Source organism: Streptomyces sp. CNB091 (genome assembly GCF_000377965.1).
Genome location: NZ_KB899002.1, coordinates 170,043 through 226,145, shown reverse-complemented (window position 1 = coordinate 226,145; position 56,103 = coordinate 170,043). Strand labels below are relative to the sequence as shown.

General features: G+C 72.3%; 51 protein-coding genes and 1 pseudogene (1 of these 52 cut by a window edge). 30 read left to right on the top strand and 22 right to left on the bottom strand.

Annotated features, from left to right (window positions below):
- Positions 1–94: 94 nt before the first annotated feature.
- Positions 95–1,144, bottom strand: a complete 1,050-nt coding sequence (locus tag D581_RS0123350) for a membrane protein (protein ID WP_018959614.1) — start codon at positions 1,142–1,144, stop codon at positions 95–97.
- A gap of 123 nt (positions 1,145–1,267) precedes the next feature.
- Here D581_RS0123350 and D581_RS0123345 point away from each other — a divergent pair, with 123 nt between their 5' ends.
- From D581_RS0123345 to D581_RS0123335, 3 genes are all read left to right on the top strand, one after another.
- Positions 1,268–1,663: a winged helix-turn-helix transcriptional regulator gene (locus tag D581_RS0123345; RefSeq protein ID WP_018959613.1), complete on the top strand. Its 396-nt coding sequence runs from the start codon at positions 1,268–1,270 to the stop codon at positions 1,661–1,663.
- A gap of 209 nt (positions 1,664–1,872) precedes the next feature.
- Positions 1,873–3,471, top strand: a complete 1,599-nt coding sequence (locus tag D581_RS0123340) for an MFS transporter (RefSeq protein ID WP_018959612.1) — start codon at positions 1,873–1,875, stop codon at positions 3,469–3,471.
- A gap of 234 nt (positions 3,472–3,705) precedes the next feature.
- Entirely contained in the window at positions 3,706–4,599 is an 894-nt protein-coding gene (locus D581_RS0123335) for an esterase/lipase family protein (RefSeq protein WP_018959611.1), read from the top strand.
- Between the two features lie 141 nt (positions 4,600–4,740).
- On the opposite strand, the gene D581_RS0123330 is transcribed toward D581_RS0123335, so the two are convergent.
- Together D581_RS0123330 and D581_RS0123325 are read right to left on the bottom strand one after the other, a co-directional pair.
- A complete protein-coding gene (locus D581_RS0123330; protein ID WP_018959610.1) occupies positions 4,741–5,787 on the bottom strand; it encodes a lytic polysaccharide monooxygenase in 1,047 nt (348 codons plus the stop codon).
- Positions 5,788–5,948: 161 nt separating this feature from the next.
- A complete protein-coding gene (locus D581_RS0123325) occupies positions 5,949–6,635 on the bottom strand; it encodes a response regulator (RefSeq protein ID WP_026290828.1) in 687 nt (228 codons plus the stop codon).
- Between the two features lie 116 nt (positions 6,636–6,751).
- On the opposite strand from D581_RS0123325, the gene D581_RS0123320 reads away from it, so the two are divergent.
- From D581_RS0123320 to D581_RS01000000137605, 4 genes are read left to right on the top strand one after another with little or no spacing between them, the layout of a single operon-like run.
- Entirely contained in the window at positions 6,752–7,735 is a 984-nt protein-coding gene (locus D581_RS0123320) for a Bug family tripartite tricarboxylate transporter substrate binding protein (protein ID WP_018959608.1), read from the top strand.
- Positions 7,732–8,319: a tripartite tricarboxylate transporter TctB family protein gene (locus D581_RS0123315; protein WP_018959607.1), complete on the top strand. Its 588-nt coding sequence runs from the start codon at positions 7,732–7,734 to the stop codon at positions 8,317–8,319. Before D581_RS0123320 ends, D581_RS0123315 begins: the two co-directional genes overlap by 4 nt.
- Positions 8,320–8,322: 3 nt before the next feature.
- Complete coding sequence (locus tag D581_RS0123310) at positions 8,323–9,852, top strand: tripartite tricarboxylate transporter permease (RefSeq protein ID WP_018959606.1); 1,530 nt, start codon at positions 8,323–8,325, stop codon at positions 9,850–9,852.
- Between the two features lie 13 nt (positions 9,853–9,865).
- Positions 9,866–11,359 carry a trifunctional class I SAM-dependent methyltransferase/NUDIX hydrolase/VOC family protein gene (locus D581_RS01000000137605; RefSeq protein WP_078625911.1) on the top strand — a complete coding sequence of 498 codons (1,494 nt, stop codon included), beginning with the start codon at positions 9,866–9,868 and terminating at the stop codon, positions 11,357–11,359.
- 242 nt (positions 11,360–11,601) lie between these two features.
- Here the strand turns inward: D581_RS01000000137605 and D581_RS0123300 are convergent, their stop codons facing one another.
- Both D581_RS0123300 and D581_RS0123295 read right to left on the bottom strand, forming a co-directional pair.
- Entirely contained in the window at positions 11,602–12,111 is a 510-nt protein-coding gene (locus D581_RS0123300) for a ribonuclease FAU-1 family protein (protein WP_018959604.1), read from the bottom strand.
- Positions 12,095–13,012 (bottom strand): GNAT family N-acetyltransferase, encoded by a 918-nt coding sequence (locus tag D581_RS0123295; protein WP_018959603.1) that lies wholly within the window; start codon positions 13,010–13,012, stop codon positions 12,095–12,097. Before D581_RS0123295 ends, D581_RS0123300 begins: the two co-directional genes overlap by 17 nt.
- A gap of 70 nt (positions 13,013–13,082) precedes the next feature.
- Here D581_RS0123295 and D581_RS0123290 point away from each other — a divergent pair, with 70 nt between their 5' ends.
- Positions 13,083–13,457, top strand: a complete 375-nt coding sequence (locus D581_RS0123290; protein ID WP_018959602.1) for a GntR family transcriptional regulator — start codon at positions 13,083–13,085, stop codon at positions 13,455–13,457.
- A gap of 36 nt (positions 13,458–13,493) precedes the next feature.
- On the opposite strand, the gene D581_RS0123285 is transcribed toward D581_RS0123290, so the two are convergent.
- Positions 13,494–14,588, bottom strand: coding sequence for a DUF5925 domain-containing protein (locus D581_RS0123285; protein ID WP_018959601.1), 1,095 nt, complete (start codon positions 14,586–14,588; stop codon positions 13,494–13,496).
- 236 nt (positions 14,589–14,824) lie between these two features.
- On the opposite strand from D581_RS0123285, the gene D581_RS0123280 reads away from it, so the two are divergent.
- Together D581_RS0123280 and D581_RS1000000139955 are read left to right on the top strand one after the other, a co-directional pair.
- Positions 14,825–15,628 carry an SGNH/GDSL hydrolase family protein gene (locus tag D581_RS0123280; protein ID WP_026290827.1) on the top strand — a complete coding sequence of 268 codons (804 nt, stop codon included), beginning with the start codon at positions 14,825–14,827 and terminating at the stop codon, positions 15,626–15,628.
- Positions 15,629–15,894: 266 nt separating this feature from the next.
- A complete protein-coding gene (locus D581_RS1000000139955; protein WP_003970092.1) occupies positions 15,895–16,158 on the top strand; it encodes a hypothetical protein in 264 nt (87 codons plus the stop codon).
- Positions 16,159–16,202: 44 nt separating this feature from the next.
- Here the strand turns inward: D581_RS1000000139955 and D581_RS0123270 are convergent, their stop codons facing one another.
- From D581_RS0123270 to hmgA, 4 genes are all read right to left on the bottom strand, one after another.
- A complete protein-coding gene (locus D581_RS0123270) occupies positions 16,203–17,399 on the bottom strand; it encodes a CaiB/BaiF CoA transferase family protein (protein WP_018959599.1) in 1,197 nt (398 codons plus the stop codon).
- Between the two features lie 195 nt (positions 17,400–17,594).
- Positions 17,595–18,872 carry a type ISP restriction/modification enzyme gene (locus tag D581_RS0123265; RefSeq protein WP_018959598.1) on the bottom strand — a complete coding sequence of 426 codons (1,278 nt, stop codon included), beginning with the start codon at positions 18,870–18,872 and terminating at the stop codon, positions 17,595–17,597.
- A 188-nt stretch (positions 18,873–19,060) separates the two neighbouring features.
- Positions 19,061–20,020: a GntR family transcriptional regulator gene (locus D581_RS0123260; protein ID WP_018959597.1), complete on the bottom strand. Its 960-nt coding sequence runs from the start codon at positions 20,018–20,020 to the stop codon at positions 19,061–19,063.
- A 41-nt stretch (positions 20,021–20,061) separates the two neighbouring features.
- Positions 20,062–21,381 carry a homogentisate 1,2-dioxygenase gene (hmgA, locus tag D581_RS0123255; protein ID WP_018959596.1) on the bottom strand — a complete coding sequence of 440 codons (1,320 nt, stop codon included), beginning with the start codon at positions 21,379–21,381 and terminating at the stop codon, positions 20,062–20,064.
- 222 nt (positions 21,382–21,603) lie between these two features.
- On the opposite strand from hmgA, the gene D581_RS0123250 reads away from it, so the two are divergent.
- The 4 genes from D581_RS0123250 (at position 21,604) to D581_RS0123235 (ending at position 27,077) form a co-directional block, all read left to right on the top strand.
- Entirely contained in the window at positions 21,604–22,224 is a 621-nt protein-coding gene (locus D581_RS0123250; RefSeq protein ID WP_026290825.1) for a TetR/AcrR family transcriptional regulator, read from the top strand.
- A gap of 356 nt (positions 22,225–22,580) precedes the next feature.
- Positions 22,581–24,026 carry a citrate:proton symporter gene (locus D581_RS0123245; protein ID WP_018959594.1) on the top strand — a complete coding sequence of 482 codons (1,446 nt, stop codon included), beginning with the start codon at positions 22,581–22,583 and terminating at the stop codon, positions 24,024–24,026.
- Positions 24,026–25,456 carry an MFS transporter gene (locus D581_RS0123240; protein ID WP_018959593.1) on the top strand — a complete coding sequence of 477 codons (1,431 nt, stop codon included), beginning with the start codon at positions 24,026–24,028 and terminating at the stop codon, positions 25,454–25,456. Before D581_RS0123245 ends, D581_RS0123240 begins: the two co-directional genes overlap by 1 nt.
- A gap of 250 nt (positions 25,457–25,706) precedes the next feature.
- Complete coding sequence (locus tag D581_RS0123235; protein WP_018959592.1) at positions 25,707–27,077, top strand: ABC transporter ATP-binding protein; 1,371 nt, start codon at positions 25,707–25,709, stop codon at positions 27,075–27,077.
- A 47-nt stretch (positions 27,078–27,124) separates the two neighbouring features.
- On the opposite strand, the gene D581_RS0123230 is transcribed toward D581_RS0123235, so the two are convergent.
- Positions 27,125–27,625 (bottom strand): DinB family protein, encoded by a 501-nt coding sequence (locus D581_RS0123230; RefSeq protein ID WP_018959591.1) that lies wholly within the window; start codon positions 27,623–27,625, stop codon positions 27,125–27,127.
- Positions 27,626–27,912: 287 nt separating this feature from the next.
- Between D581_RS0123230 and D581_RS1000000138680 the strand changes: the two are divergent.
- A pseudogene (locus D581_RS1000000138680) lies at positions 27,913–29,306 on the top strand (aldehyde dehydrogenase family protein).
- A 34-nt stretch (positions 29,307–29,340) separates the two neighbouring features.
- Positions 29,341–30,432, top strand: a complete 1,092-nt coding sequence (locus D581_RS0123220) for a Zn-dependent alcohol dehydrogenase (RefSeq protein ID WP_018959590.1) — start codon at positions 29,341–29,343, stop codon at positions 30,430–30,432.
- Between the two features lie 94 nt (positions 30,433–30,526).
- Here the strand turns inward: D581_RS0123220 and D581_RS0123215 are convergent, their stop codons facing one another.
- Positions 30,527–31,507 carry a DMT family transporter gene (locus D581_RS0123215; protein WP_018959589.1) on the bottom strand — a complete coding sequence of 327 codons (981 nt, stop codon included), beginning with the start codon at positions 31,505–31,507 and terminating at the stop codon, positions 30,527–30,529.
- Positions 31,508–31,695: 188 nt separating this feature from the next.
- The gene (locus D581_RS0123210; protein WP_018959588.1) at positions 31,696–32,373 is read right to left on the bottom strand and encodes a TetR/AcrR family transcriptional regulator; all 678 of its coding nucleotides are present in this window, start codon (positions 32,371–32,373) and stop codon (positions 31,696–31,698) included.
- Between the two features lie 89 nt (positions 32,374–32,462).
- Here D581_RS0123210 and D581_RS0123205 point away from each other — a divergent pair, with 89 nt between their 5' ends.
- The 3 genes from D581_RS0123205 (at position 32,463) to D581_RS0123195 (ending at position 34,714) form a co-directional block, all read left to right on the top strand.
- Complete coding sequence (locus D581_RS0123205; RefSeq protein ID WP_026290824.1) at positions 32,463–33,614, top strand: acyl-CoA dehydrogenase family protein; 1,152 nt, start codon at positions 32,463–32,465, stop codon at positions 33,612–33,614.
- Between the two features lie 88 nt (positions 33,615–33,702).
- The gene (locus tag D581_RS0123200; RefSeq protein WP_018959586.1) at positions 33,703–33,993 is read left to right on the top strand and encodes a YiaA/YiaB family inner membrane protein; all 291 of its coding nucleotides are present in this window, start codon (positions 33,703–33,705) and stop codon (positions 33,991–33,993) included.
- A gap of 88 nt (positions 33,994–34,081) precedes the next feature.
- Entirely contained in the window at positions 34,082–34,714 is a 633-nt protein-coding gene (locus D581_RS0123195; RefSeq protein ID WP_018959585.1) for a TetR-type transcription factor C-terminal domain-containing protein, read from the top strand.
- 56 nt (positions 34,715–34,770) lie between these two features.
- Here the strand turns inward: D581_RS0123195 and D581_RS0123190 are convergent, their stop codons facing one another.
- Positions 34,771–35,232 carry a MaoC family dehydratase gene (locus D581_RS0123190; RefSeq protein WP_018959584.1) on the bottom strand — a complete coding sequence of 154 codons (462 nt, stop codon included), beginning with the start codon at positions 35,230–35,232 and terminating at the stop codon, positions 34,771–34,773.
- 113 nt (positions 35,233–35,345) lie between these two features.
- Here D581_RS0123190 and soxR point away from each other — a divergent pair, with 113 nt between their 5' ends.
- Positions 35,346–35,822: a redox-sensitive transcriptional activator SoxR gene (soxR, locus tag D581_RS0123185; protein WP_018959583.1), complete on the top strand. Its 477-nt coding sequence runs from the start codon at positions 35,346–35,348 to the stop codon at positions 35,820–35,822.
- 23 nt (positions 35,823–35,845) lie between these two features.
- Here the strand turns inward: soxR and D581_RS0123180 are convergent, their stop codons facing one another.
- Positions 35,846–36,460: a hypothetical protein gene (locus D581_RS0123180; RefSeq protein WP_026290823.1), complete on the bottom strand. Its 615-nt coding sequence runs from the start codon at positions 36,458–36,460 to the stop codon at positions 35,846–35,848.
- 498 nt (positions 36,461–36,958) lie between these two features.
- On the opposite strand from D581_RS0123180, the gene D581_RS1000000139040 reads away from it, so the two are divergent.
- The 3 genes from D581_RS1000000139040 (at position 36,959) to D581_RS0123165 (ending at position 41,175) form a co-directional block, all read left to right on the top strand.
- Positions 36,959–40,024 (top strand): DNRLRE domain-containing protein, encoded by a 3,066-nt coding sequence (locus tag D581_RS1000000139040; protein ID WP_051114626.1) that lies wholly within the window; start codon positions 36,959–36,961, stop codon positions 40,022–40,024.
- The gene (locus D581_RS0123170) at positions 40,021–40,461 is read left to right on the top strand and encodes a hypothetical protein (RefSeq protein ID WP_018959581.1); all 441 of its coding nucleotides are present in this window, start codon (positions 40,021–40,023) and stop codon (positions 40,459–40,461) included. The genes D581_RS1000000139040 and D581_RS0123170 overlap by 4 nt, the downstream gene beginning before the upstream one ends.
- A gap of 195 nt (positions 40,462–40,656) precedes the next feature.
- Entirely contained in the window at positions 40,657–41,175 is a 519-nt protein-coding gene (locus tag D581_RS0123165; protein ID WP_018959580.1) for a GNAT family N-acetyltransferase, read from the top strand.
- A gap of 14 nt (positions 41,176–41,189) precedes the next feature.
- Here the strand turns inward: D581_RS0123165 and D581_RS0123160 are convergent, their stop codons facing one another.
- Positions 41,190–42,470, bottom strand: coding sequence for a DUF1343 domain-containing protein (locus D581_RS0123160; protein ID WP_026290821.1), 1,281 nt, complete (start codon positions 42,468–42,470; stop codon positions 41,190–41,192).
- Positions 42,471–42,671: 201 nt separating this feature from the next.
- Between D581_RS0123160 and D581_RS0123155 the strand changes: the two genes are divergently transcribed.
- The 4 genes from D581_RS0123155 (at position 42,672) to D581_RS0123140 (ending at position 47,470) form a co-directional block, all read left to right on the top strand.
- Positions 42,672–43,442, top strand: coding sequence for an SDR family oxidoreductase (locus tag D581_RS0123155; RefSeq protein ID WP_018959578.1), 771 nt, complete (start codon positions 42,672–42,674; stop codon positions 43,440–43,442).
- The gene (locus tag D581_RS0123150; protein ID WP_026290820.1) at positions 43,439–45,175 is read left to right on the top strand and encodes an AMP-binding protein; all 1,737 of its coding nucleotides are present in this window, start codon (positions 43,439–43,441) and stop codon (positions 45,173–45,175) included. The genes D581_RS0123155 and D581_RS0123150 overlap by 4 nt, the downstream gene beginning before the upstream one ends.
- Positions 45,176–45,224: 49 nt before the next feature.
- On the top strand, positions 45,225–45,818 hold the full coding sequence (locus tag D581_RS0123145; protein WP_018959576.1) for a TetR/AcrR family transcriptional regulator: 594 nt from the start codon (positions 45,225–45,227) through the stop codon (positions 45,816–45,818).
- A gap of 317 nt (positions 45,819–46,135) precedes the next feature.
- Positions 46,136–47,470 carry a M28 family metallopeptidase gene (locus tag D581_RS0123140; RefSeq protein ID WP_018959575.1) on the top strand — a complete coding sequence of 445 codons (1,335 nt, stop codon included), beginning with the start codon at positions 46,136–46,138 and terminating at the stop codon, positions 47,468–47,470.
- 71 nt (positions 47,471–47,541) lie between these two features.
- Here D581_RS0123140 and D581_RS0123135 read toward each other — a convergent pair whose 3' ends face one another.
- Positions 47,542–48,756, bottom strand: coding sequence for an acyl-CoA dehydrogenase family protein (locus D581_RS0123135; RefSeq protein ID WP_018959574.1), 1,215 nt, complete (start codon positions 48,754–48,756; stop codon positions 47,542–47,544).
- A gap of 5 nt (positions 48,757–48,761) precedes the next feature.
- Positions 48,762–49,784: a phosphotransferase family protein gene (locus D581_RS0123130; protein ID WP_018959573.1), complete on the bottom strand. Its 1,023-nt coding sequence runs from the start codon at positions 49,782–49,784 to the stop codon at positions 48,762–48,764.
- A 220-nt stretch (positions 49,785–50,004) separates the two neighbouring features.
- Between D581_RS0123130 and D581_RS0123125 the strand changes: the two genes are divergently transcribed.
- A complete protein-coding gene (locus D581_RS0123125) occupies positions 50,005–51,294 on the top strand; it encodes an enolase C-terminal domain-like protein (RefSeq protein WP_026290819.1) in 1,290 nt (429 codons plus the stop codon).
- A 142-nt stretch (positions 51,295–51,436) separates the two neighbouring features.
- The gene (locus D581_RS0123120) at positions 51,437–52,372 is read left to right on the top strand and encodes an NADP-dependent oxidoreductase (protein WP_018959571.1); all 936 of its coding nucleotides are present in this window, start codon (positions 51,437–51,439) and stop codon (positions 52,370–52,372) included.
- A gap of 89 nt (positions 52,373–52,461) precedes the next feature.
- Here D581_RS0123120 and D581_RS0123115 read toward each other — a convergent pair whose 3' ends face one another.
- The 3 genes from D581_RS0123115 to D581_RS0123105 form a co-directional block, all read right to left on the bottom strand.
- Entirely contained in the window at positions 52,462–52,776 is a 315-nt protein-coding gene (locus tag D581_RS0123115) for a DUF202 domain-containing protein (RefSeq protein WP_018959570.1), read from the bottom strand.
- Entirely contained in the window at positions 52,773–53,168 is a 396-nt protein-coding gene (locus tag D581_RS0123110) for a DUF202 domain-containing protein (RefSeq protein WP_018959569.1), read from the bottom strand. The genes D581_RS0123115 and D581_RS0123110 overlap by 4 nt, the downstream gene beginning before the upstream one ends.
- Before the next feature lie 112 nt (positions 53,169–53,280).
- Positions 53,281–54,789, bottom strand: a complete 1,509-nt coding sequence (locus D581_RS0123105; RefSeq protein WP_026290818.1) for an alpha/beta hydrolase — start codon at positions 54,787–54,789, stop codon at positions 53,281–53,283.
- Positions 54,790–54,892: 103 nt separating this feature from the next.
- Here D581_RS0123105 and D581_RS0123100 point away from each other — a divergent pair, with 103 nt between their 5' ends.
- Positions 54,893–55,705 (top strand): helix-turn-helix domain-containing protein, encoded by an 813-nt coding sequence (locus tag D581_RS0123100; protein ID WP_486585874.1) that lies wholly within the window; start codon positions 54,893–54,895, stop codon positions 55,703–55,705.
- A 190-nt stretch (positions 55,706–55,895) separates the two neighbouring features.
- Here D581_RS0123100 and D581_RS01000000137590 read toward each other — a convergent pair whose 3' ends face one another.
- On the bottom strand, positions 55,896–56,103 hold the final stretch of the coding sequence (locus D581_RS01000000137590; protein ID WP_018959566.1) for an NUDIX domain-containing protein. Its footprint extends 341 nt past the window's final position; only the last 208 of its 549 coding nucleotides appear in the window; the start codon falls outside the window, past its right edge; the stop codon is at positions 55,896–55,898.

Here is a 56,103-nt window from a genome sequence, read left to right as displayed (position 1 = left end):
GCTGACCGGACATCAAGAATTGGTGCGCACGTCAGATGGGCCGCCCGGCAGGGCGGCCCATGAACGTTTTACCGAGCGGAAGCGGGAGCGGGCGTCAGGTAGCCGTCGATCCGCCCGCCGCGCGTGCCGTCTCCGTACCGTCGTCGTCCCGCCCCGCCCGGTGCCGCATCGACAGCAGCAGGGTCAGCGCCGTGCCGACGACCGCCCAGGCCGAGAGCACCAGCAGGGGCCCGGTGACCGCGTTGCCCCGGAAGTAGGCGATCGAGCGGGCCACCCAGGTGCCCGCGCCCGGAGGGAGGGCCGGCCCGATCGCCCGCCAGAAGTCCGGGAGCATCGGGAGCGGGAAGGCTCCGCCCGCGCTCGGGTTGCCGGCGATGACGATGATCAGGACGGCCAGGCCGATGCCGACGATGCCGGTCAGCGCCTCCAGGGCGAGCGTGATCATGCCGACCGAGAAGACGACCAGGGCGCCGAGGCCGGCCAGGCCCCAGAAACTCCCCGGCAGGGCGCCGAGGATCGGGCCGATGATGACCGCGCCGCCGATGCCGCCCGCGATCGCGTACAGCGCCATGACCACGGTCCGGATCGTGGCCCGCTGCCGGTTGGCGGGTTTCGTGCCCGCGCTGATCGCCAGGATCGAGGCGCAGAGATAGCCGCCGACGCACCAGCCGACCACCAGGTAGAAGGACGAGAGTCCGTCGAAGTCGTCGGCGGAGGCCGGCGCCACGTCCACGGTCCGCACGGCCCGCTGCTGGGCGCCTTCGACCTGGGCGATGATCTTCTCCAGGGCGCCGGAGAGCACGGTCCCGCCCCCGGAGGCGACCAGCAGGGTGTCGGTGCGGCCCTCCGGCGAGACGATCAGGGCGCCGTCGATGTCGCGGTTCATGATCTGCTCGCGGGCCTCGGCGGCACTGCTCACCGTACGGGGGTCGAGCGGTCCGCCGGGGAGCCCGTCCAGCCGGTCGACGAGCTGCTGGGACATCTGCCGCGGGGCCACCACCCCGAAGGCCACATCCGTCGGCGTGGGCTTGTGCAGCGCTCCGACGTAGGAGGCGATGAACAGCAGTTGCAGTCCGAGCACACCGATGACGAGCAGGGCGGCCCGTGGGGTGACGGCGTTCTTCACCTCGTCGACGAAAGTCATGCCCCCACGGTCCCGGCGTGACGGCGTCCGCGCAGGCGGGGCGGGGCCGAACGGCGTAGCGCCGGGGCGGGCGAGCCTCGGGCTTTCCTTTCGTAAGGGCATGCTCTGCGGTAAGTTCCAGCCGTGGACGTGAGCTCTGAGGTCAAGGACGAGAAGGCCGTCGCGATGAGCGACGCATTCACGGCGGACTGCCCGGCCCGCACGGTGCTGAATCACGTCAGCAGCCGATGGGGCGTGCTGATTCTGGCCGCGTTGCAGGAGGGGCCGATGCGCTTCTACGTGCTGCGGGACAGGATCGGCGGCATCAGCGAGAAGATGCTGTCCCAGAATCTGCGGGTGTTCGTGCGGGACGGACTGATCGCCCGTGAGGTCGAAGCCACGGTGCCGCCCCAGGTGACCTACTCGCTCACCCCTCTGGGGCGGGAGCTGGCGGTGACACTGGGCGGCCTGGTCGAGTGGATCACGCATCGGATCGGAGATGTCCTCGCCGCGCGCGAGCGCCATGACGACGTGAAGTGAACCCGCTGTCCGTACGGCGCCCCGCTCCCTGTGGAGCGGGGCGCCTTTCCCGGTCGGGCGACTTCTCGAAAGTTTTCCCCGGGCCCGGCGGTCCGGCCTGCGCGCTATCGGCGCGGTCCGGGGCTGACCGACAGGTAGGCCCTTACTCATCGAAAGCTCAAAACCTAGGGTAAGCCCGACGGGTCGAGTGGCCCGGAAGGGAGAATTCGGTGGATACGGAAACCGCGCCGCGCGCCGGGGTGCGCGAGTGGATCGGGCTGGCGGCCCTGGCGCTGCCCGCGATGCTCGTGATCATGGATATGAGCGTGCTCCATCTGGCGCTGCCGACCCTGAGCCGGGATCTGGAGCCTTCAGGGGCGCAACTGCTCTGGATCACCGATGTCTACGGGTTCGTCATCGCCGGCGCGATGATCACCATGGGTACGCTCGGCGACCGCGTCGGCCGTCGCCGGATGCTGATGATCGGGGCCGTGGCCTTCGGCTTCGCCTCGGTGCTCGCCGCCTACGCTCCGACCGCGGAGACGCTGATCGTGGCTCGCGCCGTCCTCGGCCTCGCCGGTGCGGTGTTGGGCCCGTCGACGCTGTCGCTGATCAGCGCCATGTTCCACGACGCCAAGCAGCGCGGTTTCGCCATCACGGTGTGGATGACGAGCTTCATGCTGGGCGGCGCGGTCGGCCCGTTGGTCGGCGGTGTGCTGCTGGAGGCGTTCTGGTGGGGTTCGGTCTTTCTCGTGGCCGTGCCTGTCATGGTGTTCCTGCTGGTGGCGGGCCCGTTGGTGCTCCCGGAGGTCCGTAATCCGGACGCCGGCCGACTTGATCTGACCAGCGCCGCGATGTCGCTGGCCGCCATCCTGCTGGTCGTCCTCGGCGTGAAGGAGTTCGCCGGGGAGGGCGTCACCTGGCCGGCGTCGTTCGCCCTGGTGGCCGGTCTCGCGATCGGCGCCCTCTTCGTCGTACGGCAGCGTCGGCTCACCGACCCGCTGCTCGACATGAAGCTCTTCGCCGACCGCGGCTTCAGCGTCTCCCTCGGAACACTGACCCTGACCGTGGTGTTCATGCTGGGCAGCCAGTTCCTCATCGCCCAGTACATCCAGATGGTGGTGGGCATGGAGCCGCTGGAGTCGGCGGTGTGGAGCCTGCCGATGGTCGTCAGCGGAACCCTCGCGATGTTCGTCGCCCAGGGTGTGGCGGCCCAGGCGGGCAAGGCGTACGTCTTTGGCGCCGGTCTCACGATCGCCGCCATCGGCTTCGCCGTGCTCTCCCAGGTGGACAGCGGCTCCGGGATCGGAACCGTCGTCACGGCGGCGTCGCTGCTGTTCGCCGGTCTGATGCCGGTCTCGTCCCTCGGGATCGGGATGATCGTCGACGCCGCGCCGCCCGAGCGGGCGGGCTCGGCCGCCGCGGTGGGGGAGACGACGCAGGAACTGGGCGGCGCCCTCGGCATCGCGGTTCTCGGCAGCGTGCTGAACGTCGCGTACCACGGGGGGATGACCGGCTCGGTGCCGGACGGCGTACCCGTCCCCGCCCGGGAGACGGTCACCGACAACCTGCCCGCGGCCCTGGAGGTCGCCGGTCGGATGCCCGCGGAGACAGGGGCCCAACTCGTCTCCGTGGCGCGGGACTCCTTCGCCCAGGGTCTCTCGTGGATCGCGATGGGGGCCGTCCCGGTCATGCTCGCACTGGCTGTCACGGCCACGGTGCTGCTCCGGAACGTGGGGCGCGCCGACGGGGGCGCGGACCAGGAGAGGGAGACAGGGGGAGCGGAAGAGGCCGGCAAGTCGACGTCTGTGGCGGGGGCGGCGTCGTGAACTGACCCGACCCCTCGTCATGCGGCCGGCCATGGGTCGCCCTCTTCGGGGGAGACGGATGGCCGGCCGCGTCGGTGGCCGGGAACGAGCACCCCGCCCGCCAGTTTTTACCGACGCGTAACTTCCCTCTCCACCTTACTCGTGCGTAATTTGGCATGAGCACATAAAGCTCGTGGTCCGGGCCACAGGGCGCACCGCCATCGCACCTCCCTTGAGCCGCAAGGAGACCACACGATGCTGCCCTGGATCCGTGCCGCGCGCGTTCCCCGCACGCGCAGTCTGTTCGCCGCCCTGCTCCTCGCCCTCACCGTTCTCGTCGCCCCCACGGCGACCGCGACCGCGGCGACCCCGGCCGCCGCCGAGGCCACTTCGCGTGGCTGGAACGACTACTCCTGCAAGCCCTCCGCCGCCCATCCCCGCCCCGTCGTCCTGGTCCACGGAACCTTCGGGAACTCGATCGACAACTGGCTGGTCCTCGCCCCCTACCTGGTCAACCGGGGCTACTGCGTCTTCTCCCTCGACTACGGACAGCTCCCCGGCGTGCCCTTCTTCCACGGCCTCGGCCCCATCGACAAGTCCGCCGAACAGCTCGACGTGTTCGTCGACAAGGTCCTCGACGCCACCGGAGCCCCGAAGGCCGACCTCGTCGGCCACTCGCAGGGCGGCATGATGCCGAACTACTACCTGAAGTTCCTCGGCGGCGCCGACAAGGTCAACGCCCTCGTCGGCATCGCCCCGGACAACCACGGCACCACGCTGCTCGGCCTCACCAAGCTGCTGCCGTTCTTCCCCGGCGTCGAGAGGTTCATCGGCGACAAGACCCCCGGACTCGCCGACCAGATCGCGGGATCGCCCTTCATCACCAAGCTCACAGCGGGCGGTGACACCGTCCCCGGCGTCCGCTACACCGTCATCGCGACCCAGTACGACCAGGTCGTGACCCCGTACCGCACGCAGTACCTGGACGGGCCGAACGTACGCAACGTGCTGCTCCAGGACCTGTGCCCGCTCGACCTGTCCGAGCACGTGGCGATCGGGACCGTCGACCGCATCGCCTTCCACGAAGTGGCCAACGCCCTCGACCCGGCACGTGCCACCCCGACCACCTGCGCCTCGGTCATCGGCTGACCCCTTGCGTGACGACGGGCCGGGGCCCGGCGTCCGACGGTGCGGACGGTGGACCCCGGCCCGTCACGTCCTGCCGCGCCCGACGTCCCGGAGGGACGCGGCAGGGGTAGGGGGGTATGGGGGGGAGGGGTGCTGCGGCGGTCAGCGGCTGTGGCGGCCCGCAGCGGCGGCGGCCCGTCGGCGCTGCGAGGTGAACAGCACGGCCGCACCGGCGGCGAGGACTCCCGCGCCCCCGATCGCCAGATACGTGCTGCTGCTGGAACCGCCCGTCTCGGCCAGCACCTCGTCGGAGCCCGCCGCGTTGACCTCCGGGGTGTTGCCCTCAGCCTTCTTGGCCGGGGCGGCCGGGGCGGCCGGGGCGGCGGCGGTGGCCTTCGCCCCGGTGTTCGCGTCGTCGTCCCCGTGGCCGTTGTGCTCGACCGACGACTTCTCGGAACCCTCGGCGATGGCGTCCTCGGACGGCGCGGAGGGCTCCGCCGCCGGGGCCTCGGCACCGGAGTCACCACCGGAACCCTGCTGCCCCTCCTCCTTCTCCGCTCCACCGCCGGCCGAAGCGCCGCCGAACGTCACGTCGGAGCAGGCGTAGAACGCCTCGGGGGAGTCGGAGCGCTGCCAGACCGTGTAGACCAGCTGCCGCCCCGAGCGCTCGGGGACCGTCCCGTCGAAGACGTACGAACCGTTCTCCAGCGCCGGGTCGGTGGCCTCGGCGAAGGGCTTCGCCTCCAGGTCCGACCAGGCCAGCGGCTTCGTGGGGTCGTAACCGGGCTTGGTGAGGTACAGCTCGAACGATCCCCGGTGCGGGGCCGTCGCGCGGAACCGGAAGGTGTGCTCGCCCGCGGACATCGCGGTGGCCGGCCAGTCGGCGCGCGGGAGGTCCAGTCCCCTGAACTTGTCGTTGGCCGCGCTGCACAGCTTGCCGTCCGGGATCAACTCACGGTGCTTGCCCGCCGCGTTGGCGATGTTCACCCCGTTCCAGTCGTACAGCGCCTGCGTCCCGCTGGCCGCGACCGCCGCCCGGCACGCCGCCGACGTCGGGCTCTCGGGCCCCTCGGCGAAGCACGCGGACACCCGGCTCACCGGGTCGGTGAGCGAACCGTGCGCGACGGCCGGGGCGGAGGCCAGCCCGGCCAGTGCGAGCGGTGCGAAACCGAGGGCGAGAACACCGGCGGCCTTGCGACGAACGGTCATGGATGGATCTCCTTCGAAACAGCACAGCTGTGAGGGTGGCGCTCAGCAAGCTAGCCGCTCGGAAGGTCGAAAATGCCTGATGGGAGGGGGTAGTGGTGATCCTTATGATCGCGTTAAGGAAGGGTTAGGCAGGGGCTCAGGTAGCCGCGGCCCCCGCCGCCTCACCCCGTCCACCGGTACCGCCGCTCCGGCCGCCCCGTGCCTCCGTAGCGCAGGGTCACCTCGGCCCGGCCCGTCGCCGTGAAGTGCTCCAGGTAGCGGCGCGCGCTCACCCGGGACAGTGCTCCCACCTCGGCGCACTCCGAAGCGGACAGGCCCTCGGGGTGGTCGCGCAGGGTGCGTTCCACCAGGTCGGCCGTGGGGGCGGCCAGGCCCTTCGGCAGCTCGCGCGAGCCGGGCGGGCGGGTGCCGAAGATCTGGTCGACGTCCTCCTGGCGGGCCTCTCCCAGCCTGTCCAGGCGGGTGCGCAGCGAGGCGACGTGGCGCATCTGCTCCTGGAGCGCGGACCGGCTGAACGGCTTGATCAGATAGTGCAGGGCCCCCGCCCGCAGCGCGGCCCGGATCACCCCCGCGTCCCGGGCCGCCGTGATGAACAGGGCGTCCGCGCTGGGGCGCGAGGCGTCCCGCTCCTCCGCCGCACGCAAGGCGCGCAGCACCCCGATCCCGTCCATATCGGGCAGATAGATGTCCAGCAGCACCAGATCGGGGCGCAGCCGCTCGGCCGCCCGCAAGGCGTCGGCACCGTTGTGCGCCACCCCGACGACCGCGAAGCCGTCCATAGCGGACACATAGCGGCTGTGCAGCTTCGCGACCATGAAGTCGTCGTCCACCACCAGCACAGTTGTCACGCCGCCACGCTAGGCGGCGACCGCAATGACCACAACGTCCGTTGATACCGGAAGAGAGACAGCTTCTTAACGCGCAGGCAACATGTGGGCCACTTCACAGTTGAAAGGCGGAACCTGTGCGACTGCGCACTCTCCTCGCCCTCTTCGGGGCCGCGTTGCTGGTGGTGGTCGGGCCACCCCTGCTGTCCACCGGTGACGGTTCCGACACCGGCACCCAGATTCCCGGGCTCCGCTTCATGGTCCCCAACACTCCCGGCGGCGGTTACGACATCACCGCGCGCACCCTCGCCAAGAACGCCGAGGACGCCGGACTCACCCACAACATCGAGGTGTTCAACCTGCCGGGCGCCGGCGGAACGGTCGGCCTCACCCGGCTCGTCGGCGAGCACGGCAACGGCAAGCTCGCGCTCTCCATGGGGCTCGGCGTCGTCGGAGCCGTCCACACCAACAAGTCCCCGAGCACGCTGGCCGACACCACCCCGATCGCCCGGCTCACCGAGGAGCCGGACATCGTCGTCGTCTCCAAGGACTCCCCGTACCGGACCATCGCCGACCTGCTCGCCGCCTGGAAGAAGGACCCGGCCGGCGTCCCGGTCGGCGGCGGCTCCTCGCCCGGCGGCCCGGACCACCTCGCCCCGATGCTCATGGCACAGGCGGCCGGCATCGCCCCGAAGACGGTCAACTACATCCCGTTCGACGGCGGCGGCGAACTCCTCGCCTCCATCCTCGGCAACAAGGTCGGCTTCGGGGTCTCCGGCCTCGGCGAGTACCGCGACCAGATCGAGGCGGGCGAGCTGCGCCTGCTCGCCGTGACCGGTCCGAAGCGGGTACCTGGCCTCGACGCCCCCACCCTGCGCGAAGCCGGCCTCGACACCGAGTTCACCAACTGGCGCGGCGTCGTCGCCCCGCCCGGCCTCTCGCCGGCCGAACGCGACAAGCTCACCGGCCTCATCCGCGAACTCCACGGCACGAAGCAGTGGAAGGAGTCGATGAAGAAGAACGGCTGGGACGACGCACTCCTCATCGGCGAACCCTTCGGCGACTTCCTCGACGAGCAGAACCAGCGCGTCGCCACCGTTCTCAAGGAGCTGGGGCTGTGACCACCGGACCCACCGGACCCACCGGACCCATCCAAACCCCCAGCCCCGGGGCGCAGGCGAGCGCCGAAGCCGCACCGGAGGGGAACACCACCCTCACCTGGCTGCGCGAGCACTCCGAACTCGGCGTCTGCGTCCTGCTGTTCGCGCTCGGCGTGCTCGTTCTCACCGACGCGTTCACCATGAGCGTCGACATCGCCCAGCGCGGTCCCGTCGGCCCCCGGACGGTCCCCTTCGTCATCGGCGGTCTGTTCCTCCTCATCTCCGTCCTGCTCGCCGGCGACGTCCTGCGCGGCGGCCGGGGCGAGGCGGAGGGCGGCGAGGACGTCGACCTCGACGAACCGGCCGACTGGCGCACCGTCCTCCTGCTCACCGGGGTCTTCCTCGGCGCAGCCGTCCTGATCGGCCCCCTGGGCTTCCCGATCGCCGGGGCGCTGCTCTTCTGGGGCTCCGCCTACGCGCTCGGCAGCCGGCACCACGGCCGGGACCCGCTCATCGCGGCCGGCATCTCCCTCGCCACCTATTTCATCTTCGACAACCTGCTCGGTGTCCCCCTTCCGGGCGGCCCGCTGATGGGGGTGCTCTGACCGATGGATTCCCTCAACTCCCTCATCGACGGCTTCGGTACCGCGCTCACCCCGATGAACCTGCTGTGGGCCGCGATCGGCGTCCTGCTCGGGACCGCGATCGGCGTGCTCCCCGGCATCGGCCCGGCGATGGCCGTGGCGCTGCTGCTCCCGGTGACGTACGGACTCGACCCGACCGGCGCGTTCATCATGTTCGCCGGGATCTACTACGGCGCGATGTTCGGCGGCTCCACCACCTCGATCCTCCTCAACACCCCCGGGGAGAGCGCGGCCGTGGTCGCCGCGATCGAGGGCAACCCGATGGCGAAGGGCGGACGCGGAGCGCAGGCTCTCGCCGCCGCCGCGATCGGTCACTTCGCGGGCGGCATGATCGGCACGATCCTGCTGGTCGTCCTCGCCCCGACCGTCGCCTCCCTCGCCATCGGCATCGGCGCCCCCGACTACTTCGCCATCATGGTGCTGGCCTTCATCGCCGTCACCTCCGTCCTCGGCGCCTCCCGCATCCGCGGCATCGCCTCGCTCCTCATCGGCCTCACCATCGGACTGGTCGGCCTCGACCAGATGACCGGCCAGCAGCGCCTGACCTTCGGCTCGCTCCAACTGGCCGACGGCGTCGACGTGGTCATCGTCGCGGTCGGACTCTTCGCGATCGGCGAAGCGCTCTGGGTCGCCGCCCACCTGCGCCGCTCCACCGGAAAGCCGATCCCCGTCGGCAGACCGTGGCTCGGCCGCGCCGACCTGAAGCGCACCTGGAAGCCCTGGCTGCGCGGTCCCGTCATCGGCTTCCCCTTCGGGGCGATCCCGGCGGGCGGCGCGGAGATCCCCACCTTCCTCAGTTACGTCACCGAGAAGCGGCTCTCCAAACACCGTGACCAGTTCGGCAAGGGGGCCATCGAAGGCGTCGCGGGACCGGAGGCCGCCGCCTCCGCCTCCGCCGCCGGAACCCTCGTCTCGATGCTCACGCTCGGTCTGCCCACCACCGCCGTCGCCGCCGTGATGCTGGCCGCCTTCCAGCAGTACGGGATCCAGCCCGGCCCCCTGTTGTTCGAACGCGAACCGGAGCTGGTCTGGGGCCTCATCGCCTCGCTCTTCGTCGGCATGGTGCTGCTGCTCGCCCTCAACCTGCCGCTCGCCCCCGTCTGGGCGAAGCTCCTGCGGATCCCGCGCCCCTACCTGTACGCGGGCATCCTCTTCTTCGCCGCCGTCGGCGCGTACGCGGTCGGCGGCGAGTCCCTCGACCTGGTGATCCTCCTGATCATCGGGCTGATCGGGTTCGGGATGCGGCGCTACGGACTGCCGGTGCTGCCCGCCGTCATCGGGGTGATCCTCGGCCCGGCCGCCGAACAGCAGCTGCGCCGCGCGCTCCAGATCAGCGACGGGAGCGTGTCCGGCCTGGTCAACACCCCGTTCTCCGTCACGGTCTACGCGATCGTGGTGCTGATCGTGGCGTGGCCGCTGATCAGCCGGCTGATCGTCCGGCTGCGCGGCGGCAGGAAAACGGCAGAGGAGTCCCGCACTGTCAGTGGCGGCTGAGAGCATCGGCTCCATGACCACGATCGACTGGGACGCGGCTGCCGGATCCTTCGACGAGGAGCCCGACCACGGGCTCCTCGACCCCGCGGTGCGCGACGCCTGGGCCGGGCGGCTGGAGAGCTGGCTGCCCGGCACCCGTGCCGACGTGCTGGACCTGGGGTGCGGCACCGGCAGTCTCTCCCTGCTCGCCGCCGGCCAGGGCCACCGTGTCACCGCCGTCGACCGCTCGCCCCGCATGGCCGACCGGGCCCGTGCCAAGCTCGCGGGGACCGGCGCGGAGGTCCTCGTCGGGGACGCCGCCCGGCCCCCGGTCGGGGAGCGGGTGTTCGACGTCGTCGTGGCCCGGCACGTCGTCTGGCTGCTGCCCGACCCCGCGGCGGCCCTGGAGCACTGGTTCGGCCTGCTGAAGCCGGGCGGGCGGCTCGTTCTCATCGAAGGGGTGTGGGGCGGCGCCGGCCTGTCCGCGACCGCGCTCACCGCCCTGCTCTCCGCGCACACCGAGCGCATCCACCACGAGGACCTGGCCCCCGACTCCCGGCTCTGGGGGAAGAAGGTCGACGACGAGCGCTATGCGCTGGTCGCCCGCGCGATGCCGCCGCACCGGCACACCGAGGTCGTCGACGTCCACCTGATCCTGCGTCGCGGCCCGGACGTCCTGCTGGCCCGCCGCTCCGACACGGGGTACGCGGACGGACTGCTCCACATGCCCTCCGGCCACGCGGAGGACGGCGAGGACGTCCGCGAGGCGATGATCAGGGAGGCCGCCGAGGAGATCGGCCTCGATCTGGAGCCCGAGGAGCTGAAGGTGGCCCTCGTGATGCAGCACCGGGGCCCCGGCGGCGGGGCGCGCATGGGCTGGTTCTTCGTCGCGGAGCACGACCCGGCCCGCCCGCCGCGCAACGCGGAGCCGGAGAAGTGCTCCGAGCTGGACTGGTTCCCGCTGGCCGCCCTGCCGGACGACATGGTCGCGTACTGCCGTGCCGGCCTGGACGGTTACCGGGCGGGCGAGCACTTCATGATCCACTGGCACCGGGACGGGGAGCCGATCGCGTACGTTCCCGGCGGCGCCGGCCGCGCCGTCCCGCTGCCCGCCGCCGGAGAGGTCACCGGGCGGGTGCACCACATCGAGCTGTGGGTGGCGGACCTGGCGGAGGCGGAGCGCGGCTGGGGCTGGCTGCTGGGCCGGCTCGGCCATGTGCCGTACCAGCGCTGGACCCACGGCCGCAGCTGGCGGCGCGGTGACACGTACGTCGTGGTGGAGCGGTCGCCCGACCTGGCCGCCGGCGACCACGACCGCCTGCGCCCCGGCCTCAACCACCTGGCGTTCCACGTCGCGGACCGGGCCGCCCTCGACGCCCTGGTCGCCGAGGCCCCGGCGTACGGCTGGCGGCTGCTGTTCCCCGACCGCCATCCGTACGCGGGCGGCGAGGGGCATCACGCCGCCTATCTGGAGGATCCGGCGGGGTACGAGGTGGAGCTGGTCGCCGACTCCCGGCCCCGCCCCTGAGCCGCCCGCGGGCCGTACGCCCCCCGCCGGACGGCCTGTACGAAGCCGCACCCGGCGGTCCGTGCGCCCCCCGCCCGGCAGTCCGTACGAAAGCCGCGCCGGGGGGTTCCGTGCAGGCTCCCCGCCGCGGTCCGCACGAAGCCGCACCCGGCGGTTCCGTACACGCCCCCGCCGCGGTCCGTACGAAAGCCGCGCCCGGCGGTCCGTGCGAGCTCCCCGCCCGCCGTCGCCGCCGGGGCCGTTCAGCTGAGCAGGGCGGGCAGCCCCTCCGTCCGGGCCAGACGTTCCAGGTCGTCCAGGGCTCGGACCGCAGCCCCGGCCGCCGCCGGATCGCGCCCGGCCAGACCGCTCTCCTCGAACTCGTCCTCGTCCAGCCGCAGGACCGAAGCGCCGTCGGCCGAGACCCACAGGTCCAGGTCCAGGTCCTCGACCGCCAGCACCCCGTCCGCCAGCACGGCGGGCCGGGTGATGTCGCAGTACCAGCCCTTGAGCCGGCCGTCGCCGGTGCGGACCTCCTTCACCGCGAACCACCGGTCCCGCCAGTAGTGCTCGGTGAGGACGTCGCCCGGCTCGAACCGGTCGAAGCCGAAGTCCCGCACCCCGGGGGCGGCCCAGGGCGCCCGGACGGTGACGCGGACGCCGTCGTCCCGGACCAGCTCAGCCGGATACCTGATCTTGGTGCGGCCCGCCTTGGACAGGGCGACGACGAGGCCCTTCGTACGGCCCGCGCGGGCCTCAGAGGGTGCGGACATGGCGGACCTCCGTCGCGCAGACCTGGTAGCCGAACCACTGGTTGACGGCCAGCATCGGGCCGTTGCCGGTGTCGTTGGAGGTGTACGCGTCCGTGTATCCGGCGGCCCGGGCCCGGTGCAGCGAGTCGTTCTTCGCGAGCTTCGCCAGACCCCGCCCCCGGAAGTCCCGCAGGGTGCCGGTCATGGAGCTCAGATACGTCCGCGCGCCGTCGGTGGTGGCCGCGCTGAACGCCGCCACCTTCCCGTCCACCAGCACCACCGAGGTGAGCCCCTGGTCGAAGGCCGGGTGGTGCCAGACGCTCGTCAGCCAGTCCTCGTAGTCGTCCAGCTCGGAGGTGATGTCGCCCGGCTCGTCGGCCGTCACCTCGGCGTCCGCCTCGAACAGGGGCCGGGGATCGTCGGCGAAGTCGGAGCCGGGACGCAGCTCGACGCCTGCCGGGAGCTCCTGGCGCGGCGGCAGGGTCCCGCCCGCGAGGTCGAGACGCTGGAAGTGCGCGGAGCGGCTGGGCCGGTAACCCCGCTTACGGGCGAACTTCAGGCTCTCCGCGTTGTCCAGGACCCATGCGTACAGGACGGTGGCCCCGACCTCGGCCAGGTGCTCCTCAGCCGTGCGCAGCAGCAGCGAGCCCGCGCCGCGGTTCGTCCGGCCCGGAAGCGTCTGCGGGGTGAAGTACCCCTGCCCCGGCTCCGGACTCTCGTGGGCGATGCCCGCCTGCGCCGTGGCGATGATCTCGCCGTCCTCCTCGGCGACCAGCAGCCGGTAGTGCCGGTCCGGATGGGCGTGGGCCAGGTCGTGGACGATCTGTTCGGGGGTGGCCACCATCCAGGGGACCGAGGCCCGCCGGGCCTGGGTCCACGCCTCCGCGTCGGACGGCCGGAAATCGCGCACGATCACAGTCATGCGGTGGACCGTATGCGCAGCCGCGCCCCGAACGCCTCCCCTTTTTTCGCCGGTGGGGGAGAATCGGCCCGTGACTGACAAGATCGTCCTCGACCCGGACTCCGGCATCGCGCCGTACGAGCAACTGCGCACCCAGCTCTCCGAACTGGCCCGTTCCGGCGCGCTGCCCGTCGGCCACCGGCTCCCGACCGTACGCGGCTTCGCCGAGGAACTGGGCCTCGCCGCCAACACCGTCGCCAAGGCCTACCGGGCCCTGGAGGCGGACGGGGTGATCGAGACCCGGGGACGCAACGGAACCTTCGTCGCGGCCGCCGGGGGAGCGGCCGAACAGCGGGCGGCGAGCGCCGCGCGGCTGTACGCCGAGACCGCCGAGCGGCTCGGCCTCACCCGGCAGCAGGCCCTGGCACTGGCCAAGGACGCGGTGCGCGCGGCGTACGGGGACTGAAGCGGCACGCGGGTATCCGCAGCGGTCGGCCGGCTGTCACAGATACAGCCCCGCGTCCGGCCCCGCGTCCTGCTTCGGTACGGACGCGGGGCCGATGCCCCGGCGCAGCGCGTACAGCTCGGCGAGGGAGTTGCCCTCCCGGCTCACCCCTTCGTCCGTGCCCAGCCAGGCCGCCGACTCCTGACGGGTCAACGGTCCGACCTCGATCCTGGCCAGACAGCGTCCGGGGCGCACGACCGCCGGGTGCAGCCGCTCCAGGTCCTCATTGGTCGTCACCCCCACCAGCACGTTGCGGCCCTGGCCCAGCAGGCCGTCCGTCAGGTTCAGCAGCCGGGACAGGGCCTGGCCCGCCGTGTGCTTGGCCTCGCCGCGGATCAGCTCGTCGCAGTCCTCCAGGAGCAGCAGCCGCCACCGCCCCTTCGCCGTGCCGTCGTCCTCGCCGATCGCGATGTCCATGAGATAGCCGACGTCGTTGAAGAGCCGCTCGGGGTCCAGCACACAGTCGACCTGGCACCAGTCGCGCCAGGAACGGGCCAGGGTGCGCAGCGCGGACGTCTTGCCGGTGCCGGGCGGGCCGTGCAGCAGGAGGAGCCGGCCCGCGATGTCGTCCGGCGTCACCTTCATCAGCCGGCCCATCGCCTCGGCCACCGGCGCGGTGTAGTTGGGGCGGACCTCGTCCCAGCTTCCGGCGGCGATCCGGCGGGTGGTGCGGTACGGACCGCGGCGCGGCGAGACGTACCAGAAGCCCATGGTCACGTTGTCGGGGTGGGGCTCCGGCTCGTCCTGCGCCCCCTCGGTGGCCTGGCCGAGGACCTTCTCCGCCAGTTCGTCGCTGGTCGCGGTGACGGTGACGTCCGCGCCGCGGTTCCACCGGGACGCCAGCAGGGTCCAGCCCTCGCCCTCCGCGAGCGTCGCGCTGCGGTCGTCGTCGCGGGCTGCCCGCAGCACGGTGGCGTCCGGCGGCAGCAGCGTCGCCCCGGCCCTGACCCGGTCGAGGGAGGAACTGTGCGCGTACGGCTGCTCGCCCGTCACGAAGCGGCCGAGGAAGAGCGCGTCGACGACGTCGGACGGTGAATCGCTGTCGTCGACGGTGAGCCGGATCGGCAGTGCGGATTCGGGGGAGTCAGGCATGGCGCCCATGATCCGGCACCGGTTGCCCCCGTGCACCCGGGTTTAGCGGGCTCGCGTGCCGGGCCGGCGGCGCGCCCGGAAACCGACGGGGCGACAGCGGGGCGTCAAGGAGCGCCCGTTGAACGAACGGGGGCGGACGGAAGCACTCCACGCCTATTTTTGGCATGAACACTTCCAGTGCGGTGTGTGGGCTGCTACTACGGAGTAGGCAGATATCCCCTGCTCAAGGAGGTCCCATGAAAATGTCCAGACTCGTGGCGTTCTCGTCCTCGCTCCTGCTCGGCGCCGCCCTCGCCCTCACCGGCGCGGGGATCGCGAACGCCGACTCGTCCGCCGCGGCCGTCGACTACGTCGCCCTCGGTGACTCGTACTCCTCCGGTGTCGGGGCCGGCAGCTACGACGGCTCCAGCTGCAAGCGCAGCAGCCGCGCCTACCCCGCCCTCTGGGCGGCCGCCAACTCCCCCTCCTCGTTCGACTTCGCCGCCTGTTCCGGCGCCCGGACCGGAGACGTCACGAGCAGTCAGCTCGGTCGCCTGAACGCCTCGACCGACCTCGTCTCGATCTCCATCGGCGGCAACGACGCGGGTTTCGCCGACGTCATGACGACCTGTGTCCTGCAGTCCGAGGCCACCTGCCTCAACCGCGTCGCCACCGCCCGCGCCTATGTCGACTCCACCCTGCCCGGCAGGCTCGACTCCGTGTACACCGCCATCCGCTCCAAGGCCCCCTCCGCACAGGTCGTCGTCCTCGGCTACCCCCGCTTCTACCAACTCGGCGGCGGCTGCATCGCCGGTCTGAGCGAGAAGGAGCGCTCCGCCATCAACGGGGCCTCCGACCACCTCAACACCGCCACCGCCAAGCGGGCGGCGGACCACGGCTTCACCTTCGGCGACGTCAGGACGACCTTCGCCGGGCACGAGATCTGCTCGGGCAACGCCTGGCTGCACAGCGTGAACTGGCTCAATATCGGCGAGTCCTACCACCCCACCGCCGCCGGACAGTCGGGCGGCTATCTTCCCGTTCTCAACTCCGCTCTCTGACCGGAGCCCCGGCGCTTCCGGCCGGAGTGCTCCGCCTCCGCCGTCCCCCCACGCGGCTGCGCGCGGGGGACGGCCCGGCGACCGCTCCGAACCGCGCGAACCGCTCGAACTGTCCGAAGTCGCCCTGGAATCGCGCAGATTCGGTAACGAGGCGTCAACCTCCGTATGTGTGTGCGTAATCCTGTGGCCGGGATACACGAGTGTCACCGCGGGACGATAGGGTTAACCTGCCCGGACCGGGTGCCCTCGTACGGGTGGGGAGTGACATGGAACAGATAACGGTGCGAAGCAGGCCGCGTGTGCCTGCCATCACATGCGGGAGCGGTGCGACCAGTACGCGCCTCGACCGCCATCTCGCGGTGCTCGGCGGCCCTGTCGTCCCGCAGCGCGAGTCGGCGGAAGCGACGCTGCTCATGCGTGAACTGACCTCGCGTGATGCCGCGCACACCCGCAGGAGCAGGAGCGCACGCGTGTCGCTCTTCGCGCCGCTGCGGCGACTGCGGCGCTCGCTCTTCGGCAGCCGCCGCTGACCCATGGCGTCGCCCGTCGGGACCGGCCCGCCGCTCGGGGCGGTTCAGACGATCACTCCGTCCCGGCGCAGCTCCGATGTCTGCTCGTCCGTCATCCCCAGGGCTCGCAGCAGCACATCGGTGTGCTCACCCAGCGCCGGTACGGCGCCCATCCGTGCCTCCTCGCTCCCCGGAAGCGTGATCGGCGGCAGCAGCGCCCGCAGCGGCCCCACCGGTGTCCCCACCTCCCGCCACCGGTCCCGTGCCGCGAGCTGCGGATGCGCCGCCACATCGGCCACCGTGTTCAGCCGCGCACAGGCGATGCCCGCCGCCTCAAGACCGGCCAGCGCCTCCCGCCCCGTCAGTCCCGCCAGCGCCCGGCCCACCGCCTCGTCGGTCCGCTCCCGGTTCGCGGTCCGTGCCGCGTTCGTCGCGAAGTCCGGATCGTCGGCCAACTCGGGCCGCCCGAGCACCTGTTCCGTCAGCCGCCGCCACTCCCGGTCGTTCTGCACGGAGAGCAGCACCTGCTCCCCGTCGGCCGTCGCGTAGGCGTCGTACGGGGCGATCACCGAGTGCGCGAGACCGGTGCGCGCCGGGGGAGCGGAGCCGTGCGTCCCCTGGTGCAGCGGGTGGCCCATCCACTCGGCCAGCGCGTCCAGCATGGAGACCTCCACCGGACCGCCCCGCCCGGTGGACGCCCGCCGCAGCAGCGCCGCGAGCACCCCGGAGAACGCGTACATCGCCGCCGCGATGTCCGCCGCCGGAATACCCGCCTTCACCGGCTGCTCGGCCGTTCCCGTCACCGAGACCAGGCCGGCCTCGCACTGCACGAGCATGTCGTAGGCCCGCTTGTGCGCGTACGGTCCCACCGCGCCGTAACCGGAGATGTCGACCGCCACCAGGCGCGGGTGCGCCGCGCAGAGCGAGGCGGCGTCGAGCCCCAGCCGGGCCGCCGCCCCCTGGGCCAGGTTCTGGACGAACACATCGGCTCCGGCGACGAGTTCATGGACCACCGCGAGGCCGCGCGGGTCCTTCAGGTCGACGGCGAGGGACTCCTTGCCGCGGTTGCACCAGACGAAGTGCGACGCGAGACCGCGCGCCGCCGTGTCGTAACCGCGCGCGAAGTCGCCGCCGTCCGGGCGCTCCACCTTGATGACCCTGGCTCCGAGATCGGCGAGCTGCCGGGTGGCGAAGGGGGCGGCGACCGCTTGCTCGACGGCCACCACGGTGATGCCGTCGAGGGGGAGTGGCAAGGTGTTCATGCCCCCGTGCTTACCCTCTGAGCGCCACTCGTGCCACCTCCGGCCGCCCTGCCGACCTCCCGGCCCGCCACTCGCGCCATCTCCGGCCGCCCCGCGGACCTCCCGGCCCGCCGCTCCGCCGGCTCCGGCCGCCCCGCGGACCTCCCGGCCCGCCGCTCCGCCGGCTCCGGCCGCCCCGCGGTCCCCGGCCCGCCGCTACAGCAGCGCGAACTGCCCCTCCGGGCCCTCCTCCTGGTGCCCGAGCACCGATGCGGGACGCCGTGCCGAGGGCGGCACCGGCAGCACCCCGGCCGCCCGCAGCTCGGCGGGCCCGATCCGCGGTCCCGCCTCCAGCGCCGCCCACAGCTCCTTCCGGGGCCCCGCCGTGCCGTCCAGCAGAGCAAGCACGGTGATGAGTTCGAGCAGCTCCGAGGTCCACTCCCGGGGCCAGCCGCGCGCACCGACCGCGTCCAGACCGTCCGGGGCCGCCCCGTCCGGCCCCCGGCCCGTCGCCGCCGCGGCCCGGCGCCCGAACCAGAGCTCCAGCACCCGCACCCCGCCCACCGTGAACTCCCAGGCCGCCGCGGGAACCGGCGAGATCCGGCCATCGCCGACGAGCAGCGCCTCACTCTCGGCCTCGTGGACCAGCTCGGTGGGGCGGGCCGGGAGGGCCGCCCGCACATAGGGCCTGCGCCCGCCCGGCAGCCGGGGCCGCTCCCCGCCCTGGGCCCCGCGCAACTGGAGCCGCATCAGCTCCCGGCCGAGCGCCACCCCCGACGACCACACCTCCGCGTCGGCCGGCAACGGGACCCGCGGGCCGGTGGCGGAGGGCCTGGCGGCGGCCAGGACCCAGGCCAGCACCGCTTCCGGGGTGAACGCGTCCGGCTCCGCCGCGCCGCCGAGCCGCCCGCGCAGCAGGTCCGTGAGGCCGGAGGCCAGGTTGGGTTCCGTGCCGCCGGGCCTGCGGTAGAGCGGCCTGATCCGGCCGGGCCGTCCGGCGGGGGAGTGCCCGTCGGGCAGCAGTGCGGTCACGGACAGGGCGGGCCCGGAATCCTCGGGGGCGGAGTTGTGCTCGACCGCGAAGAGCTGCCGCCCGTCGGCGACCCGCCACAGCTCCGGACGGGCCGCGTCGATGAGCCGGTGGTCGGGGAGCAGCCACTGTTCGTCGTAGGGACCGTGGAGGATGCGCACGGGGTCGGGGCAGGGTCCCGGGGCCCGGGCGAAGCGGCCCGTTCCGGCGGACCGGCCGGGCAGGGCGGCGACCGAGGTGTGCGGCGTACGGAAACGGCTGGGGGCGAACAGCCGCTCCTGTTCGGCGGGGCCGGCGGCGGCCAGCCGTTCCCAGCGGGCCCGGAGCGCCACGGGGTCGGGGCCGATCACCCAGGCTCGGCCGGTCCGCAGCGGCGGTACGGACCACGGCATCAGCTCGTCCAGCGACAGCAGGCCGTCCAGCGACAGCAGCCCGTGCGGTGACGTCAGCCTGTCCGGTGGCATCAGCCTGTCCGGCGACGGGGACCCGTCCGAAGGCCGGGGTGGTGTCCCCGGTGTCCCCGGAGGCGAGGACCGGGCGTTCCCGTCGCCGCCGGCCGCAGCTGTCCCGTGCGCTGTCACCTGCCCGTCCTCCCCTGTCCGCCGTGACCCTTTCGCATCGTAACGGCGGGCGGCGCGCCCGTGGGGCGGGGTCAGTGGGCCTCCACCGTCACGGAGAAGGAGAACCGGTCGCCCCGGTAGCGGATCCGGGCCACGTCCACGACGCGCCCCTCCTCGTCGTACGTCACGCCCGTGTAGTGCAGGATCGGGCTGAGCAGCGGGACCTGGAGCAGCTCGGCGGTGAGGGGGTCGGCGAGCCGCGCCTCGACCGTGTCGGTGATCCGGGAGATCCTCACCCCGACGACGTCGCGCAGGACCTTGGTCATCGGCCAGCGTTCGAGGTCGGCCACGTCGATCCGGGCGGCGATGTCGGGACGGACCGCGTTCTCCGCCCAGTTGGTGGGCTCGTCGCTCTGCCCGTCGCGGCGCAGCCGCCGGTAGCAGGTCACTTCGGCGCAGTCCGGGAAGAACTCGGCGAGGTCACCGGGCACCGCCGTCGGGCCGTGGCCGAGAACGGTCGTCGCCTCCCCGGACTGCTGGGCCACGATCGCGTCGACCGAGCCCAGCAGCCGGACCGGGGAGACCCGCCGGGCGCGCGGCTCGATGAACGTGCCGCGCCGCCGATGCCGGCTGATCAGCCCCTCCGCCTCCAGCTCCTTGAGCGCCTGGCGCATCGTGAGCACGCTGACCCCGTAGTGCGCGGCGAGCTGCTCCTCGGTGGGCAGCCTGGCGGAGGCGCCCTGGGGGCGGCCCAGTATGGAGGCCCGCAGGGACTGGGACACCTGGTACCAGAGAGGCAGCTTCCGGTTCAGGACGAGGGAGTCGGGGGCGAAGGCGGGCGAGGGCGGCGCGGGGACCGCCTCGGCGCTCCCGCCGGCCCTGGCCGCGGCGTCCCCGTCGGTCGCGGTCCGGGCCGCGCCGGTGGCGTCCCCGTCGGTCGCGGTCCGGGCCGTGCCGGTGGTGTCCCCGCCGGTCCCGGTCCGGGCCGTGCCGGTGGCGTCCCCGCCGGTCCTTCGGGTGTCCGCTCCGGCTCTCTCCTGGTTCTCCGTCATGTCGTCCCCGCTCCGTCCCGTACCCTCCGGCCTTCCGCCGTCTACGGCCGGAAGTTGCGGCTCAGACCCTGCCATACGTCGTCGTAGCCGCGCTGGAGGTGTTCGGCGGCGGCCGCCTGCGCGGTCGCCGTGACCGGCCAGCGGGTCTCGAACATGAAGGCCAGGCCGTCGTCGATCTTCTGCGGCTTCAGCTCCGCCGCGCTCGCCCGGTCGAAGGTCTCCCGGTCCGGCCCGTGCGCCGACATCATGTTGTGCAGGGAGCCGCCGCCCGGGACGAAGCCGTCCGCCTTGGCGTCGTAAGCACCGTCGATCAGGCCCATGTACTCGCTCATCACATTGCGGTGGAAGTACGGCGGGCGGAAGGTGTCCTCGCCGACCAGCCAGCGCGGGGCGAAGACCACGAAGTCCACCCCGGCCAGCCCCGGGGTGTCGGACGGCGAGGTCAGCACCGTGAAGATCGACGGGTCGGGGTGGTCGTAGCTGATCGTGCCGATCACGTTGAACCGGCGCAGGTCGTAGACGTACGGGGTGTGGTTGCCGTGCCAGGCCACCACGTCGAGCGGCGAGTGGTCGTACGTCGCCGACCAGAGGTTCCCGCAGAACTTGTTGACCACCTCCACCGGACCCTCGTGGTCCTCGTACGCGGCGACGGGCGCGAGGAAGTCCCGTGCGTTCGCCAGGCCGTTGGCGCCGATCGGGCCGAGGTCGGGCAGCGCGAACGGGCGGCCGTAGTTCTCGCAGACGTATCCCCGCGCGGTCTCCCCCAGCAGCTCCACCCGGAAGCGGATCCCGCGCGGGATCAGCGCGACATGGCCCGGCTCGGCGCGCAGCAGGCCCAGTTCGGTGCGCAGCAGCAGACCGCCGCGCTCGGGGACGATCAGCAACTCGCCGTCGGAGTCGCTGAACACGCGGTCCGTCATCGAGGAGTCGGCGTTGTACAGGTGGATCGCCATGCCCGCGCGCTGCGCGGCGTCGCCGTTGCCGCCGAGCGTCCACAGACCGCTCAGGAAATCCGTGCCGGGCGCGGGGTCGGGCAGCGGGTTCCAGCGCAGCCGGTTCGGATCCGGCACGGTCTCGGTGAAGGGCGCCGAGCGCAGGCCCCCGTTGTCGACGCGGGTGAACGCCGGGTGGGCGGCCGAGGGGCGGATCCGGTAGAGCCAGGAGCGGCGGTTGTCCGCGCGCGGCTCGGTGAAGGCGGAGCCGCTCAACTGCTCCGCGTACAGCCCGAGCGGGGCGCGCTGGGGGGAGTTGCGGCCGTGCGGCAGCGCCCCGGGAACCGCCTCCGAGGCGTGCTCGTTGCCGAAGCCCGAGGAATACGTCAGCCCCTCGGCCGTCTTCCTCGCCTGGTCGATCGCGCTCATCCCGCACTCCCGGTGCCCAAGAAGCCATCGGATCCGCCGGACGGCGAATCCTATGTACTACCGTAGGAATAGGAGCGAGGCACGTCAACGGCATACATCGCGCCATTCGTGGCCTGTGTCGCGCCCATCGCGCGGGTGCGGGGAGGGGGCCTGCGGGCGGGCGTCGCCGCCGTCCACCGGGTGGCCGGTGCGGTCCGCCGGGGCGAGTCGGGGCACGGCATCATGGGGCCCGTGCCCCAAGTCAACCCGAACCTCCGCCGCGCCCCCGTGCAGCAGCGCAGCGCCGACCGGCTGGCCCGGATACTCGACTCCTGCGCCGGGCTCCTCGACGAGACCGGCTACGAGCAGCTCACCACGCGTGCCGTCGCCGAGCGCGCCGACGTGCCCATCGGCTCCGTCTACCGGTTCTTCTCCAACAAGCGGGCGCTCGTCGACGCCCTCGCGCTCCGCAACCTGGACACCTACGCCGACCGCATCGCGGCCCGGCTCGCGGACCTCCCGGCCGGCGACTGGCGTGCCGCCATCGACGCGGTGCTCGACGAGTACCTGGCGATGAAGCGGAGCGTCCCCGGCTTCGCGCTCGTCGACTTCGGGCCACCGCTCCCGGCCGAGGACGCGGCGGACGACGCCAACCGGCGGCTGGCGGACCGGCTCGCGGCGCTGCTCGCCGGCCACCTCGGCCGACGGCCCGACGAGGCCCTGTCCCGGGCGATCCTGGTGAGCGTCGAGGCCGCCGACGCGCTCCTCCAGCTGGCCTTCCGCACGGAACCGTCGGGGGACGCGGCCATCGTCGCCGAGACGCGGACCCTGGTCAGGTCCTACCTCGCCCAGACGCTCGACTGAACAAGGGCCCCTTGGCGGGGAGCCTTCGGCCGCTCCGCGTGTCCGGCGCGGGTGCGGACGTGTGCCTGTGCGCCTTGCGAGCCGCCCCCTGGCCGGGGAGCCTTCGGCTCCGCGTGTCCGGCCGCCTGTGCGTCTTGCGCGCCGCCCCTGGCGGGGTCCGCCCGCCGTCCGGCACCGCCGTACTGACCGCCATCCCGGTCCCCGTGAGAACCGCTCTCCAGCATCACCGTGTTGACCTGGGGTTTTGCTCGTATTGCTCACACGTCAACATCTTGTTAACGCCGCGAGAACGCCCCTAACGTCATCCGGACCGCCGACACCGGTGGGAGTTCAAGGATGAACGTTAGGTATCCCCCATGCTGACAATCCTCGGCTTCGCCATGATCGCGACCTTCCTGGTCCTGATCATGACGAAGAAGATGTCGCCGATCGCGGCGCTGGTACTGATCCCCGCTCTGTTCTGTGTCGCCGTCGGACAGGGAGCGCAGCTCGGCGACTACGTCATCGAAGGCGTCGGCAACCTCGCGCCCACCGCGGCCATGCTGATGTTCGCCATCGTCTACTTCGGCGTGATGATCGACGTCGGCCTGTTCGACCCGATCGTCCGGGGCATCCTGAAGTTCTGCCAGGCCGACCCGATGCGCATCGTCGTCGGAACGGCGGTGCTCGCCGCGATCGTCTCGCTGGACGGCGACGGCTCCACCACCTTCATGATCACCGTCTCGGCGATGTATCCCCTCTACAAACGCCTGAAGATGAGCCTGGTCGTCATGACCGGCGTCGCGGCAACTGCCAACGGTGTCATGAACACCCTCCCCTGGGGCGGCCCCACCGCCCGTGCCGCCACCGCCCTCAAGCTGGACGCCTCCGAGATCTTCGTGCCGATGATCCCGGCGCTGGCCATGGGGCTGCTCGCCGTGTTCGTGCTGGCGTACGTGCTCGGCCTCCGGGAGCGCAAGCGCCTGGGGATGCTCACGCTCGACGAGGCGCTCGCCCGGGAGCCGGAGCCGGAGACCGTGTCCACCGGTGCGGGCGGCGCCGGCGGTGAGGACCGCCTCCGCAAGGGCGCCGCCGCCTCCGCGGGCGGTACGGGTACGGGCACCGGCACCGGCAGCGACGCCGCGGCCGACCCCGCGGACGGGGACGGGGACGACGACGAGTTCCAGGGCCTCGACCCGAACCGGTCCACGCTCCGCCCGAAGCTCTACTGGTTCAACGCTGGACTCACCATCGCCCTGCTGACGGCGATGATCATGGAACTGATGCCGATCCCGGTGCTCTTCCTGCTCGGAGCGGCCCTCGCGCTCACCGTCAACTTCCCCCACATGCCCGACCAGCGGGCCCGGATCGCCGCGCACGCCGACAACGTCCTCAACGTCTCCGGCATGGTCTTCGCCGCCGCCGTCTTCACCGGAGTCCTCACCGGCACCGGCATGGTCGAGAACATGGCCGACTGGGTCGTCGGCGCGGTCCCCGACGCGATGGGCCCGCACATGGCCATCGTCACCGGCCTGCTCAGCCTGCCGCTCACCTACTTCATGTCCAACGACGGCTTCTACTTCGGCGTCCTCCCCGTCCTCGCCGAGGCCGGCGCGGCCCACGGGGTCTCGCCGCTGGAGATCGCGCGCGCCTCCCTGGCCGGCCAGGCCCTGCACATGTCCTCGCCGCTCGTGCCCGCCGTGTACGTCCTCGTCGGCATGGCGAAGGTCGAGTTCGGCGACCACACCCGCTTCACCGTCAAGTGGGCCGTCCTCACCTCGCTCGTGGTGCTCGCGGCGGGCGTCCTCTTCGGCATCATGTAATGACACGCGCACCGCGAACCGGGCCCGGCAGGGGCTGGCTGCTGCGCCTCGTCATCGCCTTCGCCTTCGCGCAGGGGGCGGTGTCGATGGCGCGGCCCGCCGTCTCCTACCGGGCCCTCGCGCTGGGTGCGGACGAAACGGCCGTCGGCGTCATCGCCGGGGTCTACGCCCTGCTCCCGCTGTTCGTCGCCGTGCCGCTCGGCCGCCGCACCGACCACGGCCGCTGCGCGCCCCTGCTGCCGCTCGGCGTGCTCCTGATCTCCGGCGGCTGCGCGGTCAGCGGCATCGTCTCCTCGCTGCCCGCGATGGCCGCCTGGAGCGGGGTGATGGGCCTCGGCCACCTGTGCTTCGTGATCGGCGCGCAGTCGATCGTGGCCCGGCAGTCCGCGCCCGCCGAACAGGACCGCAACTTCGGGCACTTCACCATCGGGGCCTCGCTGGGCCAGCTCATCGGCCCGGTCGCCGCGGGCGTGCTCATCTCCGGGCAGGGCGGGGCCCTGGGCCGTACGAGCGCGCTCGCCCTCCTCGTATCGGCCGCGGTCGCCGCCGTCGCCCTCGCCTCGCTCTGGCGCATCGAGCACCGCCGGGAGGCCGGCTCCGGGGGACGGCCCGGCGACAAGGTCCCGGTCCGCGCGATCCTGGGCGCGCGCGGCGTCCCCGCGGGCATCCTCATCAGCATGGCGGTGCTGTCCGCCACCGACATCCTCACCGCCTACCTGCCGGTCGTCGGCGAACACCGCTCCATCGCCCCGGCCACCATCGGGCTGCTGCTGAGCCTGCGGGCCGCCGCCACGATCGCCTGCCGGCTGGTCATGTCGCCGCTGCTGCGGCTGCTGGGCCGCAGGGCCCTGCTGACCACCAGCTGCCTGCTCGCCGGGCTCCTCTGCGCGGGCGTCGCCCTCCCCGTGTCCGTCCCGGTCCTCGCCGTCATGCTCGCCGTCCTCGGCTTCTGCCTCGGCGTCGGCCAGCCGCTGTCCATGACCACCGTGGTCCGGGCCGCCCCCGACCGGGCCCGGTCCACCGCGCTCGCCCTCCGGCTGACCGGCAACCGGCTCGGCCAGGTCGCCGCCCCCGCCGCGGCGGGGCTGATCGCGGGCGCGGTGGGAGTGGCCGCCCCGTTCGTGCTGCTCGGCGTGGGCCTGATCGGCGCGGCGGGACTCGGCCTGCGCGGCGACGGACGCCCGGAGCCGTCACCGGGGCCCCTGGACACGGGGTCGGTACGGGCGTCCCCGGACACCGAGTCGGTACCACCCCTGGAGACGGAGCCGGCACAGGCATCTCCGGACACGGAGCCGGCACAGGCACCCCCGGACACGGAATCCGCCCCCGCCCCGCCGGACCCGGTGCCCGTGGCCGTACCGCAGGACACCCCGGCCTGCAGCGGACCCGTACCGCCGACCGCACGGAACGGGGCCGAGTACCCCGGCTGAACCGGCCGGCAGCGGGCCCGTACCGCCGACCGCACGGGAGGGGGCCGAGTCCCCCAGGTGAACCGGCCGGCAGCGGGCCCGTACCGCCGATCGCACGGAACCGGCCGAGTGTCCCGGCTGAACCGGCACCCCACCGGACCCGTATGCCCCAACCTTCGCGCGAGTCATTCCCACACCCCGCCCCGTCGGCTAGCTTCCCCACACAGCCGCTCCCCACCGCGATGCCACCACTTCCTCCGGGCGGACCCTCATGACGCGCGCGATCTCCCTGCACCAAGTCAGCAAGAACTACGGCCGGGACCGGCGGGCCGTCGACCGGTTCACGCTCTCCATCGACCCCGGCGAGTTCGTCGTGCTGCTCGGGCCCTCCGGCTGCGGCAAGTCCACCGTGCTGCGCATGATCGCGGGCCTGGAGGAGATCACCGAGGGCGAGCTGCTCCTCGACGGGGAGTACGCCAACCACACCCCGCCGCGCGAACGCGGCATGGCGATGGTGTTCCAGAACTTCGCCCTCTACCCGAGCATGACCAACCGGGCCAACATCGGCTTCCCGCTGAGACTGGAGAACCCCCGCGAGGACAACACCGCGCGCGTCGAGGCCACCGCCCGGATGCTCGGGATCGGGCACGTCCTCGACCGCTACCCCGCGCAGCTCTCCGGCGGCGAGCGCCAGCGGGTCGCGATGGGCCGGGCCATCTCCCGCCGGCCCTCCGTGTTCCTGATGGACGAGCCGCTCTCCAACCTCGACGCGAAGCTGCGCAGCCATCTGCGTGCCGAGATCGCCCTGCTCACCAAGGAACTGGGCGTCACCACGGTCTACGTCACGCATGATCAGGCCGAGGCGATGTCCCTCGGCGACCGGGTGGCCGTGATGCGCGGCGGAGTCCTCCAGCAGGTCAGCCCGCCCCGCGAGGTCTACGGCCTGCCGGACAACGTGTTCGTGGCCGCCTTCATCGGCACCCCGCGCATCAACCTCCTCCAGGCCGTCGTGCACGCCCCGTTGGAGGGCCGGATGTCGATCGACCTCGGCAGGCAGCGGCTCGCCCTGCCCGAACCCCTCAGCCCCGACCACCAGTTGCTCCGGATCCAGCAGGGCCGGCGGATCATCGTGGGGCTGCGCTCGGAGGCGGTCCGGATCGCCCCGCCCAGCCAGGCCCGGCCCGGCGAGGTCGCCCTCAGCGGCATCGTCGAGCACGTCGAATACCAGGGGCACGAGGCGCTGGTCCACCTCAGGACCGGTTCGCGGCCCGCCGTGGTCCCGGACCTCGAATCCGCCCGGCCCCGGACGATGCCCCGCCGCCGCAGGGCCGCGGCCGGCGGGGGAGGCGGGACCGGCGTCCGGAGACGGCTCAGGGGGCGGACGGGCGGCCGTATCAGCGGCCCTGTCGTCACCCTCGACGAACCCGCCCCGGACCCCACGGAGCCCCGGGGCCCCGACCACCCCTCCGCCCCCTCCGGCGACCTGGTCGTGCGCACCGGACCCGACCTGCGCCTGCGGACCGGGGCACAGGTGCCGCTGCTGGTGGACCTGGCCCACCTGTACGTCTTCGACCACTACGGGCGCCGCATCTGCCCCCTGCCCCGGGACGCCCCCGGCTTCGACGACCTCCCCCGGAGCTGAGGGGCCTCGCCGACTCGCCGCCTCGGCGGCGGGCGGTGGCGATCGGCTCAGCGCCCCGTCGAGCCGTCGATCAGCTCACGGAGGATGTCGGCGTGACCGGCATGGCGACCGGTCTCCTCGATCATGTGCGTGAGGGCCCAACGGACGCTGGGGGCGGGGTCGTCCGGGCGTGGGCGGGGCACCGGCGCGCCGAGGTCGGTGCACGTGTCGAGTGCGCCGTTCGCCTCCGCGACCGCCTCCCGGTAGCTGGCGACGACCTCCGCCACGCCGTCCGCGGGGGCGGCGTGGAAGGTCGCCGGCCAGTCGGCGACCCGCTCCCCGAGGAACAGGGACCGCTCGACGGACGTCAGGTGGTTGAGCAGGCCGAGCAGATTCGTGCCCGAGGGCACCGCGGCGGCGCGGGCCGCCGGTTCCGGGGCTCCCTCGACCTTCGCGGCGATCGAATCGCGCAGGTAGTCGAGGAAGCCGCGCAGCACCTCGGCCTCGCTGCCCCCGGTCCGGGGCGGCGGGGTGTCCCGGCGGCGTCGCGGGCGGGGTTCGGCGGTCATGGGTGCCTCCTGGGGATCCGGGTTCGCGTGCTCGTTCCAGTCTTGGCCGGTCCACTGCCGCCAGGGCAAGGGATCATGCCGTTACGGCAAGGCGGCGCAAGGGCAGGGATGCTCGTGCCGGGGTGTGCGTGCCGGGCGTGACCGGCGTCTCCCAAGGCTCCCTGGCGTCAGAAAACTAACGGCGCTAGTTTGGGCGGGTGCGACGTGCTGCCCCGCGCCGCACGGCTTCGGCGCTCCGCGCCGCACGGCTTCGGCGCTCCGCACAGCACGTCCGGGAGGAAACAGCCATGAAGGCGCATGACCAGATGTACATCGACGGTGCGTGGCGGCCCGCCGCCGGCCAGGACACGATCGCGGTCGTGAACCCGGCCGACGAGCAGGTCATCGCCCATGTGCCGGCGGGAACGGCCGAGGACGTCGACGCGGCGGTACGGGCGGCGCGCGCCGCCTTCCCCGCCTGGGCCGCGACCCGCCCGCCGAACGCGCCGCCCGGCTGACCGCGCTGGCCGACGCGCTGACCGCCCGCAAGGACGAACTGGCCGAGACCATCACGGCCGAACTGGGCTCGCCGCTGCCGCTGTCCCAAAAGGTTCACGCGAGCGTGCCCGTGCTGGTGGCCGCCTCGTACGCCGAACTGGCCGGCCGCCACGCCTTCGAGGAGCGGATCGGCAACTCCACCGTACTGCTGGAGCCGGTCGGCGTGGTCGGCGCGATCACCCCCTGGAACTACCCGCTCCACCAGATCGTCGCCAAGGTCGCCCCCGCCCTCGCCGCGGGCTGCACCGTCGTCCTCAAGCCCGCCGAGGACACCCCGCTCACCGCGCAGCTCTTCGCGGAGGCCACCGAGGCGGCCGGTCTGCCGCCGGGCGTCTTCAACCTCGTCACCGGCCTCGGACCGGTCGCCGGCCAGGCGCTCGCCGCCCACGAGGACGTCGACCTGGTCTCGTTCACCGGCTCCACCGCTGTGGGCCGGCAGATCGGCGCCACCGCCGGGGCCGCGATCAAGCGCGTCGCCCTCGAACTGGGCGGCAAGTCCGCCAACGTGATCCTGCCCGGCGCGGACCTCGCCCGGGCGGTCAACGTCGGCATCGCCAACGTGATGACCAACTCCGGCCAGACGTGCAGCGCCTGGACCCGGATGCTGGTGGACGCCGAGCGGTACGAGGAGGCCGTGGAGCTCGCGGCGAACGCCGTCACCAAGTACGTGGCCGGCGAGCGGGTCGGCCCGCTCGTGAACGCCAAGCAGCAGGCGCGGGTGCGCGGTTACATCGCCAAGGGCGTCGAGGAGGGCGCCCGGCTGGTCGCGGGCGGCCCGGGCGCGCCCCTGGAGAACGGCTACTACGTCAGCCCGACCGTCTTCGCGGACGTCACCCCGGACATGACGATCGCCCGCGAGGAGATCTTCGGCCCGGTGATCTCGATCCTGCGGTACGAGGACGTGGACGACGCCCTCCGTATCGCCAACGCCACCGTGTACGGGCTCGCCGGCGCCGTCTGGGCCGCCGACGAAGAGGAGGCGGTGGCTTTCGCCCGCCGGATGGACACCGGACAGGTCGACATCAACGGCGGACGGTTCAACCCGCTGGCCCCGTTCGGCGGTTACAAGCAGTCGGGGGTGGGACGCGAGCTGGGGCCGCACGGCCTGGCGGAGTACCTCCAGACCAAGTCGCTCCAGTTCTGAACCCCGTCACCCTTCCCGCACAAGGAGCCTGCTCGTGGTCCGCGCCGCCGTACTGCCCGCCGTCGGAGCTCCGCTGGAGATCACCGACATCGTCCTGCCGGAGCCCGGCCCCGGCCAGGTGCGCGTCTCCCTCGCCGCCGCCGGCGTCTGTCACTCCGACCTGTCCCTGTCCAACGGCACCATGCGCGTGCCGGTGCCCGCCGTCCTCGGCCACGAGGGCGCCGGTACGGTCCTGGCGGTCGGCGAGGGCGTCACGCAGGTGGCCCCGGGCGACGGCGTGGTCCTCAACTGGGCCCCCTCCTGCGGGGTCTGCTTCCACTGCGGGATCGGCGAGGTCTGGCTCTGCGCCGACGCCCTGAAGGGGACCGCCAACCTCCACGCCCGTACGGCCGACGGCACCGGCCTCCACCCCGGGCTCAACGTCGCGGCCTTCGCGGAGGAGACCGTCGTCGCCGCGAACTGCGTGCTCCCCGCCCCCGACGGCATCCCGCTCACCGACGCCGCCCTCCTCGGCTGCGCGGTCCTGACCGGCTACGGGGCGATCCACCACAGCGCCCGGGTCCGCGAGGGCGAGAGCGTCGTCGTCTTCGGGATCGGCGGCGTCGGCCTCGCCGTGCTCCAGGCCGCCCGGATCGCCGGCGCGTCCCGGATCATCGCGGTCGACGTCTCCCCGGCCAAGGAGGAGCTGGCCCGGCAGGCGGGCGCCACCGACTACGTCATCGCCTCCGCCACCACCCCGCGCGAGATCCGCAAGCTCACCGGCGGCCGGGGCACGGACGTCGCGGTCGAGTGCGTCGGCCGGCCCGCGACCATCCGGGCCGCCTGGGAATCCACCCGGCGCGGCGGGCGCACCACGGTGGTCGGCATCGGCGGCAAGGAACAGGAAGTCACTTTCAACGCCCTGGAGCTCTTCCACTGGGGCAGGACCCTGACGGGCTGCGTCTACGGCAACAGCGACCCGGCCCGCGATCTCCCCGTCCTCGCCGACCACATCCGCGCCGGCCGCTTCGACCTGTCGATGATGGTCACCGAGCACATCGCCCTGGACGGCATTCCCGCCGCCTTCGACAACATGATCGCGGGCAGGGGCGGCCGCGCGCTGGTGGTCTTCCAGGACCGGCCCTAGAGCGGCCAGAAGCCGGTGGGGCGAGAGTGTCGACGTCACCGGGCCCACCAGCCGGGCGTCCGTCTCGTCCTCGTCGAACAGCCGGGAGGGCCCGCTACGTCCGTTCCGCCCGGCGCTCCTCGTCATGACGGGATGCCTCCACCGGCCGGGCCGGATCTCCGGCCGCGGCCCCGGTCCGCTGACGGCTCCGGGAGACCGCCACACCGACCAGGCAGAGCAGCCCGCCGAGGACCCCGAGCAACGTCGGCACCTCGTCCAGCAGCAGCCACGCCATGAGCACCACCAGCGCCGGAACGGCGTACGTGGTGGCGCCCATCCGGCCCGCGGTGGTCCGGGCCAGGGCGTAGCCCCAGGTGGTGAAGGCCAGCGCGGTCGGGAAGACGCCCAGATAGACCATGTTCAGCGTGGCGGACATGGGGGCGTCGGCCGCCTCGGAGACCAGCACCCCGGTGAACGGCAGGCAGGCGACGGCGCCGATCGCGCAGCCGAAGGTGTTGATCTGCAGCGAGGAGCCGTGCGCGAGCGCCGGTTTCTGGCTGACCACGCCCAGCGCGTAGACCACCGCGGCCAGCAGGCACAGCGCCACGCCCAGCACGGAGGAGCTGCCGTGCCCGGACATCGCGAGGCCGACGACGACCGCACCCGAGAACGAGATGCCCATGCCCAGCAGCAGGCGGCGCGGCAGCCCCTCGCCGAGCATGCGGGCGCCCATCAGGGCCATCAGGATCGGCCCGATGTTCACCAGCATCGCCGCCGTCCCGGCGTCGACCTCCTGCTCGCCCCAGTTGAGGGCCACCATGTACAGCCCGAACCAGAGCACGCCGGAGGTGATGATTCCGCGCCAGGCACCGCGCCCGGGCAGCCCCTCCCGCCGTACGAGGAGGATCACTCCGAGCACCAGCGCGCCCGTCACCAGCCGCCCGAGGGCGAGGGCGCCGGGGGAGTAGGACTCGCCCGCGCTCCGGATGGACACGAAGGCGGAGGCCCACAGCACGACGGTGGTGCAGGCGGCGGCGGTGGCGCGCCAGCGGTGGGCCGGCGCGGAGACCGGAACGGGTGTCGGGGTCGTCGTCATGGCCACGACCGTAGGCCCGGAACGCTTCGGCCCCCACCGAATTGTCCATGCCCGTCAATCGGCGACAGGGCCGCCCCGCCCTGTGGTCGGCGACCCCTCGGTGACCGGACAGCCAGGGCACCGTCCGTCCCGAGCGCCGGTTCCGTCCTCAAGCGCCGGACGGGCTGAAAAGGCGCTGGTCTCTGTCCTCAAGCGTCGGACGGGCCGGACAGGCGCTCGCCCACCGGCCGCGCGTACTGCTCGTACTGGATCGCCAGCCCGTCCAGCAACGCCCGCAGCCCGGTCTCGAAGGCCCCTTCGTCGACCTGGCGGCGGTGGTCGGCGAGCAGGTGGGCCTGGCCGAGGTGCGGGTAGTCGGCGGGGTCGTAGGCGGCCTCGTCGTCGACGAAGCCCCCGGCGAAGGAGCCCAGCGCCGAGCCGGTGATGAAGTAGCGCATGAGCGCCCCGATCCGGGTGGCCTGGGCGGGGGGCCACCCCGCCCCCACCATCGCCCCGAACACCGCGTCGGCGACCCGCAGCCCCGCCGGGCGCCGTCCGGGGCCCCGGGCGAGGACCGGGACGATGTGCGGGTGCGCGGCGAGGGCGGCCCGGTAGGAGAGCGCCCAGTCGTGCAGGGCCTCGCGCCAGTCGCGCGGGTCCGACTCCTCGAACATCGACAGATCGACCTGTACGGAGACCGCGTCGGCGACGGCGTCGAGGATCTCCTCCTTGTTGCGGAAGTGGTTGTAGAGCGAAGGGCCGCTGACCCCCAGGACGGCCGCCAGGCGACGCGTGGAGACGGCGTCCAGCCCTTCGGAGTCCACGAGCGCGCTCGCCGCCCCGACGATGCGGTCTCTGCTCAGGAGGGGCTTGCGCGGTCGGGCCATGCGGCTCATAGTAGGGCCTGCGAACCAGAAACTAGCAGTGCTAATTAAAGTGCGCCCGAGCGGCGCTCGTGAGAGGCGGGGTGGGCACGATGGACCTGACGCTCAGCGAGGAGCAGGAAGCCGTCCGGAAGCTGGCCGAGGACTTCGTCGCCCGCGAGGTCGCTCCCCACGTGGTCGCTTGGGATCGCGCCGAGAATGTCGACAGGTCGATCGTGAAGAAGCTCGGGGACCTCGGCTTCCTCGGTCTGACCGTCCCCGAGGAGTACGGCGGCTCCGGCGGCGACCACCTGTCCTACTGTCTGGTCACCGAGGAGCTGGGGCGCGGCGACTCCTCGGTGCGCGGCATCGTCTCCGTCTCGCTCGGGCTGGTCGCCAAGACCGTCGCGTCCTGGGGCGACGAGGAGCAGAAGCGGGCCTGGCTGCCCCGGCTCGCCTCCGGCGAGGCGATCGGCTGCTTCGGTCTCACCGAGCCATGCACCGGATCGGACGCCGGAAACCTCGCCACCCGGGCCGTGCGCGACGGCGGTGACTACGTCGTCAACGGCACCAAGATGTTCATCACCAACGGCACCTGGGCCGATGTCGTGCTGCTCTTCGCGCGGACGAACGACGCCCCCGGCCACCGGGGCGTCTCCGCCTTCCTCGTCCCCGCCGACACCCCCGGCCTCACCCGCCGCACCGTCCACGGCAAGCTCGGCCTGCGCGGCCAGGCCACCGCCGAACTGGTCCTCCAGGACGTCCGGATACCGGCCGGTTGCCTCCTCGGGCCCGAGGGCAAGGGCTTCTCCATCGCCATGTCCGCCCTGGCCAAGGGGCGGATGTCCGTCGCGGCGGGCTGCGTGGGCATCGCGCAGGCCGCCCTGGACGCGGCTGTGCGCTACGCCGGTGAGCGCGAACAGTTCGGCAAGGTCATCGCCCGCCATCAGCTCGTCCAGGAGCTGCTCAGCGACATCGCCGTGGACGTGGACGCGGCCCGGCTGCTGACCTGGCGGGTCGCCGACCTGGTTGACCGGGGCCAGGAGTTCGCCACCGCCGCTTCCCAGGCCAAGCTGTACGCGTCCGAGGCCGCCGTCCGCTGCGCCAACAACGCCCTCCAGGTCTTCGGCGGCTACGGCTACATCGACGAGTACCCGGTCGGCAAACTGCTGCGGGACGCCCGCGTGATGACGCTCTACGAAGGCACCAGCCAGATCCAGAAGCTGATCATCGGGCGCGCGCTGACCGGCGTCTCCGCCTTCTGACCGACTCGCGGGTTCGTACGGGTGTCTGAGTACGGGCCTGAGTACGGGCGCGGATGTGGCGTGCGCCACGTCGGCGGATGCTGAACCCATGAGTGACACGACATCGGTCAAGCAGCAGAGCACCGCCGCCTTCTACATGCAGGCGGTCGCCTCCTTCATGGTGGCGATCGGCGCGGTCGCCTTCGGCATCTTCTTCCTCGACGCCGACGCCTGGGTGCGCGGCTTCCTCGCCATCGGCGTGCTTTACCTCGTCACGTCCTGTTTCACGCTCGCCAAGGTGATCAGGGACCGCCAGGAGGCCGGACAGATCGTCAGCCGGGTGGACCAGGCCCGGCTGGAGAAGATCCTCGCCGAGCACGACCCCTTCCAGAAGCTCTGACCCGGCAAGATCGGCGGGGTAACCGCTAAGCGCTTGCTCAGGTTCGGGGTATGGTGTTCGTCCTGCTGACGGAGAGGGGCCCTGGGCGATGTGTGCGGCGGAGGAGACGAGCGGCGAGGACACGCCATGGGGCGAGGTCACTCCCGAGGCGGCCAGGCGGCTCCTCGTCGCCGCCGTGGACGCCTTCGCCGAGCGCGGGTATCACGCGACCACCACCCGTGACATCGCCGGCCGGGCCGGGATGAGCCCGGCCGCGCTCTACATCCACTACAAGACCAAGGAAGAGCTGCTCCACCGGATCAGCAAGCTCGGCCACGAGCGGGCGCTGTACGTGCTCACGGCCGAGGCCGACCGGGACGGCACGGCCGCCGAACGCCTCGCCGGGGCCGTCCGCTCCTTCGTCCGCTGGCACGCGGAGCGGCACACCACCGCCCGGGTCGTGCAGTACGAGCTCGACGCGCTCGGCGAGGAGCACCGCACCGAGATCGTCGCGCTGCGGCGCAGGAGCGACGCGGTGGTGCGCCGGATCATCGGCGAAGGGGTGCGGGACGGCGAGTTCGACGTCCCCGACGTCCCCGGCACCGCCCTCGCGGTCCTCTCCCTCTGCATCGACGTGGCCCGCTGGTTCAACGCCCGGGGGAGCCGCACCCCCGACGAGGTCGGCGAACTGTACGCCGGCCTCGTCCTGCGGATGGTCGGAGCCGGGCAGGCCCAGAAGTAACCGGCAGACCCAGAAGTAGCCGACGGCTCCCGAGGTAGCCGCCGGTTTCCCAAGTATCAGAAGTAGTAGCGGGACACCGACTCGGCGACGCAGGCCGGCTTCCCGCTGCCCTCGCGCTCGACCGTGACGACCGCCGTGACCTGTACGCCGCCGCCGGTCTCCTCGACGTCGCGCAGCACCGCCGTCGCCCGCAGCCGCGAGCCGACCGGGACGGTCGAGGGGAAACGGACCTTGTTGGTCCCGTAGTTGATGCCCATCTTCATGCCCTCGACCCGCATCACCTGCGGTACCAGCGCGGGCAGCAGCGAGAGCGTCAGATAACCGTGCGCGATGGTCGTGCCGAACGGCCCGTCCTTCGCCCGCTCCGGGTCCACGTGGATCCACTGGTGGTCGCCGGTCGCCTCGGCGAACCGGTCGACCCTCTCCTGGTCGATCTCCAGCCAGTCGCTCTGTCCCAGCTGCTCGCCCACTCCGTCCCGCAGCTCCTGCGCGGACGTGAAGATCCTCGGCTCTGCCATGTTCCCGGTTCCTGCCTTCCGGCTCTGCGCACCATCAGGCGCGATGTCTAAGCGCTTGCTCAGCATCGTTGTGCGGCGCGTTCCTGTCAACGACATGGCAGTAGATTCGAGGGGTGCCCCAGATTCCCCAGACACTCCACGAACTCTCGGTCGGCCAGCTCTCGGCGCGCAGCGGCGCGGCCGTCTCGGCCCTGCACTTCTACGAGTCCAAAGGCCTGATCAGCAGCAGCCGCACCAGCGGCAACCAGCGCCGCTACTCGCGGGACGCGCTGCGCCGGGTCGCCTTCGTGCGCGCGGCCCAGCGCGTCGGCATCCCCCTGGCCACGATCCGGGAGGCGCTCGCCGAACTGCCCGAGGAGCGCACGCCCAACCGCGAGGACTGGGCCCGCCTCTCCGAGGTCTGGCGCAAGGAACTGGACGAGCGCATCGGGCAGTTGCACCGCCTGCGCGACCATCTGACCGACTGCATCGGATGCGGCTGTCTCTCGCTGGAGACCTGTGTGCTGTCCAACCCCGACGACGTCGTCGGTGAGCGGATCACCGGTTCCCGTCTGATGCCCGAGGGCCGGCAGCCACCCGGGCGTAAATAGTTCAGGGGCGCGGGCGCGAGTCCTCACGCCGCCGTCGTGGCCGGCCTCCGGTGCCGTGGCAGCCGTGCCCTGGCCAGGGTGCGGTCGGTCAGGGCGGGCTGCGGCACCGCGATCCCGCAGCCCGTGCACACCGGGCCCGCCCACGGCGCCTCGCCCCGCTCCTGCCGCCACTCGATGCCGGTGTCCGCGCAGACCGGGCAGGCGGAGCCGGGGCCGGCGCCCAGAGCCGCGATCAGGCGGCGCAGGACCTCGGCGAGCGGCTCGGTGGGGTGGATGTCCGGGTCGGAGCAGCGGGCCACCCCGTGACCGCCCCAGGTGCGGCGGTGCCAGTCGTCGAACGCACCGGGCCGCCGCAGCCCCGCGTGCTTCTCGCGCCGCCGCCGCTCGGCGAACCCCGCCTCGTACGCGAGCCAGACGGCCCGCGCCTCCTCCAGTTCGTCCAGCGCGCCCACCAGGCGCACCGGATCGGGCGCCCGGTCCTCGGGATCGATCCCGTGCCGGGCGCACAGATGGTCCCAGGTCGCCCGGTGCCCGTAAGGGGCGAACCTCTCCAAACACTTGCGCAGCGAATACCGCCGCAGGGCCAGATCCCCCATCGGATCACGGACCTGTCTCGCAAGACTCCGGAAACCGGCCATGGCACCGCCACCTCCGTCGCTCGTCCTTGGACGTCAAGGAATGGACGTACGCCTGCCCGTTTCGGCTCCATCGAAAGATGAAATCCGTCCATTGGCCGAGACTCCCCATGTGGGAAGGGGTGCCTCGGGCGGGAGCGAAGCGGCGCGCGGACGGGTGGTGCGAGGGCGTGCGGCCCTCGCGCGGGTCCGCGAGAACCAATGGCGGCGTCACGGCCCCGTCGGTGGGCCCCGGCCCCGGCCGTCGCGTTCCGGGGGCGGTGGAATGCCAGGTCGGAGCGGTGCGGCCAGAAGGCGGCCGGTGATCGGGATCACGTGCCGGCAGGAGGCTGATTAGCGAAATATGCGTGATCTGCGGGGTTCTGACCGGCCATCAGGCCCATGTGCGCACATCTACGATCAGCTCCGTATTTGATCACCCACACAGGTGATTGACAGGAATTGATTCTTGTAGGGGAGAACGTGAACAGACGGTTCACGGCGGCGGCCATATCTCTGGCCATGTCCGCCACGCTCGCTGCTTCAGCGGGCACCGCTCAGGCGCAGGACGGCGGTGACGGAAGACCCGCCGTCACCGCCTCCGGCCCGGCGAAGCGCGTCACCGAGGCACCGGACATCGCCGCGGCACAGCTCGCGGCCAAGCTCTCCGGGCAGCGGGTGGAAGCCCTCTCCGAGCGCGCGGCCGACGCGGGCACATGGGCCAATCCGGACGGCACCCTCACGACGGAGACGTACTCCGGCCCGGTACGGGTCAAGGAAGACGGCCGGTGGAAGCCCCTGGACACCACCCTCGTGGACACCGGCGCCCAGTTGGAGCCGAAGACGGCCGTGGCCGATGTCGTCCTCTCGGACGGCGGCAAGGGCGACTTCGCGTCGGTCAGCCGGGGCAGCCGCACCTTCGGTCTCGACTGGGGCAAGACGCTCCCCGCGCCCCGGCTGGACGGCGACACGGCCGTCTACCCCTCCGTGGTCCCCAACGGTGATCTGCATGTCACCGCTCTGCCGCACGGCTTCTCCGAGTCACTGATCCTCACGGAACGGCCGACGGAACCGGTCGAACTGCGCCTGCCCGTCACCCTGGACGGCATGGAGCTGGAGAAGACTCCCCAGCGGCATCTGCGGCTGGAGGACAGCTCCGGAGATCTCGTCGCCAGCGCCCCCGCCCCCCGGATGTGGGGCACGGGGACCGACCCCGTGTCGGGTGACCCGCTGCGTCACGCCGAGATCGCCACCGCCGTGGAGCAGGGCCCCGAGGGCACGGTGCTGGTCCTCAGGCCCAGCGCGGCGTTCCTCGCCGACCCCTCCGTGACCTACCCGGTCACCATCGACCCGACCACCACCCTGGCCGCGTCCACCGACACCTGGGTGGCCACCAACTACCCGGACTCCCAGCGCGGTTCGACCGAGCTCAAGGCCGGCACCTACGACGGTGGCACCACCAGGGCCCGCTCGTACGTGAAGTTCGACGTCGCCAGGTTCGCGGGCAAGAAGGTCCTCAACGCCGAGCTCCGGCTGCACTCGTACTGGTCCTCCAGCTGTTCCGCCACCGGCTCAGGCGTCGAGGCCCGGCGGATCACGGGCGCCTGGGACCCCAGTGGGGTGACCTGGGGCGCCCAGCCCGCGACCACCGCGACCGGCGCCGCCGTGTCCAGGTCCGCGTACGGCTTCAGCTCGGCCTGCCCCGCCAACTTCATGCGCTGGGACGTCGACGGCATCGCCCAGGCGTGGGCGGACGGCCAGGCAAACCACGGTCTCCAGATCAGGGCCGTGGACGAGGGCGACTCCTTCAGCTGGCGACGTTTCCGCTCCGCCAACTTCGTCGACGGAGCACAGGGTCCGACCGAGCCCGCGCTCTCCGTCACGTACAACACCCGGCCCGGCGCGGCCGTCGCTGTGAACCCGGCCGCGGGCGCCGTGACCGCCGACACCACGCCCACCCTCCAGGGCAGGGCCGCCGACGCCGACGGCAACACCGTCCGCCTCACCTTCGAGGTGTGGAACGCCGACGGCACGGCCCGCACCGCCCAGGGCGTCTCCCCGTTCGTCGCCTCCGGCACCACCGCCGCCTGGACCGTGCCCGCCCTGGCCGCGGGCTCGTACAAGTGGCGCATCGCTGTCTTCGACGGCACCGAGTGGAACGGCACCTGGTCCGCCTGGCGGCCCCTGACCGTCGACCCGGCCGTCCCCGCGTCGCCCACCGTCAGCTCCGCGCAGTACCCGGCAGACGGGCTGTGGCACGGGGACTCCGGTCTGGCCGGCACCTTCCGGATCGCCGACGGCACCGGCAGGGCGGTCTCCGCCGAGTACGCCTTCAACGGTGGTGGTCCGACGGCCGCCGCCCTCACCTCCGGGGCTGCGACCGTCTCCTGGACGCCCGCCACCCGCGGGGCGCACACCCTGCGCACCCGGGTCCGCAACGCGGCCGGCACCTGGTCCGACTGGCGTGAACACACCTTCCACGTCGGCGTCATCACCGGGGTCCTGGCCACCTCGTTCATCAACGAGATCTCCGAGACCCACTTCGGGACCCTCCTGCACCCGGTGGACGACACCACGGAGGAGGTCGAGGAGTTCCCGGATGAGACGGTCGTCGAGGAGGACGACACCCCGCCCGGCTACGTCGAGGTGGAGGACCCCGAGGTCGAGGAGACCGAGGACTCCGCCGGGGCCGACGCGACCGCCCAGCTCCCTGACGCCGCGAACAGCTCCATCGTGGGCACGAGCCCCGACGGCGCCACCCAGACCCTGGTCGACATGCCCACGGCGGCGGCCTCCCCGGCCGAACTGAGCGAGACCGGCCTGGTGATCTACCCCAACACCCAGAAGGACGCCGACACGATCGCCGTCCGCAGCAGCACCAGCGCGGTCGAGGTCTTCCACCTGCTGCGCGGCCCGAGCGCGCCGCAGTCGTTCAGCTACACGGCCGGCATCCGGCCCGGCCAGGAGATCACCGCGGTCAGCGAGAACACCTTGATGATCTCCGACGCGCAGGGTGACGCGACCGCGTTCATCTCCGCCCCGCTGGCCCTGGACGCCCTGGGCAGAACCGTGCCGGTCTCCATGCGGCTCTCCGGCAACGACATCATCGTCTCCCTCGCCCCCGGGCCCGGACAGACGGTGGCCTTCCCGGTCCTGCTCGACCCGGGCGCCGGATACGGCGACCTGACCCCCGCGGAGCGGCGTTACTGCTCCACCAACCCCTACGACTGCAACAAGGCCCGCAAGGACGCCGAGAAGGCTTTCGCCGAGGCCGCGAAGCGGTACTCGAAGAAGTCCCTGTACCAGGGGACCGGCGACGCGTTCCGGCACTGCTACTGGAACGCGCGCATGGAGATCAACATCGACCATGACACCGCATACGAGGTCGCGACCCGCCATGAGTCGGAGTCTCGTGGTGTCGACAAGGAGATGGATCTCCGCAACAACAAGATCGGCCGCAAGATCGGCCGGGACTACCGTGGTAAGAGCAAGGCGAACCACAAGGCCCGCGACAAGTGCATCAGTTACACGAAGAACGGAAAACTGTGGATCATCAAGAGCAAGAAGCTTGTGAGGAGCAACGCATGACCTCTCTTCTCGCGCGTCGTGTCGCGTCCGTGCTTCTGCTGGTCCAGGTTGCCTACGCGGCGCTGCTCCAGATCGCCTTTCTGACACTCGGGCCGGACACCGCGGAGATCGACCACACCGATCCCTCCGGCTTCAGCCCGCTGAACGCCGGCCTGGCGCTTTTCACCCTGGTGGGTCTGGCCGGTGGTGCGGTCCTGCTGGGCCTGGAGCGCGTACGGTCCCGGGCGCCGCGTGCGCTGACGGTGACCTGGCTGGCCCTGGTGGGCCTCGGCCAGACCGTGTTGGCAGTGGTGGCCCTGGCCACCCACGACAGCTCGGCGGGCCTCGGCCTGCCGGTCGCCCTGCTGTTCGCGGCGGGCTGTGCCGTGGTGGCCGTCGCCTGTGCGCTGACCATCCGTACGGGCTCCGGAGCGCTCCGGGCGAAGACGGCCGGCTGACGCGACGGGCCGATGGCCCGTACGGAGGCGGCTCCCCGGAGGACTGGGGAGCCGCCTTCCGGTGTCCCGCCCTCGCCGGGCGCGGGCACCGCTCCCGGCGAGGGCAGGCCTCCGCGGCGGAGTGCGGGCCGTGCCGGCCACCTGACCAGGGGAATTCAGTGGTGCCACCCTTGCCCGATGAGGTTGTGTGCCCTCATGAACACAGCTTCTCCGCGCCTGGAAAAGGTCACTCCCGACAACGTGCTCGCCGCCTGTCGGCTGGAAGTCGCGCCCGACCAGCGCCGGTTCGTCGCCCCGGTCGCCCAGTCCCTGGCCGAGGCCTATGTGCATCCCGACATCGCCTGGCCCCGGCTGATCTGCGACGGCGAGCGCCTCGTCGGCTTCGTGATGGCCTTCTTCGACGTGCCGTTCGACTTCGACGCAGGGGCGCCGGACGCCCCGCCCCGCTCCGGACTCTGGCGGCTCGCCGTCGCCGCCGACGAGCAGGGCCGGGGCTACGGACGGTTCGCCGTGGGGGCGGTGAACGAGGAGATCCGCCGGCGGGGCGGAACGGTCTCGACCGTGACCTGGAAGCCCGGCGAGGGCGGCCCCGAGGAGTTCTACCTCCGCCTCGGCTACCGCAAGCGGGGCCTCACGGACGACGGTGAGTACCTCGGCGACCTGGGCCTCACGGACGACGGTGAGTACCTCGGCGACCTGGACCTCACCGCCTGATCGGACGCGGGGGCCTACCCTCCGTACCGCAGATACCTCCGCCGCTTCGCCCGGAACGCCGACAGGTCCCGCCGCCACGCCCGTACCAACGTGTCGGTGTCCGCGCCCGCGTCGATCATCGTGCGGACGCGGGTGTTCCCGGTGAGCTTGTCGATCCAGTTGTCCGGCCGCCAGGCGAAGCCGCTCCACGTCTGCTTCGCCGTCACCAGCAGGGCGATCCCGGTGCGGACCGGGTCGAAGACCTCCCGGTCCTGGACGTGCACCTGCACCCCGCCCACCGTCTTCCCCGCGAACTTCGAGAAGGTCGGCGCGAAGTACGCCTCGCGGAAGGAAACCCCCGGCAGCTCCAGGGCGTTCGCGGCGGCCGCCCAGCGGTGGTCGACGCCCTCGGCACCCAGCACTTCGAAGGGGCGCGTGGTGCCGCGGCCCTCGGAGAGGTTCGTGCCCTCGAAGAGACAGGTGCCGGAGTAGACGAGCGCCGTCTCGGGCGTCGGCATGTTCGGGCTCGGCGGCACCCACGGCAGCCCGGTGTCGTCGAAGAAGTCCGAGCGCCGCCACCCCGACATCGTCACCACGTCCAGCCGCACCGGATTCTCGTGCAGGAACTCCGCGTTGAAGAACAGCGCCAGCTCCGCCACCGTCATCCCGTGCGCCTGGGCGATCTCCCGGCGGCCGACGAACGTGGCGAACGCCGGGTCCAGCACCGGGCCCAGCGCCGCCCGCCCACTCACCGGGTTCGGCCGGTCCAGCACGACGAGGCGCTTGCCCGCCAGCGCCGCCGCCTCCATGCAGTCGTACAGCGTCCAGATGTACGTGTAGAAGCGCGCCCCCGCGTCCTGGATGTCGAAGAGGACCGTGTCCACGCCCGAGGCGGTGAAGACGTCCGCGAGCGGCTGCCCGCTCTTGAGGTACGTGTCGTACACCGGCAGCCCGGTCGCCGGGTCGTCGTAACGGCCCTCGGAGCCGCCCGCCTGCGCGGTGCCCCGGAACCCGTGCTCGGGGCCGAAGACGGCGGTCAGCTCCACCCGGGCGTCCGGGTGCATCACGTCGACGATGTGCCGGACGTCTGCCGTGACGCCGGTCGGGTTGGTGACGATCCCGACCTTCTGGCCCCGCAGCGACCGGTAGCCGTCGGCCGCCAGCCGGTCGAAACCGGTGAGCACCCGGCCGCGTCCGGGCCCGGGGCCGCGTCCGGGGGCGGCCGACGCCGCGGCGGGACCGGCGCCGACCACGGTCGCCGCAAGCGCGCCCACGGCGCCTCCCGCGGCCAGCACACCACGTCGGGACAGGCTCATTCCGCTACCTCCATGATCGCGCCGACTGTCATGGCCACGCACGCTAGCGCGGGCCGGGGCCGCACGGAACGACCTGGACCGCGCCGATTCCCCCAGCCGGTCCCGGAGATCCGTACGGGCCCCGGCCGGTCCGTTCGCGCCCCTTCCCGGATCACATACCGACCGGTTAGTCTGCCGATGCAGCCGGATGGGAAGGGCGGGATGACGATGGGTACGGTGCAGGGCGCCGGCGTAGTGGTCACAGGGGCCGGAGGCGGCATCGGCGCCGCGCTGGCCCGCAGGTTCGCCGCCGGGGGCGCGCGGGTCGTCGTCAACGACCTCGACCTCGCCCGGATCGAACCGCTCGCGAAGGAGATCGGCGGCTTCGCCGTCGCCGGGGACGCCTCGGGCATCGTGGACGCCGCCCGGGAGGCGCTGGACGGCACGGTGGACGTCTACTGCGCCAACGCGGGCCTCGCCTCTCCCGGCGACGCGTTCGCCGAGGAGGAGGTCTGGGCCGCCGCCTGGGACGTCAACGTGATGGCCCACGTCCGCGCGGCCAGGGCCCTCCTGCCCCACTGGCTGGAGCGCGGCAGCGGCCGGTTCGTCACGACCGCCTCCGCCGCCGGGCTGCTGACGATGATCGGCGCGGCCCCGTACAGCGTCACCAAGCACGGGGCGGTCGCCTTCGCCGAGTGGCTCTCGCTCACCTACCGCCATCGCGGGATCAAGGTCCACGCGATCTGCCCGCAGGGCGTGCGCACCGACATGCTCACCGCCGCCGGCTCGGCCGGCGAACTGGTCCTCGCTCCCGGCGCCATCGAGCCGGACGCGGTCGCCGACGCGCTGTTCGAGGCGATGGACGCCGACCGCTTCCTGGTCCTGCCGCACCCCGAGGTGGCCGACTACTACCAGGCCCGCGCCGCCGATCCCGACCGGTGGATGGGCCAGATGAACCGCCTTCAGCAGAAGTGGGAGGCGAGCGGCGCGTGAACGACCCGACCCCCGCCACCCCGGCCCCGGGCGGCTCAGGCCGTCCGGCTTCCGCCCCCTCGACCCCCGGCGGCTCGATCTACGCGGCCCAGCCGTGGCTCGCCCTGCTCAGCGACGCCCAGCGCGCCCCCGTCACCCCGCCCGCGACCGTGCTGCACGCCTTCCGCGCCGCGGTCGGCCGCGCACCCGAGCACCCGGCCCTGGCCTACTTCGACGGCCGCCTGAGCTACCGCGAGACCGACGAGCTGTCCGACTCGGTGGCCGGACACCTCGCCGCCCGGGGGCTGCGCCGCGGCGACCGGGTCGCGATCATGCTCCAGAACAGCCCGCACTTCGTCCTCGCGCTGCTCGGCGCCTGGAAGGCGGGCGCGACCGTCGTCCCCCTCAACCCGATGTACAAGTCCGGCGAGACCGGCCACGTCCTCGCGGACGCCGGGGTCACCGCGCTGATCTGCTCGGACCGGGCGTGGGGGACGTATCTGCGGGAGACCGCGGCGGCGGCCCCGCACCTCACCGTCGTGCTCACCGCCTGCGAGCTGGACCTCCAGACCGTGAACGACCCTCGCGTCCTCGGCTTCGAACGGCTCCCGGCCCCCGGCCCGGACGACCTCGCCGACGATCTGCTCACCGCGGCCCGCGCCGGGAAGCCGGCCCCGGCCGGCCGGGAGCTCACCGCCGCCGACACGGCGCTGATCAGCTACACCTCCGGGACGAGCGGCGCCCCCAAGGGCGCGAAGAACTCCCACGGCAACATCATGGTCAACGCCGAACGCCAGCGCACCGGCCACCCGATCGCCGAGGGCTCCGCCTATTTCGCGCTCGCCCCGCTCTTCCACATCACCGGCATGGTCTGCCAGCTCGCCGCGTGCGTCGCCAACGCGGGCACCCTGGTCCTCGCCTACCGCTTCGAGGCGGGCGTCGTCCTGGAGGCCTTCGCCACCCACCGCCCCGCCTACACCGTCGGCCCCTCCACCGCCTTCATGGCGCTGGCCGCGCATCCGGACGCCACCCCGGACCACTTCGCCTCGTTCCGGGTGATCTCCTCCGGCGGCGCGCCCCTGCCGCCCGCGCTCGTGGAGAAGTTCCGCGCGGGCTTCGGCCCGTACCTCCGCAACGGCTACGGACTCACCGAGTGCACCGCCCCCTGCGCCTCGGTCCCACCCGAGCACGAGGCCCCCGTCGACCCTGTCTCGGGCACGCTGTCCGTCGGCGTTCCGGGCCCCGACACCTTCGTACGGATCCTCGACGAGACCGGCCGGGAGGTCCCCTTCGGGGAGCAGGGCGAGATCGCGGTGCGCGGCCCCCAGGTCGTCTCCGGCTACTGGAACCTCCCCGAGGCCACGGCCGCCGCCTTCCCGGACGGCGAGCTGCGCACCGGCGACATCGGCTTCATGGACGCGGCAGGCTGGCTGTACGTCGTCGACCGCAAGAAGGACATGATCAACGCCTCCGGGTTCAAGGTGTGGCCGCGCGAGGTGGAGGACGTCCTCCACACCCACCCGGCGGTGCGCGAGGCGGCCGTCGTGGGCGTGCCCGACGCGTACCGGGGGGAGACGGTCCGGGCGTACGTGAGCCTGCGCCCGGGGACCTCGGTGGAGCCCGGCGAACTGAGCGCCTACTGCGAGGAACGGCTCGCCGCGTACAAGTATCCGCGCGAGGTGGAGATCCTGGCCGAGCTGCCGAAGACGGCGAGTGGGAAGATCCTCAGGCGGGAACTGCGTTCCCCCCGTTAGAACTGCGTCGAAACAGCGCGCGCACGGTACGAAAGGAAGGTGGCGGCTCATGGCCAAGGCGACGGATCGGAACGGCACTCCCGTCCCCCAGAGGCTGCTGGCCGCCGCCACCCGGCTCTTCGCCGAGCGCGGGTACGACCGCACCTCGGTCCAGGAGATCGTCGAGGCGGCGGGCGTCACCAAGGGGGCGCTCTACCACTACTTCGGCTCCAAGGAGGACCTGCTCCAGGAGGTCTACGCCCGGGTGCTCCGGCTCCAGCAGGAGCGGCTGGACGCCTTCGCGGACGCCGAGGCGCCCATCGAGCAGCGGCTGCGCGACGCGGCGGCCGACGTGGTCGTCACGACCATCGACAACCTGGACGACGCCGCGATCTTCTTCCGCTCCATGCACCACCTGAGCCCCGAGAAGAACAAGCAGGTGCGCGTCGAGCGCCGCCGCTACCACGAGCGCTTCCGGGCCCTGATCGAGGAGGGCCAGCGCGGCGGCGTGTTCTCCACGGCCACCCCCGCCGACCTGGTCGTCGACTACCACTTCGGCTCGGTCCACCACCTCTCCACCTGGTACCGGCCGGACGGCCCGCTCAGCCGCCAGGAGGTCGCCGACCACCTCGCGGACCTGCTGCTGCGGGCCCTGCGCCCGTAGCGGGGGACGGGGCCGGCCGACGGATCGTGCCATCCACTGGCCCGCTCCGCCGGTCGGGGTGAGTCTGGATATATGTCGTATGTCCTGCCTCCCGACGAGGCGCCGGAGTGCACGGGCGCACCGCTGTCCGTTAATAGAACGGCTGTGTCCGATTTCCGCTCTTGACGGAGCACTGTCATTTCCTTGAGCATCGGTCACGCATCGCGCACCCCTGGGCCGCTTGTCGGGGCCCACGCTCCAGGACCCGGCCGGATCACCACGCGGCCGGGGACCCCCCGCACGTTCCGTCAGTCCCCAACGGAATCCGGAGCCCGTGAATGAGACCGAACCGTTTCACCCTGCGCAGATCCCCGACGGCCGTCGCGGCCGTCGCCCTCGCCGCCGTCCTCGGAGCCGGAGCACCGGCCGCCCAGGCCGCCGGAGCACCGGCGTCGCCGACAACCGCCGCCGCGGTGCCCGACGTCCCCTTGGCAGGCGTCAAGGCCCACCTCACGCAGCTCTCGACGATCGCCGCGAACAACGGCGGCAACCGCGCCCACGGCCGCCCCGGCTACAAGGCGTCCGTCGACTACGTGAAGGCCAAGCTCGACGCCGCCGGATACACCACCACGCTCCAGCAGTTCACCTCCAACGGAGCCACCGGCTACAACCTGATAGCCGACTGGCCCGGCGGCGACCCGAACAAGGTCCTGATGGCCGGGGCCCACCTCGACTCGGTCTCCTCCGGCGCCGGGATCAACGACAACGGCTCCGGCTCGGCCGGCGTCCTGGAGACCGCCCTCGCCGTCTCCCGCGCCCAGTACCAGCCCGACAAGCACCTGCGGTTCGCCTGGTGGGGCGCCGAGGAGCTGGGCCTGATCGGCTCGAAGTACTACGTCAACAACCTGCCGTCCGCCGAGCGTTCCAAGCTCTCCGGCTATCTCAACTTCGACATGATCGGCTCGCCCAACGCCGGCTACTTCGTCTACGACGACGACCCGGTCATCGAGAAGACCTTCAAGGACTACTTCGCCGGCCTGAACGTCCCCACCGAGATCGAGACCGAGGGCGACGGCCGCTCCGACCACGCCCCGTTCAAGAACGTCGGCGTCCCCGTCGGCGGACTCTTCACCGGCGCGGGCTACACCAAGTCCGCCGCCCAGGCGCAGAAGTGGGGCGGGACCGCGGGGCAGGCCTTCGACCGCTGCTACCACTCGTCCTGCGACACCACGAGCAACATCAACGACACCGCCCTGGACCGCAACAGCGACGCCGCCGCCCACGCCATCTGGACCCTGTCCTCCGGCACCGGCGAACCGCCCGCAGGGGACGTGTTCAGCAACACCGCCGATGTCGCCATCCCGGACGGGGGAGCGGCCGTGACCTCGCCGGTCACGGTCACCGGACGGACGGGCAACGCCCCGGCCGCCCTCCAGGTCGGCGTCGACATCAAGCACACCTGGCGCGGCGACCTGGTCGTCGACCTGGTGGCCCCGGACGGCACCGCGTACCGGCTGAAGAACTCCAGCAGCGGCGACTCGGCCGACAACATCATCACGACGTACACGGTCAACGCCTCCGCCGAGGTGGCCAACGGCTCCTGGAAGCTCCGCGTCCAGGACGTCGCCCGTCAGGACACCGGCTACATCGACAGCTGGAAGCTCACCTTCTGACTCCTGCGTCACGTGTACGGGCGCGGCCCCCTCCCGAAGAGCGCCTCGGGAGGGGGCCGCACCGCTGTCCGTCACACGTACCGCTTGATCTCCCGCCGGGCCAGCGACCGCTGGTGCACCTCGTCAGGACCGTCCGCCAGCCGCAGCGTCCGCGCCGAGGCCCACAGCTCCGCCAGCGGGAAGTCCTGGCTCACCCCGCCCGCGCCGTACAGCTGCACCGCGGAGTCGAGAATGTCCACCACCGCGCGCGGGGTGGCGATCTTGATGGCCTGGATCTCGGTGTGCGCGCCCTTGTTGCCCACGGTGTCCATCAGCCAGGCCGTCTTCAGCACCAGCAGCCGCAACTGCTCCACCGTGACCCGGGCGTCCGCGATCCAGTTCCGCACGACGCCCTGCTGGGCGAGCGGCTTGCCGAACGCCGTACGCGCCACGGCCCGGCGGCACATCAGCTCGATGGCCCGCTCCGCCATCCCGATGAGCCGCATGCAGTGGTGGATCCGCCCCGGGCCCAGCCGCGCCTGCGCGATGGCGAAGCCGCCGCCCTCCTCGCCGATCAGGTTCGCCGCGGGCACCCGTACATCGTGGAAGACCACCTCGGCGTGACCGCCGTGCGCGTGGTCCTCGTACCCGTACACCCGCATGGCGCGCCGCACTTCGAGACCCGGGGTGTCGCGCGGCACCAGGATCATCGACTGCTGGCGGCGGATGTCCGCGCCGTCCGGGTCGGTCTTGCCCATCACGACGAAGACCGCGCACTCCGGGTTCATCGCCCCGGAGATGTACCACTTGCGGCCGTCGACGACGTAGTCCTCGCCGTCCCGGACGATCCGGGTCTCGATGTTCGTCGCGTCCGAGGACGCCACGTCCGGCTCCGTCATCGCGAACGCGGAGCGGATCTCCCCGGCGAGCAGCGGCTCCAGCCACCGCTTCTTCTGCTCGTCGGTGGCGAACTGGAAGAGCACCTCCATGTTCCCGGTGTCCGGGGCCGCGCAGTTCAGCGCGGTCGGCGCGAGATGCGGGGAGCGTCCGGTGATCTCCGCGAGCGGGGCGTACTGGAGGTTCGTCAGCCCGGCCCCGTACTCCGCGTCGGGCAGGAAGAGGTTCCACAGCCCCTGCCGCCGCGCCTCGGCCTTCAGCTCGCCCACGACCGCCGGGGTGTCCCAGGGGGAGGCCAGCCGGGCCCGCTGCTCCTCGGCGACCTCCTCGGCCGGGTACACGTGCTCGTCCATGAACGCGAGCAGCCTGCTCCGCAGCTCCTCGGTACGGGCGTCGAATGCGAAGTCCATGGGGTTCAGCCTTCCTGGAGGGTGGTGAGGCCGTGCTCGATGAAGACGGGGACCAGATCGCCGATCCGGTCGAAGCCCGCGCCGACGGTCTGGCCCAGGGTGTAGCGGTAGTGGATGCCCTCCAGGATCACGGCGAGCTTGAACCACGCGAACGCGGTGTACCAGGAGAGGGCGGAGGTGTCCCGGCCCGAGCGGGCCGCGTAGCGCCCGATCAGCTCGGCGGGGGACGGATGCCCGGCCGCGCCGCTGGTGGTGGAGACGGGAGACTCCGGCAGGCCGAGGTCGGAGCTGTACATCACCAGCAGCCCGAGGTCGGTCAGCGGATCGCCGAGCGTGGACATCTCCCAGTCGAGGACGGCCTTGATCCGGTCGTCGGAGCCGAGCAGCACGTTGTCCAGGCGGTAGTCGCCGTGGACGACGGTGGGCGCGGGGGAGGAGGGCAGCCCGCGGCCGAGCGCGGCGTGCAGCTCGTCGATGCCCGCCAGCTCGCGGTCGCGGGAGGCGTCCAGCTGCTTGCCCCAGCGCCGCAACTGCCGGTCCAGGAAGCCGTCGGGACGCCCGAAGTCCCCGAGCCCGACCGCCCCCGGGTCCACGGCGTGCAGGTCGACCAGGGTGTCGACGAGCCCGAGGACCGCCGCCCGGGTGCGCTCGGGGCCCAGCGGGGCGAGCTGCTCGGCGGTGCGGTACGGGGTGCCCTCGACGTACTCCATCACGTAGAACGGGGCGCCGATCACGCTGTCGTCCTCGCAGAGCAGCAGCGGCTCCGGCACCGGGACGGCGGTGGGGTGCAGGCCGCTGATCACCCGGTGCTCGCGCGTCATGTCGTGCGCGGTGGCCAGCACATGGCCGAGCGGAGGCCTGCGCACCACCCACTGCCCGGTCCCGTCGCCGACGACGTACGTCAGGTTCGAGCGACCGCCCTCGATCAGCCGCGCTTCGAGGGGTCCGCTCACCAGCCCCGGCCGCTCGCGGTCGAGATGGCCGCGCAGCAGCTCCGGGTCGAGACCTGGCGGGGGGAGTGAGCTCATGGTGCGTACCTCCGGGCGACGGAACGAGGCGGCTGGACGAGGCGGCTGGACGAGGCGGCTGGGCGAGGCGGCTGGACGGTGCGACTGGGCGAGGCGGCTGGACGATCGGGAACCATGATGCCGACCAGTCGGTATGCCGTCCAGTGCCCTCCCGTGATCCGACGGCGCGGAAGTCGGCCCGACCCTTTCGGTGAACCGCATCCCTGAATAGGGTTCACGTATGCATACAGATGATCTGGTGATCGAAGACGTCCGGCTCACCCCGATCCTCGTGTCCGACCCACCCCTGCTGAACACCCAGGGCGTCCACCAGCCGTACACCCCGCGCCTGATCGTGGAGGTCGTCACCCGGGGCGGAACGACCGGCGTGGGGGAGACCTACGGCGACGGCGCCTACCTGGAGCCCGCGCGCTCCCTCGCCGCGGCGCTCCCGGGCCGGGCGGTCACCGATCTGAACGGGCTCTTCGTCCTGGCCGAGGAGGTGTGCGGCGCATCGCGCGCCGCCGACGACGGGGTCGACGCCGGGGGGCTGCGCGGAGTCAGGAGCGCGGAGAAGATCCGGCTCTCGGTCGTCTCCGCCTTCGAGGTCGCCTGTCTGGACGCCCTCGGCAAGGCCCGGGGCCTGCCCGTGCACGCCCTGCTCGGCGGCAAGGTCCGTGACACCGTCGAGTACAGCGCCTACCTCTTCTACCGCTGGGCCGCCCACCCCGGCCCCGGCGAGCGGGACGACTGGGGCGCGGCGCTCGACCCGGCCGGCGTCGTCGCCCAGGCCCGGCGCTTCGCCGACACCTACGGCTTCGGCTCCTTCAAGCTCAAGGGCGGCGTCTTCGAGCCCGACCGGGAGATCGCCGCGATCCACGCCCTGGCCGAGGCGTTCCCGGGCCGCCCGTTGCGCCTGGACCCGAACGGCGCCTGGTCCGTCCCCACCTCGCTGTACGTCGCCGAGCGGCTGAAGGGCGTCCTCGAATACCTGGAGGACCCCACCAGCGGCACGGCCGGCATGGCCGCCGTCTCGGCCGGAACCGACGTCCCGCTCGCCACCAACATGTGCGTCACCACCCTCGGCGAGGTCCCCGAGGCCTTCGCCCGCGACGCCGTCCAGATCGTCCTGAGCGACCACCACTACTGGGGCGGACTGCACCGCACCCGGGAACTGGCGGGCATCTGCCGCACGTTCGGCGTCGGACTCTCCATGCACTCCAACACCCACCTCGGCATCAGCCTCGCCGCGATGACCCACGTCGCCGCCACGGTGCCGGACCTCGCTCACGCCTGCGACAGCCACTACCCCTGGCAGACCGAGGACGTCATCACCGAGCGCCACACCTTCACCGGGGGCCGGCTCTCCGTCTCCGACGCACCCGGTCTCGGCGTCGAACTGGACCGCGAGCGCCTGTCCGCCCTGCACCGGCGCTGGCTGGCGGACGAGACCCACCGGGAGCGCGACGACGCGGCGGCGATGCGCGCCGCCGACCCGGAGTGGACGACGCCGACGGTCCCGCGCTGGTGAGGACGCCGACGGTCCCGCGCTGGTGGGGACGACGGCTGTCCCGCGCTGCTGTGCGCGCCGGCGGTCCCGTGCTGTGAGAGGGGCGGGACCCGGCCGTACCCCCTGAGTTGCGGCGGCCCCGACCTGCGCGGAAGGTCGAGGGATGAAGGCGATCAGCTACAGCGCGTACGGCTCCGCCGACGTCATGGAGTACGGCGAGAGGCCCGACCCCAAGGTCGGCCCCGACACGGTCCTGGTGAAGGTACGGGCCGCCGCCGTCAACCCGGTCGACTGGAAGGCCCGCGAGGGCTATCTCCAGGGTGGCCTCGAAGCCGTCTTCCCGGTGATCCCCGGCTGGGACGTCTCCGGGGTCGTCGTGCAACCGGGCGTCGCGGTCGACGAGTTCGCGGTCGGCGACGAGGTCATCGGCTACGTACGCGAGGACTTCCTCTCGCGCGGCACGTTCGCCGAGTACGTCGCCGCCCCCGTGCGCACCCTGGCCCGCAAGCCCCTGAGCCTGAGCTTCGAGGAGGCCGCGGGCCTGCCGCTGGCCGGGCTGACCGCCTACCAGGTACTGCACCGCACCCTGAAGATCCGCGACGGCGACACCGTCCTGGTCCACGCGGCGGCCGGCGGCGTCGGATCGCTCGCCGTCCAGATCGCCCGGCACACCGGCTGCCGGGTGATCGGCACCGCGAGCCCTCACAACCACGAGCACCTCCGCAGCCTCGGCGCGGAGCCCGTGGAGTACGGCGAGGGCCTCGTCGACCGGCTGCGCGCACTGGTCCCGGACGGCTTCGACGCCTCCTTCGACACGGTGGGCGGCGACGCGCTGCGCGCCTGTGCCGACACCCTCGCCCCGGGCGGCCGGCTCGCCTCCATCGCGGACGCCGAGGTCTTCTCCTACGGTGGCCGCTACGCCTTCGTGCGCCCCGACGCCGACGACCTGGCCCAGGTCGCGGAACTGGCCGAACGGGGCATCGTCACCGTCCATGTGGACCGGGTGTTCCCGCTGGAGCAGGCCGCCGACGCGTACCGGCTCAACCAGGAGGGGCGGACGCGCGGCAAGATCGTGGTGACGGTGGACTGGGACGGCTGAGGAGCCCGGCCGGGACGGACTGGCCGCGTGCGTCCGGCCAGGCTCAAGCGGCATCGCGTCCCCGCCCGCCCGTCCGGCCCGTCCGGGTCTCAGAACAGCATCGCCGCGGCGAACACCGCCAGCGCCACCGTGCACAGCGTCGCCGCCAGCGCTCCGCGCGGGGCGAGCGGCTCCGGCCGCGCCGCCTCCATCCGCAGCACCCGGCGGTGGGCCACCACCAGGAAACCCAGCCAGGCCGCCGCGCTCAGCGCCACCGCGATCAGCGCTGCCGGGGTCGCCCCGCCGTACAGCGCCTGCCGCACCGCGAGCAGCGCGACGACCGTGGCGGAGAGCGTCGTACGCCGCCAGGCCAGCCGGGTCCGCTCGGGCTGGAGCCCGGGGTCCCGGTCCGCCGTCGCCGTCACACGCCCTCCCAGCCGAAGAGGACCACCACCACCATCGCCACGGCGACGACGGCGACCACGAGGCTCAGCAGGGTCGGGAACCGGGTCACCGGCAGGTCCTCGCCCCGCCGCATCGCCCGTTCGCACCGCACCCAGTGGTTGACCGCCCGCAGCGCGCAGAGCACCCCGGCCGCGAGCAGCCCGAGCGCGAGCCCGGCCCGGACGCCCCAGACCAGCTCCGGCAGGAACTGGTCGACGGCGAAACCCCCGCCGATCAGGGCCAGCGCCGTCCGGATCCAGGCCAGGAAAGTCCGCTCGTTGGCAAGCGAGAACCGGTAGTCGGGGGTGTCCCCCTCGTCCCGGATCCGCTGCGGCGCGAACCACAGCCGTACGCTCTGCACGATCTTGTTCACACCTGGAACCCTAGTACCAACGTCGCCCAAGCCCGGGCGACGGCATCTACCAGGTCCCGCCGCACACGTCTGTCCGATACGGGCGCCCCACGGCGACGGCCTGCGGGGGAGGTCAGTCCGCTCGGCAGAACGTGTCCTTGGTGGGCATCCTGCCCTCGACGAGGTAACGCGTGGCGGTGTTCAGCGCGCAGGAGTTCTTGCCCAGGACGTACACGCCGTGCCCACTGTCGTCGACAGTGACCAACCGCGCCCGGTCGCCAAACTTCTCGCGCAGCATCTTCCCGCCCCGCAGCGGGGTCGACGCGTCCCGCCGGTTCTGCAGGAGCAGCACGTTGCGGGGGCCCTCGGCGTTGATCTTCACCGGGGGTTCGGCGGGGGCGTACGGCCAGAAGGCACACGGGGTGATGTTGGCGGTGGCGGCGCCGAACAGCGGGTAGCGTTCGCGGTCCGCGGTGACGCCCCGCCGGTAGGTGTTGACGTCCTCGGGCCACTCGACGTCGTTGCAGGTGACGGAGAGGAACACGGTCAGGGCGTTGTCGTTCGGCGACAACGTCCCGTCGGCCGTCTCCTCGGGGACGGGTGACAGGGCGCGGGCCGCCGTCCGGTCGCCTTCGCGCAGCGCCTGCCAGGTCTGCGCCAACTTGGGGTACTGCGACTGCTTGAACAGGTGGCTGAACGTCAGCAGCCGGAAGAGGCTGCCGTCGATCCCCGCGACCGGAGTGTCGTCGAGCACGTCGGCGATGGTGAGGTAGGAAGCCCGGACCTGTTCGGGGGTGCGGCCCAGGCCGTAGCTGTCGTGCCGACGGGCGGCCCATCGCGCGAAGTCCGGCAGGGTCTGTTCCATGCCGAGCGCGTAGCGGCGCAGGCCGTCGCGGTCGAGGTGGGTGTCTCCGATGTTGCTGTCGAGCACGATCCGGTCGGCTCGCTCGGGGAACATCGACGCGTACGCGGCGCCGAGTGCCGTGCCGTAGGAGTAGCCCAGGTAGCTGGTCGTCTCCTCGTCGAGCGCGGCCCGGATCCGGTCCAGGTCGCGGGCGGTGTTCGCCGTGGTGAGGTGGCGCAGCGTGCCGTCGTCGTTGTCCGCGCACTGCTCGGCCGCCTGCTCGGCTACTTTCGCCTGTGCGGTGACCGCGGCGTCGTCGACCGCGTACGGCGGGATGTTGGAGTAGTAGGGGCTGTCCGTGGTGAAGCCGCAGCTGACCGGTGTGGAACGGCCCGTCCCACGGGTGTCCATGCCGATCAGGTCGTAGCGGTCGGTGACGCTGGTGGGCAGGCCCTGGGCCACCAGCAGCGCGGAGAGCGCCAGCCCGGACCCCCCGGGGCCGCCCGGATTGAGCATGAGGACGCCACGCCGTTCGTCCGGGTCGGCGGCGGCCAGCCGGGAGATGCTGAGGTCGATCTGCCGGCCCTCCGGGTCGGCGTAGTCCAGCGGGACGGGCACGGTGGCGCACCGCAGCTCGGTCGGAGCCGCTTCGGCCACGACGTCGTCGGGGCACTGGCCCCACTTCACCTGCGGCGCTTTGGGCTCCTCGGCGGCGGCGGGCACCGCGGCGAGCGAACCGCCGAGGCCGAGGACCACCAAGAGGGCCAGGCTCCGGCCCGCACTGCCTTGTCGTTTCATGTCCAGTCTCCGCATCCCGGTTCGTGGTCGTGGTCGTGGCCATCCCACCGCGTGCCCTTGGGGCAGGGTCAACAAGGACCGGCGTGGAACCCGGTGGTTGACCGTGCCCCAAGGGCACGGTCTTGAATGGCTGCGGGGGAAGACGCTGGAGAAGGGGCTCCCGGTGGGCTGGAGTACGCGTCAGCTGGCGGAACTCGCGGGCACGACGACCAAGGCAGTGCGGCACTATCACGAGATCGGCCTGTTGGACGAGCCGGAACGAGCGTCCAACGGCTACAAGCGGTACGGCGTCAGCCATCTGGTCCGCCTGCTGCGCATCCGCAGACTGACCGACCTCGGCGTGGCCCTCGCGGATGTCCCGTCGGTCGAGAGCGGAGACGAGAAGGCACGGCAGATCCTCCGTGACCTGGACGCCGAACTCGCTGCGGACATCGAACGCCGGCAGCGGATGCGGCGGGAACTGGCGGCCGTCATGGAGAACCGGGCCGCGCTCGACATGCCCCAGCAGTTCAGGACGCTCGCCGACGATCTGCCCGAGACCCAGCGGTCGCTGCTGATGGCCTACTCCAGCATCCTCACCCCCGTGGCGATGGCAGCCCTCCAGGAACAGCTCGCGGGACCGCGCCGGGATCTCGAAGGGGAATTCGCGGCACTCGACGAGGACACCCCCGAAGAAGTGCGGCAGCGGCTGGCGGAACGAATGGCGCCCGGTGTCCGCCAACAGCACAGGGACCATCCCGGCCTGGCCGACCTGGCGTTCTCCTCGCGCCGGGAGACGGCGGTCGCCGAGTCGGTCGTCGTGCACGCGCTGGTCGAGTACTACAACCGCGCCCACCTCGATGTGCTGCAACGCGTCCACACGATCCTCTTCGAGGACGACACCGCGGAGAGCGAACAAGACGAGGCCCGGGACTGAGAGCCCGCGCCGGGACTGAGAGCCGGCGCGTACCTCGCCTCCGTCGCCGGAGCCGGCCGCCCGCACGATCGGCCGTTACTGGACGCGTGCTGCCGTAAAGCACTGTCGCAGACAGGCTCCCGGACGCCCGCCACGCACACGTTCCACGAGTACGGGAGGCTACTCACCGACCGGGCCCGCTCAACCTCGGTCAGCCCCGCGCGGACCCGTACGGGGCGTCCGAGTGCGGTCGAGCCGCCCGGAACTCCCCCAGCCGCCGGTACGCCGCCACCCCGTCGGGCACCCAGGACCACTCACCGAGCCGCCGCTCCAGCTCCGTGTCGTCCAGGAAGGTGTGCCAGGCGACCTCCTCGACCTGGGGGGCCACCGGCAGCTCGCACCGCACCTGATAGACGGCG

Coding starts and splice junctions, on each gene's coding strand:
- D581_RS0123350 (WP_018959614.1), bottom strand. CDS start 1,144: ATGACTTTCGTCGACGAGGTGAAGAACGCCGTCACCCCACGGGCCGCC.
- D581_RS0123335 (WP_018959611.1), top strand. CDS start 3,706: ATGCTGCCCTGGATCCGTGCCGCGCGCGTTCCCCGCACGCGCAGTCTG.
- D581_RS0123330 (WP_018959610.1), bottom strand. CDS start 5,787: ATGACCGTTCGTCGCAAGGCCGCCGGTGTTCTCGCCCTCGGTTTCGCA.
- D581_RS0123310 (WP_018959606.1), top strand. CDS start 8,323: ATGGATTCCCTCAACTCCCTCATCGACGGCTTCGGTACCGCGCTCACC.
- D581_RS01000000137605 (WP_078625911.1), top strand. CDS start 9,866: ATGACCACGATCGACTGGGACGCGGCTGCCGGATCCTTCGACGAGGAG.
- D581_RS0123300 (WP_018959604.1), bottom strand. CDS start 12,111: ATGTCCGCACCCTCTGAGGCCCGCGCGGGCCGTACGAAGGGCCTCGTC.
- D581_RS0123295 (WP_018959603.1), bottom strand. CDS start 13,012: ATGACTGTGATCGTGCGCGATTTCCGGCCGTCCGACGCGGAGGCGTGG.
- D581_RS0123285 (WP_018959601.1), bottom strand. CDS start 14,588: ATGCCTGACTCCCCCGAATCCGCACTGCCGATCCGGCTCACCGTCGAC.
- D581_RS0123280 (WP_026290827.1), top strand. CDS start 14,825: ATGAAAATGTCCAGACTCGTGGCGTTCTCGTCCTCGCTCCTGCTCGGC.
- D581_RS1000000139955 (WP_003970092.1), top strand. CDS start 15,895: ATGGAACAGATAACGGTGCGAAGCAGGCCGCGTGTGCCTGCCATCACA.
- D581_RS0123270 (WP_018959599.1), bottom strand. CDS start 17,399: ATGAACACCTTGCCACTCCCCCTCGACGGCATCACCGTGGTGGCCGTC.
- D581_RS0123265 (WP_018959598.1), bottom strand. CDS start 18,872: ATGCCACCGGACAGGCTGACGTCACCGCACGGGCTGCTGTCGCTGGAC.
- D581_RS0123260 (WP_018959597.1), bottom strand. CDS start 20,020: ATGACGGAGAACCAGGAGAGAGCCGGAGCGGACACCCGAAGGACCGGC.
- hmgA (WP_018959596.1), bottom strand. CDS start 21,381: ATGAGCGCGATCGACCAGGCGAGGAAGACGGCCGAGGGGCTGACGTAT.
- D581_RS0123250 (WP_026290825.1), top strand. CDS start 21,604: ATGGGGCCCGTGCCCCAAGTCAACCCGAACCTCCGCCGCGCCCCCGTG.
- D581_RS0123245 (WP_018959594.1), top strand. CDS start 22,581: ATGCTGACAATCCTCGGCTTCGCCATGATCGCGACCTTCCTGGTCCTG.
- D581_RS0123240 (WP_018959593.1), top strand. CDS start 24,026: ATGACACGCGCACCGCGAACCGGGCCCGGCAGGGGCTGGCTGCTGCGC.
- D581_RS0123235 (WP_018959592.1), top strand. CDS start 25,707: ATGACGCGCGCGATCTCCCTGCACCAAGTCAGCAAGAACTACGGCCGG.
- D581_RS0123230 (WP_018959591.1), bottom strand. CDS start 27,625: ATGACCGCCGAACCCCGCCCGCGACGCCGCCGGGACACCCCGCCGCCC.
- D581_RS0123215 (WP_018959589.1), bottom strand. CDS start 31,507: ATGACGACGACCCCGACACCCGTTCCGGTCTCCGCGCCGGCCCACCGC.
- D581_RS0123210 (WP_018959588.1), bottom strand. CDS start 32,373: ATGGCCCGACCGCGCAAGCCCCTCCTGAGCAGAGACCGCATCGTCGGG.
- D581_RS0123205 (WP_026290824.1), top strand. CDS start 32,463: ATGGACCTGACGCTCAGCGAGGAGCAGGAAGCCGTCCGGAAGCTGGCC.
- D581_RS0123200 (WP_018959586.1), top strand. CDS start 33,703: ATGAGTGACACGACATCGGTCAAGCAGCAGAGCACCGCCGCCTTCTAC.
- D581_RS0123195 (WP_018959585.1), top strand. CDS start 34,082: ATGTGTGCGGCGGAGGAGACGAGCGGCGAGGACACGCCATGGGGCGAG.
- D581_RS0123190 (WP_018959584.1), bottom strand. CDS start 35,232: ATGGCAGAGCCGAGGATCTTCACGTCCGCGCAGGAGCTGCGGGACGGA.
- D581_RS0123180 (WP_026290823.1), bottom strand. CDS start 36,460: ATGGCCGGTTTCCGGAGTCTTGCGAGACAGGTCCGTGATCCGATGGGG.
- D581_RS1000000139040 (WP_051114626.1), top strand. CDS start 36,959: ATGTCCGCCACGCTCGCTGCTTCAGCGGGCACCGCTCAGGCGCAGGAC.
- D581_RS0123170 (WP_018959581.1), top strand. CDS start 40,021: ATGACCTCTCTTCTCGCGCGTCGTGTCGCGTCCGTGCTTCTGCTGGTC.
- D581_RS0123165 (WP_018959580.1), top strand. CDS start 40,657: ATGAACACAGCTTCTCCGCGCCTGGAAAAGGTCACTCCCGACAACGTG.
- D581_RS0123160 (WP_026290821.1), bottom strand. CDS start 42,470: ATGAGCCTGTCCCGACGTGGTGTGCTGGCCGCGGGAGGCGCCGTGGGC.
- D581_RS0123155 (WP_018959578.1), top strand. CDS start 42,672: ATGACGATGGGTACGGTGCAGGGCGCCGGCGTAGTGGTCACAGGGGCC.
- D581_RS0123145 (WP_018959576.1), top strand. CDS start 45,225: ATGGCCAAGGCGACGGATCGGAACGGCACTCCCGTCCCCCAGAGGCTG.
- D581_RS0123140 (WP_018959575.1), top strand. CDS start 46,136: ATGAGACCGAACCGTTTCACCCTGCGCAGATCCCCGACGGCCGTCGCG.
- D581_RS0123135 (WP_018959574.1), bottom strand. CDS start 48,756: ATGGACTTCGCATTCGACGCCCGTACCGAGGAGCTGCGGAGCAGGCTG.
- D581_RS0123130 (WP_018959573.1), bottom strand. CDS start 49,784: ATGAGCTCACTCCCCCCGCCAGGTCTCGACCCGGAGCTGCTGCGCGGC.
- D581_RS0123125 (WP_026290819.1), top strand. CDS start 50,005: ATGCATACAGATGATCTGGTGATCGAAGACGTCCGGCTCACCCCGATC.
- D581_RS0123120 (WP_018959571.1), top strand. CDS start 51,437: ATGAAGGCGATCAGCTACAGCGCGTACGGCTCCGCCGACGTCATGGAG.
- D581_RS0123105 (WP_026290818.1), bottom strand. CDS start 54,789: ATGAAACGACAAGGCAGTGCGGGCCGGAGCCTGGCCCTCTTGGTGGTC.